48 protein-coding genes and 1 riboswitch (3 of these 49 running past the window's edge) are annotated in these 57,671 nt (G+C 43.9%); of the genes, 41 read left to right on the plus strand and 7 right to left on the minus strand.

Annotated elements, in window-relative coordinates; all coding sequences use genetic code 11:
* Window positions 1-25, plus strand: partial view of a pyridoxal phosphate-dependent aminotransferase gene (locus RUMTOR_RS02580; protein WP_004845505.1) — the 3' portion only. 1,133 nt of this gene lie to the left of the window's left edge; 25 of the gene's 1,158 nt are visible here — the last part of the coding sequence; the start codon falls outside the window, past its left edge; it ends in the stop codon at window positions 23-25.
* Window positions 1-1,457 carry the 3' portion of a cobyric acid synthase gene (locus tag RUMTOR_RS02585; protein ID WP_009321072.1) on the plus strand. The gene continues 73 nt to the left of window position 1, outside the view, so only the last 1,457 of its 1,530 coding nucleotides appear in the window; its start codon lies off the left edge, out of view; the stop codon is at window positions 1,455-1,457. Before RUMTOR_RS02580 ends, RUMTOR_RS02585 begins: the two co-directional genes overlap by 98 nt.
* Window positions 1,436-2,359, plus strand: a complete 924-nt coding sequence (gene hemC / locus RUMTOR_RS02590; RefSeq protein ID WP_004845507.1) for a hydroxymethylbilane synthase — start codon at window positions 1,436-1,438, stop codon at window positions 2,357-2,359. The genes RUMTOR_RS02585 and hemC overlap by 22 nt, the downstream gene beginning before the upstream one ends.
* A 5-nt stretch (window positions 2,360-2,364) precedes the next feature.
* The gene (gene cobA, locus RUMTOR_RS02595; protein ID WP_004845508.1) at window positions 2,365-3,912 is read left to right on the plus strand and encodes a uroporphyrinogen-III C-methyltransferase; all 1,548 of its coding nucleotides are present in this window, start codon (window positions 2,365-2,367) and stop codon (window positions 3,910-3,912) included.
* A 58-nt stretch (window positions 3,913-3,970) separates the two neighbouring features.
* Window positions 3,971-4,312, plus strand: a complete 342-nt coding sequence (locus tag RUMTOR_RS02600) for a DUF1648 domain-containing protein (protein WP_004845509.1) — start codon at window positions 3,971-3,973, stop codon at window positions 4,310-4,312.
* Between the two features lie 18 nt (window positions 4,313-4,330).
* On the plus strand, window positions 4,331-4,810 hold the full coding sequence (ybaK, locus tag RUMTOR_RS02605; RefSeq protein ID WP_004845510.1) for a Cys-tRNA(Pro) deacylase: 480 nt from the start codon (window positions 4,331-4,333) through the stop codon (window positions 4,808-4,810).
* Window positions 4,811-4,861: 51 nt separating this feature from the next.
* The gene (locus tag RUMTOR_RS02610; RefSeq protein WP_004845511.1) at window positions 4,862-5,788 is read left to right on the plus strand and encodes an ABC transporter permease; all 927 of its coding nucleotides are present in this window, start codon (window positions 4,862-4,864) and stop codon (window positions 5,786-5,788) included.
* 43 nt (window positions 5,789-5,831) lie between these two features.
* Complete coding sequence (locus tag RUMTOR_RS02615) at window positions 5,832-6,668, plus strand: ABC transporter permease (RefSeq protein ID WP_004845512.1); 837 nt, start codon at window positions 5,832-5,834, stop codon at window positions 6,666-6,668.
* A gap of 2 nt (window positions 6,669-6,670) precedes the next feature.
* A complete protein-coding gene (locus RUMTOR_RS02620; RefSeq protein WP_004845513.1) occupies window positions 6,671-8,443 on the plus strand; it encodes an ABC transporter ATP-binding protein in 1,773 nt (590 codons plus the stop codon).
* Between the two features lie 101 nt (window positions 8,444-8,544).
* Window positions 8,545-10,260, plus strand: coding sequence for a peptide ABC transporter substrate-binding protein (locus RUMTOR_RS02625; protein ID WP_009242297.1), 1,716 nt, complete (start codon window positions 8,545-8,547; stop codon window positions 10,258-10,260).
* A 30-nt stretch (window positions 10,261-10,290) separates the two neighbouring features.
* Here the strand turns inward: RUMTOR_RS02625 and sdaAA are convergent, their stop codons facing one another.
* Both sdaAA and sdaAB read right to left on the minus strand, forming a co-directional pair.
* Window positions 10,291-11,151: an L-serine ammonia-lyase, iron-sulfur-dependent, subunit alpha gene (sdaAA, locus tag RUMTOR_RS02630; protein WP_004845515.1), complete on the minus strand. Its 861-nt coding sequence runs from the start codon at window positions 11,149-11,151 to the stop codon at window positions 10,291-10,293.
* Window positions 11,151-11,837 (minus strand): L-serine ammonia-lyase, iron-sulfur-dependent subunit beta, encoded by a 687-nt coding sequence (gene sdaAB / locus RUMTOR_RS02635; protein WP_004845516.1) that lies wholly within the window; start codon window positions 11,835-11,837, stop codon window positions 11,151-11,153. Before sdaAB ends, sdaAA begins: the two co-directional genes overlap by 1 nt.
* 146 nt (window positions 11,838-11,983) lie before the next feature.
* Here sdaAB and RUMTOR_RS02640 point away from each other — a divergent pair, with 146 nt between their 5' ends.
* The 9 genes from RUMTOR_RS02640 (at window position 11,984) to RUMTOR_RS02680 (ending at window position 22,969) form a co-directional block, all read left to right on the plus strand.
* Window positions 11,984-13,024 carry a bifunctional adenosylcobinamide kinase/adenosylcobinamide-phosphate guanylyltransferase gene (locus tag RUMTOR_RS02640; RefSeq protein WP_004845518.1) on the plus strand — a complete coding sequence of 347 codons (1,041 nt, stop codon included), beginning with the start codon at window positions 11,984-11,986 and terminating at the stop codon, window positions 13,022-13,024.
* 42 nt (window positions 13,025-13,066) lie between these two features.
* Window positions 13,067-13,714 (plus strand): precorrin-8X methylmutase, encoded by a 648-nt coding sequence (locus tag RUMTOR_RS02645; protein ID WP_004845519.1) that lies wholly within the window; start codon window positions 13,067-13,069, stop codon window positions 13,712-13,714.
* On the plus strand, window positions 13,711-14,184 hold the full coding sequence (locus RUMTOR_RS02650; RefSeq protein ID WP_004845520.1) for a precorrin-2 dehydrogenase/sirohydrochlorin ferrochelatase family protein: 474 nt from the start codon (window positions 13,711-13,713) through the stop codon (window positions 14,182-14,184). The genes RUMTOR_RS02645 and RUMTOR_RS02650 overlap by 4 nt, the downstream gene beginning before the upstream one ends.
* A 311-nt stretch (window positions 14,185-14,495) precedes the next feature.
* Window positions 14,496-14,990 (plus strand): NADH-quinone oxidoreductase subunit NuoE, encoded by a 495-nt coding sequence (nuoE, locus tag RUMTOR_RS02655; protein WP_004845522.1) that lies wholly within the window; start codon window positions 14,496-14,498, stop codon window positions 14,988-14,990.
* Window positions 14,991-15,172: 182 nt separating this feature from the next.
* Window positions 15,173-16,993: an NADH-quinone oxidoreductase subunit NuoF gene (gene nuoF / locus RUMTOR_RS02660; protein WP_044929385.1), complete on the plus strand. Its 1,821-nt coding sequence runs from the start codon at window positions 15,173-15,175 to the stop codon at window positions 16,991-16,993.
* A 14-nt stretch (window positions 16,994-17,007) separates the two neighbouring features.
* Window positions 17,008-18,750 carry an NADH-dependent [FeFe] hydrogenase, group A6 gene (locus RUMTOR_RS02665; RefSeq protein ID WP_009242294.1) on the plus strand — a complete coding sequence of 581 codons (1,743 nt, stop codon included), beginning with the start codon at window positions 17,008-17,010 and terminating at the stop codon, window positions 18,748-18,750.
* A gap of 215 nt (window positions 18,751-18,965) precedes the next feature.
* A complete protein-coding gene (locus RUMTOR_RS02670; RefSeq protein ID WP_004845525.1) occupies window positions 18,966-19,931 on the plus strand; it encodes a CPBP family intramembrane glutamic endopeptidase in 966 nt (321 codons plus the stop codon).
* Between the two features lie 31 nt (window positions 19,932-19,962).
* The gene (locus tag RUMTOR_RS02675; RefSeq protein WP_004845526.1) at window positions 19,963-21,672 is read left to right on the plus strand and encodes a [Fe-Fe] hydrogenase large subunit C-terminal domain-containing protein; all 1,710 of its coding nucleotides are present in this window, start codon (window positions 19,963-19,965) and stop codon (window positions 21,670-21,672) included.
* 121 nt (window positions 21,673-21,793) lie between these two features.
* Window positions 21,794-22,969 carry a SpoIIE family protein phosphatase gene (locus RUMTOR_RS02680; RefSeq protein ID WP_004845527.1) on the plus strand — a complete coding sequence of 392 codons (1,176 nt, stop codon included), beginning with the start codon at window positions 21,794-21,796 and terminating at the stop codon, window positions 22,967-22,969.
* Between the two features lie 145 nt (window positions 22,970-23,114).
* Here the strand turns inward: RUMTOR_RS02680 and RUMTOR_RS02685 are convergent, their stop codons facing one another.
* The 3 genes from RUMTOR_RS02685 to RUMTOR_RS02695 are packed head-to-tail and all read right to left on the minus strand — an operon-like array spanning window position 23,115 to window position 26,584.
* The gene (locus tag RUMTOR_RS02685; RefSeq protein ID WP_004845529.1) at window positions 23,115-25,337 is read right to left on the minus strand and encodes a DUF6449 domain-containing protein; all 2,223 of its coding nucleotides are present in this window, start codon (window positions 25,335-25,337) and stop codon (window positions 23,115-23,117) included.
* Window positions 25,312-26,214, minus strand: coding sequence for an ABC transporter ATP-binding protein (locus RUMTOR_RS02690; protein WP_004845530.1), 903 nt, complete (start codon window positions 26,212-26,214; stop codon window positions 25,312-25,314). Before RUMTOR_RS02690 ends, RUMTOR_RS02685 begins: the two co-directional genes overlap by 26 nt.
* Window positions 26,192-26,584 (minus strand): GntR family transcriptional regulator, encoded by a 393-nt coding sequence (locus RUMTOR_RS02695; RefSeq protein WP_004845531.1) that lies wholly within the window; start codon window positions 26,582-26,584, stop codon window positions 26,192-26,194. The genes RUMTOR_RS02690 and RUMTOR_RS02695 overlap by 23 nt, the downstream gene beginning before the upstream one ends.
* A gap of 175 nt (window positions 26,585-26,759) precedes the next feature.
* Between RUMTOR_RS02695 and RUMTOR_RS02700 the strand changes: the two genes are divergently transcribed.
* The 11 genes from RUMTOR_RS02700 to RUMTOR_RS02745 all read left to right on the plus strand — a co-directional run bounded on the left by RUMTOR_RS02700 (window position 26,760) and on the right by RUMTOR_RS02745 (window position 42,890).
* Window positions 26,760-28,097 (plus strand): bifunctional folylpolyglutamate synthase/dihydrofolate synthase, encoded by a 1,338-nt coding sequence (locus tag RUMTOR_RS02700; protein WP_004845532.1) that lies wholly within the window; start codon window positions 26,760-26,762, stop codon window positions 28,095-28,097.
* Between the two features lie 24 nt (window positions 28,098-28,121).
* Window positions 28,122-28,682: a GTP cyclohydrolase I FolE gene (gene folE / locus RUMTOR_RS02705; RefSeq protein ID WP_004845533.1), complete on the plus strand. Its 561-nt coding sequence runs from the start codon at window positions 28,122-28,124 to the stop codon at window positions 28,680-28,682.
* Window positions 28,683-28,718: 36 nt separating this feature from the next.
* Window positions 28,719-29,210 carry an HD domain-containing protein gene (locus tag RUMTOR_RS02710; RefSeq protein ID WP_004845534.1) on the plus strand — a complete coding sequence of 164 codons (492 nt, stop codon included), beginning with the start codon at window positions 28,719-28,721 and terminating at the stop codon, window positions 29,208-29,210.
* On the plus strand, window positions 29,207-30,022 hold the full coding sequence (gene folP / locus RUMTOR_RS02715) for a dihydropteroate synthase (protein WP_004845535.1): 816 nt from the start codon (window positions 29,207-29,209) through the stop codon (window positions 30,020-30,022). Before RUMTOR_RS02710 ends, folP begins: the two co-directional genes overlap by 4 nt.
* Before the next feature lie 120 nt (window positions 30,023-30,142).
* Complete coding sequence (gene folK, locus RUMTOR_RS02720) at window positions 30,143-30,985, plus strand: 2-amino-4-hydroxy-6-hydroxymethyldihydropteridine diphosphokinase (protein ID WP_009242288.1); 843 nt, start codon at window positions 30,143-30,145, stop codon at window positions 30,983-30,985.
* 175 nt (window positions 30,986-31,160) lie between these two features.
* A complete protein-coding gene (locus tag RUMTOR_RS13385) occupies window positions 31,161-31,367 on the plus strand; it encodes a hypothetical protein (protein WP_242647675.1) in 207 nt (68 codons plus the stop codon).
* Between the two features lie 54 nt (window positions 31,368-31,421).
* Window positions 31,422-36,548 (plus strand): endo-alpha-N-acetylgalactosaminidase family protein, encoded by a 5,127-nt coding sequence (locus tag RUMTOR_RS02725; RefSeq protein ID WP_004845538.1) that lies wholly within the window; start codon window positions 31,422-31,424, stop codon window positions 36,546-36,548.
* A gap of 149 nt (window positions 36,549-36,697) precedes the next feature.
* A riboswitch (glycine riboswitch) is annotated at window positions 36,698-36,829 on the plus strand.
* Window positions 36,830-36,831: 2 nt separating this feature from the next.
* Window positions 36,832-38,250, plus strand: a complete 1,419-nt coding sequence (locus RUMTOR_RS02730) for an alanine/glycine:cation symporter family protein (RefSeq protein WP_004845539.1) — start codon at window positions 36,832-36,834, stop codon at window positions 38,248-38,250.
* 502 nt (window positions 38,251-38,752) lie between these two features.
* Window positions 38,753-40,912, plus strand: a complete 2,160-nt coding sequence (gene nrdD / locus RUMTOR_RS02735; protein ID WP_004845541.1) for an anaerobic ribonucleoside-triphosphate reductase — start codon at window positions 38,753-38,755, stop codon at window positions 40,910-40,912.
* A gap of 183 nt (window positions 40,913-41,095) precedes the next feature.
* Window positions 41,096-41,635 (plus strand): anaerobic ribonucleoside-triphosphate reductase activating protein, encoded by a 540-nt coding sequence (nrdG, locus tag RUMTOR_RS02740; protein ID WP_009319848.1) that lies wholly within the window; start codon window positions 41,096-41,098, stop codon window positions 41,633-41,635.
* A gap of 199 nt (window positions 41,636-41,834) precedes the next feature.
* On the plus strand, window positions 41,835-42,890 hold the full coding sequence (locus RUMTOR_RS02745) for a helix-turn-helix domain-containing protein (protein ID WP_004845544.1): 1,056 nt from the start codon (window positions 41,835-41,837) through the stop codon (window positions 42,888-42,890).
* 106 nt (window positions 42,891-42,996) lie between these two features.
* On the opposite strand, the gene proB is transcribed toward RUMTOR_RS02745, so the two are convergent.
* Window positions 42,997-43,803, minus strand: a complete 807-nt coding sequence (proB, locus tag RUMTOR_RS02750) for a glutamate 5-kinase (RefSeq protein ID WP_004845545.1) — start codon at window positions 43,801-43,803, stop codon at window positions 42,997-42,999.
* A gap of 226 nt (window positions 43,804-44,029) precedes the next feature.
* Window positions 44,030-44,482: a CYTH domain-containing protein gene (locus RUMTOR_RS02755; RefSeq protein WP_004845546.1), complete on the minus strand. Its 453-nt coding sequence runs from the start codon at window positions 44,480-44,482 to the stop codon at window positions 44,030-44,032.
* Window positions 44,483-44,584: 102 nt separating this feature from the next.
* Here RUMTOR_RS02755 and RUMTOR_RS02760 point away from each other — a divergent pair, with 102 nt between their 5' ends.
* The 11 genes from RUMTOR_RS02760 to RUMTOR_RS02810 form a co-directional block, all read left to right on the plus strand.
* Window positions 44,585-45,217 (plus strand): DJ-1 family glyoxalase III, encoded by a 633-nt coding sequence (locus tag RUMTOR_RS02760; RefSeq protein WP_009242284.1) that lies wholly within the window; start codon window positions 44,585-44,587, stop codon window positions 45,215-45,217.
* Between the two features lie 180 nt (window positions 45,218-45,397).
* Entirely contained in the window at window positions 45,398-46,687 is a 1,290-nt protein-coding gene (gene tig / locus RUMTOR_RS02765) for a trigger factor (RefSeq protein ID WP_004845548.1), read from the plus strand.
* Between the two features lie 153 nt (window positions 46,688-46,840).
* Window positions 46,841-47,422, plus strand: a complete 582-nt coding sequence (gene clpP / locus RUMTOR_RS02770; protein ID WP_004845551.1) for an ATP-dependent Clp endopeptidase proteolytic subunit ClpP — start codon at window positions 46,841-46,843, stop codon at window positions 47,420-47,422.
* A gap of 22 nt (window positions 47,423-47,444) precedes the next feature.
* Window positions 47,445-48,716, plus strand: a complete 1,272-nt coding sequence (gene clpX, locus RUMTOR_RS02775; RefSeq protein ID WP_004845552.1) for an ATP-dependent Clp protease ATP-binding subunit ClpX — start codon at window positions 47,445-47,447, stop codon at window positions 48,714-48,716.
* Between the two features lie 263 nt (window positions 48,717-48,979).
* Window positions 48,980-51,307 carry an endopeptidase La gene (gene lon / locus RUMTOR_RS02780; protein WP_004845554.1) on the plus strand — a complete coding sequence of 776 codons (2,328 nt, stop codon included), beginning with the start codon at window positions 48,980-48,982 and terminating at the stop codon, window positions 51,305-51,307.
* 13 nt (window positions 51,308-51,320) lie between these two features.
* Window positions 51,321-51,929 (plus strand): ribosome biogenesis GTP-binding protein YihA/YsxC, encoded by a 609-nt coding sequence (gene yihA, locus RUMTOR_RS02785; RefSeq protein WP_004845555.1) that lies wholly within the window; start codon window positions 51,321-51,323, stop codon window positions 51,927-51,929.
* Window positions 51,919-53,073: a sporulation integral membrane protein YtvI gene (gene ytvI / locus RUMTOR_RS02790; RefSeq protein WP_004845556.1), complete on the plus strand. Its 1,155-nt coding sequence runs from the start codon at window positions 51,919-51,921 to the stop codon at window positions 53,071-53,073. Before yihA ends, ytvI begins: the two co-directional genes overlap by 11 nt.
* Window positions 53,074-53,099: 26 nt before the next feature.
* Complete coding sequence (locus tag RUMTOR_RS02795) at window positions 53,100-55,358, plus strand: ribonucleoside-diphosphate reductase subunit alpha (RefSeq protein WP_242647682.1); 2,259 nt, start codon at window positions 53,100-53,102, stop codon at window positions 55,356-55,358.
* A 50-nt stretch (window positions 55,359-55,408) separates the two neighbouring features.
* The gene (locus tag RUMTOR_RS02800) at window positions 55,409-56,470 is read left to right on the plus strand and encodes a ribonucleotide-diphosphate reductase subunit beta (RefSeq protein ID WP_004845558.1); all 1,062 of its coding nucleotides are present in this window, start codon (window positions 55,409-55,411) and stop codon (window positions 56,468-56,470) included.
* A gap of 113 nt (window positions 56,471-56,583) precedes the next feature.
* Window positions 56,584-56,745: a rubredoxin gene (gene rd / locus RUMTOR_RS02805; protein ID WP_004845559.1), complete on the plus strand. Its 162-nt coding sequence runs from the start codon at window positions 56,584-56,586 to the stop codon at window positions 56,743-56,745.
* 210 nt (window positions 56,746-56,955) lie between these two features.
* A protein-coding gene (locus RUMTOR_RS02810) for an NAD(P)/FAD-dependent oxidoreductase (RefSeq protein ID WP_004845560.1) crosses the window boundary here: on the plus strand, window positions 56,956-57,671 show its 5' portion. It continues 658 nt past the right edge of the window; the window shows 716 of its 1,374 coding nt (coding positions 1-716); its start codon is at window positions 56,956-56,958; its stop codon lies beyond the right edge, outside the window.

Consider the following 57,671-nt stretch of genomic DNA (forward strand, 5'->3'; position numbering starts at 1 on the left):
GCATCTTGAAGGAGGACGGTTATAAAACAGCTCCCTTTAAATCACAGAATATGGCATTAAATTCCTATATTACAAAAGAGGGACTGGAGATGGGAAGGGCGCAGGTAATGCAGGCAGAAGCGGCAGGAATCGAGCCGAGTGCGGATATGAACCCGATCCTTTTAAAACCGACAAATGATACAGGATCACAGATTATCGTCAGAGGCAGACCTTTCGGAATGATGTCTGCGTCTGAGTATTATAAGCGGAAAAAAGAATTTATTCCTTCGATTATGGAATCATACAGAAAATTGGACGAAACGTATGATGTCATTGTGATCGAAGGAGCGGGAAGTCCGGCGGAGATCAATTTAAAGAAAGACGATATTGTCAATATGGGGTTTGCGAAAATGGCAGATGCTCCGGTACTGCTTGTCGGAGATATTGACAGAGGCGGTGTATTTGCACAGCTTGCGGGAACGATGCTCCTGCTTGAGGAAGAAGAAAAAAAGCGTGTTAAAGGAACGATTATCAATAAATTTCGCGGAGACGTATCGATTTTAAAACCCGGACTTCGGATGTTGGAAGAAAAGATAAATACTTCTGTACTTGGAGTTATCCCGTATTTTCATCTTGATATTGAAGATGAAGACAGTTTGACAGAGCGGTTTCGGAAAAAGAGCAGATCAGGTCTTGCAAAAATCGCGGTTATACGTCTTCCCAGGATTTCTAATTTTACGGATATAGCTCCGCTTGAAGCAGTGGATGAACTCGACGTGTCCTATGTGTCAAACATTTCTCAATTTGGAGATCCTGATGTTGTGATCATCCCGGGAAGCAAAAATACGATCAGCGATCTTTTGTGGATGAGGCAAAACGGTTTGGAAGGGAAAATACTGCGCCATGCGGCAAAAGGAGGCATCGTATTCGGTATTTGCGGAGGATATCAGATGCTCGGACAGTCGATCAGCGATCCGACGGGGGCAGAACAAAAAGGAACGGTTCGCGGGATGGGACTTCTGCCGGTGACGACAGTGTTTGAACAGGAAAAAAGAAGGACAAGAGTTTCAGGAAGGTTTGCCAAAGTAGGCGGAGCGCTTGCAGAAATGAGCGGTGTATGTTATGAAGGGTATGAGATCCATATGGGGAGAACGGTTTTGTCCAAGGGGACTGTTCCGCTTGTCTATATGGAAGAGGAAGGAGAACAGCGGCAGGACGGAGCGCAGAGCGATCATGTATATGGCTGTTATATGCATGGGATTTTCGATATGTCTGAAACGGTCAAAACATTTTTGGCGGCAGTTTTAAGAAAAAAAGGAATAGATCCGTCGAAAATTACAGTGCGTGACAGAAACGCATATAAAGAAGAACAGTATGACCGGCTTGCGTCAATAGTAAGAGAGAACCTGAACATGGAGGCTGTGTATAAGATTATAGAGAAAGGAAACGAAGCGTCATGCAGTCTGTTATCAGAATAGGGAGCAGAGAAAGCAGGCTTGCGGTAAAGCAGGCGGAAATTATAAAAGATCAGATTAGGCGATGTGACCAAACGATTTTAGTTGAGATCATCACGATGAAAACGACAGGGGATAAGATCCTTGACAGGAGTTTGGAATCTGTCGGAGGAAAAGGACTTTTTGTAAAAGAATTAGATCAGGCTCTGGCAGACGGAAGGATCGATCTTGCCGTTCACAGTCTAAAAGATATGCCGATGGAAGAATCTTCTGAATTTCCGATTCTTGCATACAGCAGACGGGAAGATCCAAGGGATGTGCTTATTTATAAAAGTGAAAAAAAAGAACAGGGAACAGAGGAAGGGTCTATACTCACAAAAACAGGCGCTGTTATAGGAACTTCCAGTAAAAGGCGCATGATACAGATTCAGAAATTGTATCCGAATGCAGTGTTTCAAGGAATCCGCGGAAACATACAGACAAGACTTAGTAAATTAAACAAAGAAGAATACGATGCGGCGGTGCTTGCAGCCGCTGGGGTGAAGCGGCTGAATATGGAAGCGGTGATCGGAAGGTACTTTTCGGTAGATGAGGTGATCCCTGCTGCGGGACAGGGAATTTTGGCAGTTCAGGGGAGAAAAGAATTTTTGAAAGATACAGTGTGGCGTCAATATGTGGATGATAAAAAGAGCAGAGTACAGGCTCTGGCAGAACGTAGTTTTATCCGTGTGCTTGACGGGGGATGCACATCTCCGAGTGCGGCTTATGCAAAAGTAAAGGGAAATGAATTGGAACTGACAGGACTGTATTACAATGAAAAAAGCGGACAGTATTTTGTGAAAAAGGCAGCTTCTTATATTGAAGACGCTTCAAGTCTCGGAGAAAGACTTGCCTTGACAATGAAAAAGCAGTTTGGGGAAAGGTGAGAAAGATGGAACAGAGTTTATATGGAAAGGTATGGATCGCAGGGGCAGGTCCGGGAGATGCGGGATTACTGACTTTGCGGACTGCGGAATTGATCGAAGAGGCAGATGTCATCGTATATGACGCTCTTTTAAGCGCAGAGATACTAAGCCGTATTCCGCGGGAAACAGAAACAATTTATGTCGGAAAACATGCGGGAAACCATCCGGTTCCTCAAGAAGAGATCAATCAGATTCTCGTAAGAGAAGCAAAAAAAGGGAAAAGAGTATTGCGTCTCAAAGGCGGAGATCCATTCGTGTTCGGAAGAGGCGGAGAAGAAATAGAGATACTTAGAAATGAAAAGATTTCTTTCGAAATTATTCCGGGAATCACTTCTTCAGTAGCAGTTCCGGCTTATGCGGGGATTCCGGTGACTCATCGAGATTATACCTCATCCTTTCATGTGATTACAGGACATACGAGAAGAGATGTAAAACCCGACATTGATTACGAGGCTCTTGTAAAATTAAATGCAACTTTGATCTTTCTTATGGGTGTGTCGGCAATGGAAACGATTCTGACGGAACTGATAAAAGCCGGAATGCCGGAAGATATGCCTGCGGCTGTGATAGAGCGGGGAACGACTGCGAGACAAAGGCAGGTGTGTGCGACTGTAAAAACATTAAAGCAGCAGGCAGATGAGGCGAAGATCAAAGCGCCTGCGATTATCGTAGTAGGAAAAGTGTGTTCTTTGTCAGAAGAGTTTCACTGGATAAAAGACAGGATTTTGGGAGGAAAGCAATTTTTGGTGACAAGACCGAGGCAGAATAGTTCCGCTCTGGCAAAACGCCTGCGAAATCTCGGGGCACAGGTGATCGAGATGCCGTCTATTCATACAGTAGCGATCGATCCGAATGAGAGGCTGAAAAAGGCATTAGGGGAAATTCAACATTCCGAAAAAGAGGAATGGTTTGTTTTTACAAGTCCTATAGGAGTACATGTATTTTTTGAACAATTAGAAAAAGAAGCATGGGATATGAGAAGGCTGCTCGCAGGAAAAGCACAGATAAAAATCGCGGCCATCGGTTCTGCGACGGCGGCTGCATTAAAAGAACACGGACTGTTTGCAGATATCGTGCCGAAGATTTATAATGCAGGAGAGTTGGGAAAAACACTTGCAGAAAATATTTCAGAGTATAGTGCGGTTACGATCTTTCGGGCAGAGGAAGGATCTTTAGAACTGCTTCCGCCTCTTATGGAAACAGGCGTCCCGGTAAACGATATTGCATTATATCGGACCGAATATGAAGTCTCCTCTTTACTTAGGCACAAGATAGAAAAGATGTTCCAAAAAGAGGAGATCGATGCAGTTACTTTTACAAGCGCCTCAACGGTAAAAGGGTTTGTCAAAGCAATAAAAAACGTAGAACTTCAAAATGTGTCTGCCGTTTGTATCGGAGAACAAACAGCGGCCGAAGCAAGGAAATACGGAATGAAGATTCAAGTCGCAAAACGGGCGGATATGGATGCAATGACAGAGAAGATTGTGGAATGTTTCGGAAATGTGAATTTTTAAAAATTTAAAATGACGAGCAGGTTATCCGGTTTGAAAATTATGGAAAGAAGGAATAATTATGTCGTTTTTAAACAGTAGAAAAGTATCATGGATTATTTTTGGAATCACTCTTTTGACTGCAGTAGTAAGTTTATTTTTTCTGCCGGATATTATACCGGTTCATTTTGGCATATTAGGAACGCCGGATGGATGGGATTATAAAATGGGAATTTTGTTATTTCCGATTTTGCAATTTTTCCTTTTGTTTTTGACAGGCAGGAAAAAAGTAAAAGATTTTATGTTTCGTTTTGCTCGGACTCCGCTGAATAGCATTCAGTATAATTGGGCGGTAGATGGTCTGTTATTGTTTATTTTCTTTGTAGAAATTTGGATTATCACAGAAGCATTTCGGTATAGATAGAATTCGGAAGGAAGAATAATGGGAAAAAATAAAGAAAAAACAAATGTAATGAGGATTTTAGATCAGAAGAAGATTGCATATGAAAGCTATAGTTATGTTGATACGGGAGCGGTAAGCGGAATTGAAGTAGCGGAAGTTTTGGGTGAAAATCCTGATATGGTGTTTAAAACTCTTGTGACGGTCGGAAAATCAAAAACGAATTATGTCTTTGTCATTCCGGTTAACTGTGAACTGGATCTAAAGAAAGCGGCACATGCCGTAAAAGAAAAAAGTGTTGAAATGCTAAAATCAAAAGAACTGCTTCCCCTTACCGGATATGTTCACGGCGGATGTTCTCCGATTGGAATGAAAAAACAGTTTACGACAGTGATACATAAAACGGCAAAAAACTTTGAAACGATGATTTTCAGCGGCGGCAAGATCGGATATCAGGTAGAACTTAGTCTGGAAGATCTTCTGAAAGTCATTCCGGCAAAGCTGGAGGATGTGACGGAATAAAACGGCAGAGCAAAGAAAAAAACAGGGTCTGAACAAGGAGGTGAAAGGGCAATGATGCGTTACACATGGAAAAGAATATTGACTGGGATAGTATCATTGTTCCTTCTTGCCACGGTCACTTTTTTTCTCGTAAGGCTGATACCGGGAAGTCCGTTTCAAAGAGGCGGCGTTTCGGAGCAGGTTGTGGAAGCTGTGGAAGAAGAATATGGGTTGAACGATCCGCTGATCGAGCAGTATCTGTCATATATGGGAAATCTTTTAAAAGGAGATCTGGGGATTTCTTATCAGGATCCGGGTACATCGGTGGAAGAGATTATCGGACGGGCAGCTCCGCTTACGGTGTCGCTCGGACTTTCGGCATTGATCGTATCAGTGATCGTCGGTACGGGATGCGGGGTGTTCTATGCCGCGTCGGAAAAAAGGGCAGTGAAAAAGGTAATCGGATCATTAGGAATGCTGGCGGCGGGCATTCCCGGTTTTGCCGCTGCGATTCTTCTGTTAATGGTATTCAGTGTAAAATTAAAATGGTTTCCTTCGTCGGGTTTATTTTCTTTTTCACATTATATTTTACCGGTTACGGCATTGTCGCTTTATCCGACGGCTGTGATCACCCGAATGACAGGACATGCATTGGATGAGGAGATGGCAAAAGATTACGTTCTTTTTGCCAGGGCAAAAGGATTGAAAAAGAGCAGGATCATTTTTACTCATGCGTTAAAAAACGCATGGTTTCCGGTATTGAATTATATCGGTCCGGCATCGGCGTTTCTGCTTACGGGAAGTTTTGCCATAGAGAGCGTGTTTACGATTCCGGGTCTGGGAAGAGAGTTTGTCATGTCGATTGCAAACAGAGATTATACTCTTATTCTCGGATTGACTGTATTTATGGGAACAGTTGTTATTCTTCTTAATTTGCTCACAGATCTGCTTGGGGCATGGCTTGATCCAAGTGTCAGAAGAGCTTACAGAAAGAAATAAGAAAAAACTTGTGTCAGGAACCGGCGGGAGGTGTGACAAAAATATGCGGAAAGAAAACAGAATAAGCAGTAAAAAAAGAAAGGGATATAGGGATGAAAAAGCGGCGCTTATCATCCTTTTGATCTGGATCTTTCTGGCAGTATGCGTACCTTTATTCGGGCCTTATTCTCCGACGGAACAAAATGCGGAAATACGGAACCAGCCAATGTCGTTGATTCATTTTTTCGGTACAGACGAGTTTGGAAGAGATAATTTTACACGGGTTTGGTATGGAGCAGGCATTAGTCTTGTGATCGGCGTGGGAAGTTCTCTGATCAATGGGATGATCGGTATTTTGTACGGTGCTGTAGCGGGGTATCGTGGGAAACGCATCGATATGATTCTGATGAGAGCAGCGGATGTGATTGCCGCGATCCCGTCGATTTTATATGTTATACTGATAACGCTCGTTATGGGACCGGGGATAAAAAGCATGATCTTCGGGATTTGTATTGCCGGCTGGATCGATATGGCGCGTGTCGTACGGGGGGAGATGATCCGTTTAAAAGAAACAGATTTTGCGGCGGCGGCAAAGATAGATGGTATATCGGGCATTCGGATTTTGTTTAGACATCTGCTTCCGAACGCACTGGGGATGATAGTCGTAAACTTCTTGTTTCTGATACCGCAGGCGATTTTTACAGAAGCATTTTTAAGCTTTTTGGGGGTGGGATTATCTGCGCCGACGGCAAGTCTCGGAACATTGATACAGGAAGGACGAGACAGGATGATTCTTTATCCGTGTGAACTTTTGGCGCCTCTTATTACGTTGTGTGTGCTTTTGGTCGTGTTTCATATACTTGCAATGGCGATGGAAAGAAGAGGAGGGCAGACAGATTGAATATGCTGGATGTAAGATCACTTTATGTAACGTATTTGTCTGAGGAAGAACGCGTTGAAGCTGTACGGGGGATAGATTTTTCGGCGGAAGAAGGAAAAGTGACGGGAATCGTAGGCGAATCCGGTTCAGGCAAGAGTACGGCAATGCTGGCTGTGATGGGACTTTTGGATCATAAAGCCGCTGTAGAGGCAGAGAAAGTGTCTCTTTTTGGAAATACTGTCAGAGCAGGAGACAATGCGGCCATTATTTTTCAAGATCCTTTAAAATGTCTGAATCCGACAGTGAAGATCGGCAGACAGATTGCCGAGACTGTGCGGAATAGGAAAAAATGTACATGGCGGGAGGCAAAGAAAAGATCGGAAGAACTATTGGATTCGGTTGGTATCCGCCACCCCAGGTTAAGGATGAAACAATATCCTTTTGAACTTTCCGGAGGAATGAGACAAAGAGTTGTTATTGCGATTGCCCTTGCCTGCGAACCGAATCTGATCGTGGCAGACGAACCTACGACGGCGCTTGACGCGGCGATGCAGGTCAGAGTAATCCGGCTGTTGAAAAAAATAGTAAAAGAAACAAATACAGCTCTTCTTCTTGTAAGTCATAATATGGGGGTGATCGCTGCAGCTTGTGATTACGTTTATGTTATGAAAGACGGAAAAATGATAGAGAACGGATGTGCAGATGATATTTTCTACAATCCACAGACTGAATATACAAAGAAACTTCTGTCTGATGCAACGGCAGAACAGCTTCTTGTAAAAGAAAAAGTGTTTGCTGCTCAGGAAAATCCGCTGTTTACGGTAAGACATTTGAAAAAGCGGTTTCAAAACGAAGAAGGGGTGAACGATGTGTCGTTTGATATTTGTGAGGGTGAAGTGTTTGCTCTTGCAGGAGAAAGCGGCAGTGGAAAAACGACGCTGGCAAAAATACTTACAGGGCTGGAACAGCCTGACAGTGGGGAAGTGTTTTGCAGGGGAGAAAGAGTAGATCGAAAAAACAGAAAAAGAAACAAAAATATGCATGGGAAAGTCAGGATGATATTTCAAGATCCGTATTCATCCCTGAATCCGTGCATGACGATAAACGAAATGTTGACGGAAACGCTTCGGGCGAAAGAAAAACAAATAAAGTTTGATCAAAAGGAAAGGAAAAAAGACCGGCAAAGACAGATAGAACAGATGCTTACGCGCGTAGGATTGAGTAGTTTAGACGGGAAACGGTATCCAAGAGAACTTTCAGGCGGGCAGCGTCAGAAAGCGGCAATCGCCAGGGCGCTCCTTTTAGAGCCGGAACTTCTCATTTGTGATGAAGCTGTTTCTTCATTAGATGCAGCGACAAGAACGCAGATATTGGATCTGCTGCTGCGAGTAGTAAAAGAAAAAAAGATCGCCTGTTTGTTTATTTCGCATGACATGGCGCTGATTCGCCGGATCAGTCACAGGACAGGCGTTCTCTACAAAGGAACACTGGCGGAATGCGCAAAAACCCGGGATTTATGCAGGGATCCGTGGCATCCGTATACGAAAGCACTTCTCGATTCGGTAATGCCGCCTGATCCGTTGAAGGCAAGAAAACAAAAAGTACCTGCAGTGCATGAAGGAAAATCAGAAGGAGGCTGTCCGTATTTCGGATCTTGCGGATATAAGATGGAAATGTGCAAAGACGCAGCCCCTGAAATGTATGATTTTGAAGGCAGAGCAGTTTCCTGTCACCTTTATTCCAAACAACAACGCGCCGGAAGAAATCCGAATTATAAGATGACATCTCAGATATAAAAAAGCAAAATTACGAAAACTACAGATATAGAAACGGACATCGGTATAGATGAATTGTTGCACAAAGAATCGGGAATCATGAAAATAGGAGATAAATAAAAGTGAGATACAGAAAAAATATAAAAGGCGGGGAAAAAAAGATTATAGATCAGAAGGCCATCCTGAAAACAGTGTCGAGAGGAACAGCTTTGTTTTTGGCGGCGGTATTGTTTGCGGGAAGTATCCTGACAGGGTGTGCAAGTACAGAAAAATCGTCAAAAAGCAGGAAAAACAACGGCAGTGCCGATCATGAGATTACAGTTGCGATCAACAGTGAAACCGGATCGTTAGATCCGGCAGGATCAATCGCTTTGACGTATCTTGCATATTCGGTAAGCGCTTTAGACGAACTGCTGACCTTTGATGAAAACGGAGAAATCGAGTACCGTGCGGCACAGTCTTACGAAGTAAATGAAGATTTTACAACGTGGACGTTTCATTTGCGAAAAGATGCGCTTTGGTCTGACGGAGGAGAAGTGACATCGGCAGATTTTAAGAATACGATCGTAAGAGCGTTAGACCCTGAATCGGGAAGCGGATATGCAGTTTATCTTTTTCCGATTTTAAATGCAGAAAAAATTTATAATAAAGAGGCGGATATAGAGACGCTGGGAGTTGAGCTTCCCGATGATAAGACGATTGTTTTTCATCTTGAAAAGCCGTGCGTATATTTTCTTGATCTTCTCCGGCTCCCGGTATATACGCCTTCCTGCTCGAAATATGCGGATGCTGCTAACCGTGGCTGGGAGAAAGATCCGAAGACGAGTTTATCAAACGGTCCTTTTTATTTGGCTGAATATGTACCGAATCAGTATTTTACGCTGAAAAAAAATGAATATTACTGGGGAAAGGACAATATCAGCTTAGAGAAGATCACCTATCGTTTTTTTGATGACACACAGTCTATGGCAGCGGCTTATGAAACGGGAGAAGTTGATGTGGCAACAGCGCTTCCTTCTTCGGTCATGGAATTATATGACGGAAAAGAAGATCTGTTTGTGACAGATCAGATTGCGACACGATATATTTATTTTAATCTGAATGTGAAGCCGTTTGACGATGTCCGTGTGAGGGAGGCGTTTAATCTTGCGGTTGACAGAGAAGAGTTGTGCAAGATTGTCGGAGAAGACACAGAGCCGACGTATAATCTGGTGGCAAAATATATGAAAGACAAAAATACGGGGAAATATTTTACGGAGGAGGCAGAACAGCCTTTTGAAGAAAATATAGAACGGGCACAGAAACTTTTGGCAGAAGCCGGATATCCCGAAGGAAAAGGATTTCCTGAACTGACATATAGCTATCCGTCTTTGGAACTTGACTCGGACACGGCGCAGGTTATCCGGGAACAGTTGAAGAAAAACCTCAATATAGAGATCAAGTTAAACGCTCAAGAATTACAGACAAATTACAGTATGCGTCATGCCGGTAATTTTGATCTGTGCCGGATGAACTGGACGGCGGACTTTTCTGATCCATACACATATCTTTCGATGCTTCTGTCGGATAGTACGTATAATTGCAGTGGGATCAAAAATGAACAGTATGATGAACTTGTCCGAAGATCGGATTCCGAAACAGATCCTGTAAAACGGTCTGCGCTGATGCATGAAGCGGAACAACTGGCAGTCGGAGAACAGTTTTATATACTTCCGCTTTACGCGATGAAGAGCGTTAATCTTGTGAACCCGAAGATCGAAGGAATTCGTCAGATTCCGGCGAGCGGCGCTTTGGAATATCGATATGCGAAAATCAGGACCGGTCATTCGGAGAAATAACCGGTCTGCACGCTGCAAAATATTTTCTGCTCACTGACAGAGGGAACATCCCGTAGAAGTAGCTGCACAGCCGCCGAGAGCGGTTTCGCGGTATTCGGCAGGAAGTCTCTTTCCTGCGGTATACATAGCGTCTAACATTTCGTCAAAGGGGATGAGTTGCCGGACTCCGCTTAAAACAATTTCGGCTGCGGTTAATGCGTTGGCGACACCCGATGCGTTGCGCATCTGACAGGGGCATTCCACAAGACCGCCGACAGGGTCGCATACAAGTCCGAGCATATTCATCAGTACGGTGGACGCGGCGTCAAGGCATTGCCGCGCAGTACCCTGCATCAGTTCGACTGCGGCAGAAGCGGCCATTGCCGAGGCGACTCCGACCTCTGCCTGACAGCCGCCCACAGCGCCGGCAACAGTAGCGTTGCGCATGGCAAGACAGCCGACGGCCCCTGCATTAAAAAGGACACGGATAATATCGTTGTCAGAGAAATCATATGTCTCCTGAAGCGCAAGAAGCAGTCCGGGAACGATTCCCGCAGACCCGGCTGTAGGCGCGGCAACGATCAGTCCCATAGAGGCGCTTGTTTCGAGGATTGACATGGAGTAAGTAATTGCCCGGCTTAATGGGTCTTTACAGATGCTTTTCCCGGAACTGAGATGTTCACTTAGAAGTTTTGCTTCGCCTCCGATGAGTCCGCCTATGGAATGTTTTGGATTTTCAACAGAGGAATGGGCAGATTCTTTCATGATCTGCCATGTTTTTCCCATCTGGTTTATAATGTCCTTTCGTGTTCTTTCCGTAAAAGTTTCTTCCCGTATCAGCATGATCTCTGAAATAGGACATTCGTTTGTTTCACATAATCCGATCAGCTGCTGTCCGCTTTTAAAATCCATTAAAATTCTCCTTTCTCATTCGGAAGTACGAGCATGACGTCATGTACATAAGGATTTTCTTTGATTCGTCCGGCTACTGTCTGAGGAACGATTCCGTCAGATTCGACGATGCTGTACGCCGTACACCCTTTTTCTTCCCGGTAAAGCTTCATATAAGCTATATTGACGTTCATTTCGCTTAAGCAGTTTGTGATGTGTGCGATCACTCCGGGTTTGTCCTGTTGAATGACGATAAGAGTGCTGTATTCTCCGGTAAAATCAACTTCCACTTCGTTGATTCTTGCGATTCGGATTTTTCCTCCTCCGACCGATTCTCCTCGAACGATGAGTTTTTGTCCGTTTTCGTCAGTCATATGGATGTCTACTGTGTTAGGGTGAATTTCGGTTTCTGTTGTATTTGCCGTAAACGAATACTGAAGTCCGCGCTCATCGGCGATAGAAAATGAATCCGGAATCCGTCTGTCGTCGGTTGAAAATCCCATGATCCCTCCGAGCAGGGCGCGGTCTGTTCCGTGGCCTTTATATGTGCGGGCAAAAGACCCGTAAAGAATAAAATCAGCTTTTTTAATGGCGGCGTTCGGCATCTTTCCTGCAAGAAGGGCGATTGCCGCAGCGCCGGCCGTGTGCGAACTGGACGGACCGATCATGTTCGGACCGAGCACATCGAATACACTGATAAATGACATAAAAGTTCCTCCTGTTCTTTTTGTTGACGCTCATATAGAGGTAGTATATCATGTTTTCAAATAAGAATGTAGGTTCAGAGAAGAAAAGATGCGTTTATTGTGTATAGAAAAGCTATCGGGAAAGAAAAAAGAAAGGTTTTAAAAATATGATGGAGTTAGTAACAGGAGGAAGCGGAAGCGGGAAATCCGCGTATGCAGAAGACAGGATCTGCGCATTGTATGAAGAATACCGTAAGACAGGAAAGAAGGAACAAAAGCTGTATTATATAGCGACGATGTATCCGTATGGAACGGAAACAGAAGAGAAAATAGCCGACCACAGGAGACGAAGAGAAGGAAAAGGGTTTCGGACTCTTGAATGGTATACAAACATTACGGAAAAGATCCATCAGTTTGAAGCGTCCGGGGAGGCGCTTGGATGTGTTCTTTTAGAGTGCGTCTCTAATTTGGCTGCGAACGAATTATATATGGAAGAAGGGGCGAAAGACGAGGCTGTCCGGGTTGTTGCGCAAGCCATGGCAATGTTGAAAAAGAAAAGTTGTCATCTTGTTGTTGTGACAAATGAAATCTTTTCGGAATCGGCAAAAGATTCGGAAGAGATGAGAAAGTATAAGTATATTATGGGAGAGATCAACAAAGAGCTTGCGAAGATGGCAGATGAAGTGACTGAAGTCGTCTGCGGAAGACCTCTCAGAAGAAAAGTAAAGACCGCGGAAGATAAAACTGCATGCGGGAATACAAGACGGAATGAAGGGAACGAAAGACAGATGAAGACGGCAAAGTGTGAAATGTCCTGCGGCAAAATGAAAAGAGGAATCAGGATCGTGACAGGGGGAGCGTTTCAGGGAAAGAAAAACTACGCGCAGTTATGCTATCCGGGACTGAAATGGAGCAGCGGAGCGGACTGTAGTTTCGAGGATGTCAAAACATGGGAGGCTGTAGATGGGTTTCATCTTTTTATATGGCGCTGGCTGAAATCAGGAAGAACAAAAGAAGAACTGTTAGAAATGATAAGCGAAGAGAGAGATCTTGTTATCGTGTGTGACGAGATCGGGTGCGGTCTGGTTCCGGTTGATGCGTTTGAGCGTGAGTACAGAGAGGCAGTCGGAAGAATTATGACCGGTTTGACTAAAAAGGCAGTTCGGGCAGACCGCGTGATCTGTGGGATCGGATATGTTATAAAATGAAAAGAAACACTGAAAACGATCAAAGAAAAGGAGGAAAAGAAGATGTTGACAGAGATAGAAAAGGTGCTTCCGTCGGAGATTGAGAAAAGAAGTTTTGAGATCATTGCGGAAGAACTGGGGGATAAGCAGTTGATTCCGGGAACGGAATCGATCGTGAAAAGATGTATCCATACGAGCGCTGATTTTGATTATGCGGATAATCTTATTTTTTCGGAAAATGTAGTTGAAAAGGCGCTAAAAGCAATCCGCGGCGGAGCGTCTATTGTGACAGATACACAAATGGGAAAAGCGGGGATCAATAAAAAATGTCTTGCCGGCTATGGTGGAGAGGTATATTGCTTTATGTCGGATGACGATGTGGCGCAGGCGGCAAAAAGAAACAAAACAACACGGGCGGCCGCGAGTATGGATAAGGCGGCAAAATTAGGGGAGCAGGTAATCTTTGCCATCGGAAATGCTCCGACAGCGCTTGTGCGTTTATATGAGCTGATCAAAGAGGAAAAGATCGCCCCGGAACTTGTGATCGCGGTTCCGGTCGGATTTGTCAATGTTGTACAGTCAAAAGAATTGATCTTAAGTCTTGAAAATACTCCGTATATTGTTGCGAGAGGACGAAAAGGCGGCAGCAATATTGCGGCATGTATATGTAATGCACTTTTGTACATGGGAGACGGAGGAAAAAGAGAATGAAAAAGCCGTATTTTCCGATGTTTGTTGATCTTTCGGGCAGACAGGTTACTGTAGTGGGAGGGGGCAGTGTTGCGCTTCGCCGATCGGAGACGCTGCTTTATTTCGGCGTGGATATTAAAGTGATCGCGCCGGAGATCAGAAGTGAGTTTTATCGTCTGGATTCCGAAGGAAAAGTTGTTTTGTGTAACAGAGAATATCAGGAAGGGGATGCAAAAGGAGCAGATCTTGTGATCGCCGCATCAAACTGTCGGGAAGTAAACCGCCGTGTGTATGAAGAGTGTCAAAAAGCACATATTCCGGTCAACACGGCAGACGACAGAGAGTTGTGTGACTTTTATTTTCCGTCTGTCGTATTGGCAGAAGATATTGTCATCGGACTAAATTCCATAGATCACGATCCGAAGAAAGTGAAAGAAGCGAGAAAGATTATTGAAAATGTGTTTGATAATGAACGAGATTACCGTTCCTGATAATAAGATAAAGAAGGTGTTAAAACATTCTGTCAGCAGAAAAACTGCTGGCAGTTTCTGCATTGGCGACAGACTGAAGTGTGGATCCGTTCGATCCGTCGATGTTTCGGTAATAAATGTAAAAAGATAAAAGATATAAAAAATGAAAAAGAAACAGATGTATTATGTGTAAAATGTAAAAACAAAAGCGGTGCACATTGTTTTTGGTGATAAAAATAGACAAAAAATTAACAAAAAATAAGTAGAATTATGATATTTTGTATGATATGATATCTCTAATGGGCATTAACAGTAAGAATGGAGGTTGAAGAATGGCAGAGAAAAAGGCGACTGTTCCTTTCTCGGGAACAAAAGAACAGGAAGAAGCACTCATGAAAGTAATCCATGAGCTAAAAGATGAAAAAGGGGCGCTGATGCCGATCTTGCAGAAAGCGCAGGATATATATGGGTATCTTCCGATCGAAGTTCAGAAAATGATCTCAGACGAGACAGGTATTCCGATGGAGAAGATCTATGGAGTGGCAACATTTTATTCACAGTTCACATTGAGTCCGAAAGGAAAATACAGGATTTCCGTCTGTCTTGGAACGGCATGTTATGTAAAAGGATCGGGAGATATTTACAATGCTTTGATGGAAAAGTTAGGTATTGTCGGCGGAGAATGTACGCCGGACGGAAAGTTTTCTCTTGATGCGTGCCGATGTGTCGGAGCATGCGGATTAGCTCCTGTTATGATGATCAATGACGAAGTATACGGACGTTTGACAGTAGATGATCTGGATGACATTTTAGCGAAGTATGAATAATGCGGACATCAAAATCCCGGATAATATGAAAACGGGAATATGATACTTATTGATTTTAGAAAAACAGGAAATGGAGGAGTTATATGAAATCTCTTGAACAATTACATGAGATCTGTGAGCGGATGCGTAAAGTCGTGCAGCTTAGAGAAGAGAATGCGAAAGAAATACTTGAGAAAGCCGCAATGTGTGAAAGCGGAAAAGATGCCGATGGAAATACATACCGCACGCATGTGCTTGTCTGCGGCGGAACCGGATGTACGTCTTCCGGAAGCGCCCGGATCAGAGAGAGACTGGAAAAAGAGATCGAAGCGAACGGATTGTCCGATGAAGTCTGTGTTGTTAAGACAGGTTGTTTCGGCTTGTGTGCGTTAGGCCCGATCATGATCGTATATCCGGAAGGAACGTTTTATTCTATGGTTCAGGAAGAAGATATTCCGGAGATTGTGACAGAACATCTGCTCAAAGGAAACGTGGTAAAGCATCTGCTTTATGAAGAGACTGTAAAAGCAGATAAGATCATTCCGTTAAACGAGACGAATTTTTATAAAAAACAGCACAGAGTCGCTCTGCGAAACTGCGGTGTCATCAATCCCGAAAAGATCGACGAATATATCGGAACAGGCGGATACGAAGCGCTCGGTATTGTTCTGACGGAAAAGAAGCCGGAAGATGTGATTCAGATTCTTTTGGACAGCGGGCTTCGCGGCAGAGGCGGAGCAGGATTCCCGACAGGGTTAAAATGGAAGTTTGCGGCAGGAAATGACGCAGATCAAAAATATGTCTGTTGTAATGCGGACGAAGGAGATCCGGGAGCATTTATGGATCGTTCGATCTTAGAGGGAGATCCTCATGCGGTTCTTGAAGCAATGGCGATCGCCGGATATGCGATCGGAGCATCCCAAGGCTATATTTATGTTCGTGCAGAGTATCCGATCGCCGTGCAGCGTCTTGAGATTGCGATCGAACAGGCAAGAGAGTACGGTCTGCTCGGAAAAAATATTTTCGATAGCGGATTTGACTTTGATATTGAATTAAGGCTTGGAGCAGGCGCGTTTGTCTGCGGAGAAGAGACGGCTCTTATGACTTCTATAGAAGGAAACAGAGGAGAGCCGCGTCCGCGTCCGCCGTTCCCGGCGCTGAAAGGCCTGTTTCAAAAACCGACAATTTTAAATAACGTGGAGACGTATGCCAATATCCCTCAGATTATTGTGAACGGACCGGAGTGGTTCGCTTCGATGGGAACGGAAAAATCAAAAGGAACGAAAGTATTTGCTCTCGGCGGAAAGATCCATAATACAGGACTTGTAGAAATTCCGATGGGAACGACGCTTCGCGAGATCGTAGAAGAGATCGGCGGAGGAGTGCCAAACGGAAAGAAATTCAAAGCTGCTCAGACGGGAGGCCCGTCAGGAGGATGTATCCCTGCAGAACATTTAGATATTCCGATCGATTACGATAATCTGCTTTCAATCGGTTCAATGATGGGTTCCGGCGGTTTGATCGTCATGGATGAAGATACTTGCATGGTCGATATCGCGAAATTCTTCCTTGAGTTTACGGTAGATGAGTCATGCGGAAAATGTACTCCGTGCCGGATCGGAACACGCCGTATGCTTGAAATCCTTGAGAAGATCACAAAAGGTCAGGCAACGATGGAAGATCTCGATAAGCTGGAAGAACTGTGCTATCATCTCCAATCAAATTCTCTGTGTGCGCTCGGACAGACGGCTCCGAATCCGGTGCTTTCGACTTTGAGATATTTCAGAGACGAGTATATTGCTCACATTGTAGATAAAAAATGCCCTGCCGGAGTATGTAAAGATCTCCTTCAATATAAGATCGATCCGGATAAATGTAAAGGTTGTACGCTCTGTGCGAGAACCTGTCCGGCAGATGCGATCATCGGTAAAGTAAAAGAAGTGCATATGATCAATCCTGAAAAATGTCTCAAGTGCGGAGCTTGTATGGAAAAATGCCGCTTCGGAGCAATTTACAAAGAATAAGGAGGGCAGAGAAGATGGGAAATGTGAATTTAAAGATCAATGGTTTAAATGTGACAGCGCCTGCCGGCTCTACGATCCTTGAAGCGGCACAGGCTGCGGGAATTAAGATACCGACTTTGTGTTATTTAAAAGAGATCAATGAGATCGGCGCCTGCCGTATGTGCGTCGTGGAAGTAAAAGGCGCAAGAAATCTCGTGGCATCTTGTGTACATCCGGTTGCAGAAGGGATGGAAGTGCAGACGAATACGCCGAAACTTCTTGATTCGAGAAGAAGAACATTAGAGCTGCTTTTGTCGAATCATGACAAAAAATGTCTGTCTTGTGTCAGAAGCGGGCAGTGTGAACTTCAAGAGCTTTGTCAGGAACTCGGAGTGACAGATGAAAATTACTTCGAGGGCGAGACAACACATTATGAATTGGATGAAAGCGCGGTTCATATGGTGCGGGATAACAACAAATGTATCCTTTGCCGGAGATGTTCTGCCGTCTGTGAAAAAGTGCAGAGCGTAGGAGTGATCGGACCGAACAACAGAGGATTTGCCACGTTTATCGGCTCTCCGTTCGAGATGGGACTGGGAGATACAAGCTGCGTCGGCTGCGGACAGTGTATCGCGGCATGTCCGACGGGCGCGCTCTACGAAAAGAGCAATATCGACGACGTTCTTGCCGCTATTGCGGATGAGACAAAACATGTTGTAGTACAGCCTGCTCCGTCGGTGCGGGCGGCTCTTGGCGAAGAATTCGGTTATCCGATGGGAACAGACGTAGAAGGAAAGATGGCTGCGGCTCTTAGAAGGATCGGATTTGATAAAGTATTCGATACAAATTTCAGTGCAGACCTTACGATTATGGAAGAAGCTCATGAATTTTTAGACAGAGTGAAAAACAAAGGAGTCCTTCCGCTTATGACGTCATGCTCACCCGGATGGGTAAAATATTGCGAGCATTACTATCCGGATCAGCTCGATCATCTTTCAAGCTGCAAATCACCGCAGCAGATGTTCGGAGCGATTACGAAAACATATTATGCGGAAAAGATGAACATTGCGCCTGAAGATATTGTCTGCGTCAGCGTGATGCCGTGTACGGCGAAGAAGTTTGAAATCCAAAGAGAAGATCAGGACGCAGGCGGCGTTCCTGATGTAGATATTTCGATCACGACAAGGGAACTTGCACGCCTGATCCGTAAAGTCGGAATTAATTTCCGCAGTCTTCCGGATGAAGGATTCGACGATCCGCTCGGAGAATCTACAGGAGCGGGAGTGATCTTCGGCGCAACAGGAGGCGTTATGGAAGCGGCTCTTCGTACCGCAGTGGAAGAACTGACAGGCGAGACGCTTGAGAAAGTAGAATTTACAGAAGTTCGTGGAACAGAGGGAATCAAAGAAGCGGTTTACAACGTAGCAGGAATGGATGTGAAAGTCGCCGTTGCTTCCGGACTTTCCAATGCGAAGATTATCATGGATAAAATAAGAGCTAAAGAGGCGGACTATCATTTTGTTGAGATCATGTGCTGTCCTGGAGGATGTGTCAACGGCGGCGGTCAGCCTCAGGTGCATGCGGATGTGCGTAATTTTGAAGATGTAAAGGCAATTCGTGCAAAGGTACTTTATGATAACGATGCCGCAAAAACATTGAGAAAATCTCATGAGAATCCGTCCATCAAACGGGTTTACAGCGAATATCTCGGCGAACCGGGAAGTGAGAAAGCGCATCATATTCTTCATACAACATATGTAAAACGTACAGTGAATTAAAAAGTCCGAGAAACAACTGATCTTAGTTGTTATGGACCGCGCTGTTACTATATGTCAAATATTTTATAACACAGGGAAGTCTTTTAGATTTTCCTGTGTTATAATTATAAAAAGCTGTTTTATTAAAAAGATAACTGACAGGAAATGAAGATAAAACAAAAAGTTGTGAACAATGTGACTTTGCCGGTCGGTTTATCGGGAAAGGGGAACGGAATATGGGATGGGATTGGCATAAGTTTCGGAAAGATACGGCATTTGCGACAAGAAATCTGGTCTGGTACACTTTGATCATGTCGGTTGTGACAGAGATGGTCTCCGCAATGGTTTCGGCATTGACGAAGACAGGCGGTTCGTCAGAGTCGCTTATTTCGGAGGTGACGGGAACGGCAGCTTCCGCAGGGATGATCGCAGGAGTTTTGATCGGAGTTTTCTGTCTTTTTAAGATTGACGGTACAAAAGCAGAAAAGATCGATATTTTCCAAAAATCGAAACGAAAGATGACAGCAGGCGCATTTTCAAGATTTTGCATCTACATGATCATGGCTCAGATGGTCTTTTCGTTGATCGCAGCAGCAGCGGAACTGATTTTGAATCAGTTGGGGCTTTCGATGGATACGCTGACAGAGCTTGCTTCGGTCGGTTCTGATATGGGGATTATGATGATGATCTATGCCGGATTCGTCGGACCGGTTGTGGAAGAACTCGTTTTCAGAGGATTTCTTATGAGACGGTTTGAAAAATATGGTAAAGGATTTGCGGTTATTGTCTCGGCAGTTTTGTTCGGTGTTATGCACGGGAATCCGCTTCAGATCGTATTCGGAACGCTCGTGGGACTTATTTTAGGATATATAGCAATCGAATATTCGATAAAATGGTCGATCATCCTTCACATCGCGAATAACTTTATTCTCGGAGATGTGATCGGCGGCTTGTTCGGGCTGCTTCCCGATGATGTGGAAGGGATTGCGTTTACTGTATTTTTAGGTATCGGTTTTGTGATCGGTTTCGTTCTTCTGATTATAAGAAGAAAAGAGTGGATTAGCTGGCTGAAAGAAAACGCTGCGCCCGGGAGTTATTATCTTAATGCTCTTACAACGCCTTCGGCAGTGATCTTTATCGGTTATAATCTGTTGAACGGGCTGATGCTTTTGACGCTGATATTTATGGAACCGTTTTTGTGAAAAAGGGAACGTCCTACAGGAGGTATGAGGAATGAAAGTCATTGATTTTAAAGATGCAAAATGCCGTCATTGTTATAAATGCGTACGAAACTGCGCGGTAAAAGCGATCAGTGTCAAAGACGAGCAGGCGCGCATTATGGTCGATCATTGTATCAACTGCGGGCGCTGTCTGGAAGTCTGTCCGCAGAACGCAAAAACATTTGCAAGCGATCTGGAAAGAGTGAAAGGATATTTGGCACAAGGGTTTAAAACGATCATATCGATCGCTCCGTCCTATGCGGGAGTTCTTGATTTTGATCAGCCGGGGCAGGTCGTGGACGCGCTTTTGAAACTTGGATTTTATGAGGTGAGAGAGACTGCGGAAGGGGCGGCTCTTGTGACAAATGAATATAAAAAACTTGTGCGGGAAAATGAGATGCCGAATATTATTACGACATGCTGTCCGAGTGTGAACGATCTGATCGAAAAATATTATCCCGACTGCGCGAAGTATATGGCTCCTGTCGTATCGCCGATGGTAGCCCACGGCAGATATATTAAGAAAATATACGGATCGGATGTGAAAGTTGTATTTTTAGGTCCGTGTATCGCGAAGAAGCAGGAGGCGATCGGAGACGAGAGAGTATTCGGCGCGGTCGATGCGATCCTGACATTTGAAGAGCTGGCAGATTGGTTCGCCGAAGAAGGGATTGATCTTCGTCAATGCGAAGAGAAACCGATGGGGAACCCTGATCCTAAGATCAACAGACTCTATCCTGTCAGCGGAGGGGTGATCCAGTCTGTGATCACAGAGGAAGATGCAGACGGATATCATAAAGTATTTGTAGACGGACTGGAAAACTGTATGGAGATGCTGGAATGTCTAGGAAAGGGAGAACTGGATCATTGCTTTATCGAGGCGAACGTCTGTGAAGGCGGATGTGCGAAAGGACCTGCGTCGGCACATTGGAACACATCTTATGTAAAGACAAAAGTAAAAATAGAAAACGGAGTTTCTTATAAGGCGGCGCGTGATCTTCCGGATATGACGGCGGAAGAACTGCACAAAGAGTTTAAAGACTGTAGTCTTTCAGATGCGATGCCGTCCGAAGAACAGATCCGTCATATTTTGAAATCTACCGGAAAATATTGTGCGGAAGACGAACTGAACTGCGGGGCATGCGGATATTCTACATGCAGGGAAAAAGCGGTCGCAGTCTTTCAGGGAAAAGCGGAATTGTCTATGTGTATGCCTTATGCATTGACACAGGCAGAGTCGATGTCTAATGTCGTGATGGATGTGACGCCGAATATGATCTTTGTCATCGGAAGCGATATGAAGATATTAGACTGCAACAGGAAAGGGCAGGATCTTCTCGGAGTCGGACGGGAGGAAGCGGTACAACGGTATATTTTTGAATTTATCGAGACAGAGGATATTGAAGAAGTGCTGGACACGAAAAAACCGGTGATGCATAAAAAGATCAAGATTGATAATGACAGGCTGACAGTGGAAGAGACGATCGTATACATTGACAATCTGGATGCCGCTTTGGTGACATATCAAGATGTGACGCGGGAAGAAAAAGTGAGGGAACAGCATTATAAGCTGAAAGTCGGAACTGTGGAAATGGCGCAGAAAGTGATCGAAAAGCAGATGATGGTCGCCCAGGAGATCGCGGGGCTGCTTGGCGAGACAACGGCAGAGACGAAAGTTACATTGACGAAATTGAGAGACTCGATATTGAATGAAGAAGATTAAAGGTAACAGTTCAGCCATGATAAGCACGTAGTGCGGTTTTACGAATGGCGCGGTTGAACTGTTACGATTAAAGATGAAACAGATGAAAGTCAGAAAAAAGAAGTAGGACGGAGAGAGGTTCATGAGTGTAAGTATTGATGTAGCTTGGAAGAGTTTGAATAAACATCACGAAGAATTGTGCGGAGATAAAGTAGAAGTGTTAAAGACGGACGATTCCGATATACTGATCCTTGCAGATGGGATGGGAAGCGGTGTGAAGGCGAATATTCTGGCGACATTGACGTCGAAAATTCTCGGAACGATGTTATATGAGGGGGCGGCGTTGGAGTCGTGTGTAGAAACGATTGCAAAAACGCTTCCGATATGTCAGGTGAGAAAGGTGGCGTATGCGACATTTTCTGTTTTGCAGATCTTTCACAGCGGTGAGGCGTATCTTGTAGAGTTTGACAATCCGTCCTGTGTGTTTATCCGTGATGGGAAGATTGTGAACTATGCATATGAAACCCGCGAGATCGAGGGAAAAAAGATACATGAATATCGGTTTCAAGTACAGAAAAACGATTGCTTTGTCCTGATGAGCGACGGTGTGATCTATGCCGGAGCGGGATCGATTCTGAACCTTCAGGGATGGACGTGGGAAGCGATGGCGGAGTATACGCTTAAATGTACGAAAAAGACGATGTCTGCGTCCCGTCTGGCAGTTATGTTAAGTCAGGCATGCGACGAACTGTATGAAGAAAAACCGGGAGACGATACGACAGTTGCGGTTGCACGCGTGATTGACAGAAGAATTGTAAATGTTTTTACAGGACCGCCGAAAGAGAAAAAAGATGACGAGCGGATGATGTATGAGTTTATGCATACGGAAGGAAAGAAAGTTGTGGCAGGAGGAACGAGCGCTAATATTGCGGCGCGTATCCTCGGAAAAGAGATTGTCACAAAGGTGGACAGCCGTAATCCCGATATTCCTCCGATGGCAGTTATAGAAGGAATCGATCTTGTGACGGAAGGAGTGCTTACTCTCGGAAAATGCATAAAGCTTTTGAAAAAATATGTAAGAGATGAGTTCGATGCAGAATTTTTTGATGAGCTTGATGCGGAAAACGGAGCGTCTAAGCTGGCAAAACTTTTGATTGAAGAATGTACGGAACTGAATCTGTTCGTAGGAACGGCTGTGAATGACGCCCATAGAGAGTCGGAACTGAACTTTGATCTGAGTATGCGGCAGAATCTTGTAGAACAGCTTGTTTCTACAGCAGAAAAAATGGGAAGAAGAGTAAAAGTAAAGTATTATTAAAATATTTTCCGAAAGGCAGGAAGCAAAAAAGCAGGAAATAAAAAGAATAAAAGAAAAAACCGGCATTGCTTCCGTGGGCAGATGAAGAAAAAAGTCTGCTGTTGGATGCAATGCCGGTTTTGTCAGAAATATCAGACAAAAATGTTTACTTCAAAAGATAAGTGAAAGTATTGTTTTCTTTTTTAAATGTAACTTCTGCATAATCACGTGACGTTCCTCCCCTGTCGAGAAAATCAGAAGGATTAAGGTAAAGATGTTCTGCCAGAAGCCGGAAATCTTCGGGAGCTGTGATCGTGAACATTGACGTTGCATCTTTTTCATCTGATTGTTCGTAAGCAGCTTTATCCGGATCGGAATTGTTCTCATCTTTGGCAGAAGAAAAGGATGCTAAAAGATCGTTCCATTTTTTGTTTTTCATTGAGTCGCCGCTTAAGTATAGAGTGACAGAGTCGATATCTTCTGCACGGATAAGTCTTTTTATTTTGTATCCGTATTTTTCAAGACAGGAAAGTGTATTTTCATAGTCTTCGTAAATGTACAATGATCCGATCGAAAACGTCTTGTAATTGGTTTCATCTTCGGAGGAAGTTACCGGAAAAGCTGTATTGACTGCAGCATTCCATTCACGCGTTCCGTTCACCCATGAATGGAAAGGCTGATTCGTATTCGTCTCTTTGTTAGGAACATGGCGGATCGTAAGGGAAAATTCTCCAATCGGAACTTCGCTTCCGAGTTTTCGGATATCTGTGTTTAATACGTCTTTTTCATATGCGCTTAGAAGTTCTGTTCTTTGTTCGGCAGTCAGAAGTAATTCTTCGGGCGTTATATAAATATCCTGAAGCGAGACAGAAGATACGTTTTCTTTCTCCACATGGAAGATCGGGAAAAGTTCCTTGCGGTAATCTTCTTTTTGGCAGAGCTTTGTGAATGCCTCAAGCGTTTCATTATAGGAAACACAGTAGTTTCTATAAACTTTCTTCCCGCTTTCCAGTTCAAAGCAAAATGCGGCGCATATATAATTGTCGGAATCTTTATCCGTCTGCATCGATGTCTGAGAGGAGTAAAGCGTGTTTGGAGTAATGCCTTTTTTCACGTTTTCGATTCCCGATTGCGCAAGATTGTATAAAACGTCAACGTCATCGGAAAGAACGAAACTTTCCCTGTCATCCTCTGAAGTATAGTCTTCGGGATACCAGAAATAGGATGCGAACGAATCGGGAAGCGTTCCGATCCGGGCAATTTTTTTTTCTTTCGGAAGGTATGTGTCATATCCGGTAAAATCAAATTGAAACACTGCAAGCAAAACGGCTACAAACCCGATGGCAATTACGGAAGAACGCCATCCTTTTAATAGCATTTTCAGATCCTGCCAGTAAATAAACTCGATTAATCCGCATAGCAGGACAATGGCGAGCATACTTAAGATAATGATCCATTTTGTGCCGGAAGCTCCGATAAATGATTTTACAAGAAGACTGATAAACACTGCGGTCGGAATACTGATCAGTACTTTAAATACAGGCGGTGTAAATTTAAACGCAAGGGCATTTCCGGCTGATTCCGAAGGGTAAATGCGATACAGCATGATCGAGGCCGCCAAAAGAAGAACGATCAAAACAAGAGCAGCGGTGATCATAAACACATTCGAGTAAGAATTATTTTGTTCAAGCATGCGGATGAACAACGGAAATGGCGAAAGATATTCCGAAAGTTTTTCAGGTATACTGTCGTGTACGTTATAAGTTGTCTGGAAAAACGCATCTCGCAGCGACGGAAGCAGTGTCAATACGAGGCTTGGATAGACTCCGATGACAAGTGTTCCGAGGAACATCGTTACGCTTCGTCCGGTCAGCATTCCCGCAAAAATACATGTGTGATAGATCAGAAGGAATGCGAGGATTCCCGTCCCCATTGTAAGAAAACATTCTCCGGCGAGAGAAAGAGTCATAATTCCTTTTACAGCGCCGACAAGGATCGTCAATACAGTACATACTATATATGGGATGAGAAAGAGGAACAGTCCTGCCAAATAAGAGATTGCGAACAACTGATGACGTTTGAGCGCAAGTCCGTGGTAAAAATCAAGTTTTTCTTTTTTATGCATGAACTGAAACCCGCTTATTCCGACTGCGAAAGCGAGAATTCCGATCAGTATGATGAGAAAAGCGGAATTATATCCGTTAATGAATCCGGAAAATGTATCCGCGAACTCTTTTAATACTTCAGGATCTTCAGAATAACTGTCAAGGTAGATCAGTGTGTAAACAGGCATTGAAAGAAATAACAGGACGCCGGAAAGGGCGGCGAGCCATCCTCTGTGCCGTATGTCCTCTCGTATAAGTTTAATATAAGAAATCTTTGATATCATAACCGGCTGCCTCCGTTTCGCTTATAAATATTTCTTCGAGTGTAAGCGGAAGGACTTCTGCAAAAACAGGATCATAAGTCTGTACCGCAGAAAGAATATCTGAGTGGCTTCCGCGAAGTGTGAGCGTAAGTAAAGAACCGGAACGCTCCATTTTTAATATCTTTATAGAAGACAGAAACTGCTGTTCTTTATGTGGATCTGAAATGACACACTGCAGTTTGCAGACGGAACACTTTATCTGATCCAGACTTTGGGTAAGCAGAAGCTGTCCCTGATGCAAAAGTCCGATGCTGTCGCAGAAGTCTTCTAACTCCCGCAGATTATGAGAAGAAATGATCGGTGTGAAATCCCGATTCAATATCTCTGCGGCAAAAAGACTTTTAACAGCCTGGCGAACGACCGGATCAAGTCCGTCGAACGTTTCGTCACAGAGGAGATATTTTGTTCCTGAACAAAGACCGAGCAAAATGGAAACTTGCTTTTTCATACCTTTTGAAAAGCTGCTGATCTTTCGTTTTGGATCAAGATTAAATCTGTCTGTAAGAGAGTCAAACAGTTTTCTGTTAAACGACGGGTAACAGAGCATGTAATAATTTCTCATCTGTTGGATATCTGCATTCGGAAAGAAGTAAGGGGTGTCCGATAAAAAGCAGATCTGTGATTTTACGGAAGGATTTTCAAAAACAGATTCTCCGTCAATGAGAACTTCTCCTTCGTCCGGTTTGAGAATACCGGATATCATACGCAGAAGCGTACTTTTTCCGGCTCCGTTTGATCCGATCAGTCCGAATACCATACCGTCCGGGATAGTAGCGGTGATGTGGTCGGAAGCATGGATCATCTGAAATGTTTTATCAAGCGTTTTTAACTCGATCATGAGAATCCTCCTTTCGATAGATCCGGTCAACAAGCTGCGTGAATTCTGCGCGCTTTACTCCGAGTTCTTTTCCGTTTGCGATAAGGCGAGAAACGTTCTCGAGAAGTGTTTTCTTTGTCTGTTCAACGAGAAGCGTCGTATCGGAAACGAAATTTCCGCGTCCTTTTACCGGATAAATATAGCGTTCCTGTTCCAAAAGCGAATACGCTTTCTGTATCGTATTCGGATTGATGGAAAGATCCATTGCGAGGGAACGAACGGAAGGCATCTGCGAATCGGGTGGAAGCGCGCCTTTTAAGATGAGCGTCTGAAATCTTTTAGCAATCTGTTCATATAAAGGCAGTTTGCTTTGATAGTCAATCGTAATCATAATTGTCCCTTCCTTAAAATGAGTGTATTAAGTGTATTATTTAATGTAGTACACTTATCGTAACACAGAAAGGAGCAAATGTCTATACAAAGTAAGAATTGTTGCAAATATGAAGCTTGTACAATGAAACGAATAGTGCTATGATAAGTCTGCTCGGCAAAAAGCAGGGCGGAAAATGAAATTGATTCAGGAAAGGAACAAAAGTGTGACCTATAAAGAAGCGAGGGTATATTTAGATGAATTGTCTAAATACGGAAGTGTACTTGGCTTAGATGCAATTCGAGGTCTGCTGCGTGAACTTGGGAATCCTCAGGATGATTTAAGGTTCATACATATCGCAGGAACGAATGGAAAGGGATCTGTGCTTGCCTACACTTCCACAATATTAAGTGAAGCAGGATACAGGATCGGGCGTTATGTATCACCGACAGTTGTCTCATACCGTGAGAGGATACAAGTTGACGGAGAAATGATATCAAAGCATGCTTTTGCAGAAGAGACAGAAAAAGTTCAGGATGCTATCGTTCGGTTAAAGGAAGCGGGAAAACAGCTTCCGACAGTCTTTGAGGCTGAAACGGCGATAGCATTTTTATATTATAAAAGAATGAAGTGCGATTTTGTCGTTTTAGAATCAGGGCTGGGAGGGATGGAAGACGCTACGAATGTTGTGAAAAATACAGTCTGCGCCGTGTTTTCGCCGATCAGTATGGATCACATCGGTGTGATCGGCAATACACTTTCCGAGATCGCCGAAAATAAGGCGGGGATCATAAAACCGGGATGCATCGTTGTATCAGCGCCCCAGAAGCAGGAAGTAAGAGAAATTTTAGAACAAAAAGCAAGACAGTTTGGCTGTCCGATTATTTATGCAGAGCCGGAAAAAGCAGTTGTCTTGGAAGAAGATTATCGCGGGATGCGGTTTTCTTATAAAGATTCCGAAAATATAAGCATCCGTCTTTCGGGAAAATATCAGCTCATAAACGCTGTTACCGCATGGGAGGCAGTACATGTTCCGGGGCTGCTGAAAAAAGAGGAAAAGAGAGCGGTCGAGACGGGTTTTTTCGATACAGAATGGTTCGGAAGGTTTACATGTATTTCGGAGTGGCCTGTATTTCTCGTAGACGGAGCGCACAATGAAGATGCGGCAAAAAGACTACGGGAATCAATAGAAGCGTATTTCCCGGGGAGGAAGCTTATTTACATAATGGGTGTGTTTCAAGATAAAGAATATGAAAAGATCATCCGTTTGACGATTCCGTATGCAAAATGCGTATATACGGTCGATCTTCCGAATAAAGAACGTACGCTAAGCGCGCAGAAACTAAAAGAAGCTGTTGAAGCACAGTCTGAATATGTGCCCGCGTATGCTGTCGGCGAGATTAAGCAGGCGGTAAAAGAAGCGCTGGAAAACGCAGACGAAGACGACGTGATCCTTGCGTTTGGCTCTTTGTCCTATTTGGGAAAAGTAAAGGAAGCGGTTGAAAAAGAACAGGATAAGCGACAGATGTATTGATAGAAAAAGATAAAGGATGAAAAGATGATAGATCAGGAAAAAGTAAAGAAAGCAGTCAGATTATTATTGGAAGGGATCGGAGAAGACGCCGACAGAGAAGGCTTGATCGAAACACCGGATAGGATCGCCAGAATGTGCGAGGAAATATACGGAGGTTACGAAGAAGATGCAAAAGAGCATCTTTGTAAGACGTTTCATGTGGAAAACAGCGATATGGTCGTAGAAAAAGATATTACGTTCTATTCCATGTGCGAGCATCACCTTCTTCCTTTTTACGGCAAAGCGCACATTGCGTATATTCCGGACGGAAAAGTTGCGGGGCTTAGCAAGCTGGCGAGAACGGTAGAGGGGTTTGCAAGAAGGCTTCAGCTTCAAGAACAGCTTACGGGTCAGATTGCAGATGCGCTGATGAACGAACTGAAGGCGAAAGGCGCGGCGGTTGTGATCGAGGCAGAACATATGTGTATGACGATGAGAGGAATAAAAAAACCGGGCAGCAGGACGGTGACATTTGCAAAAAGAGGGCTGTTTGAGACAGATCCGGCTTTGGAAGAACGTTTTTTCAGAATGCTTGAAAGAGGGTAGACCGGACGCGGGAAACTGACCGGTAAAGGAGGAAAAATGGACAGAGTAAATGCAGTGATTTGCCATCCGCTGTATTTGGAATACTATCATAGGCTGGAGCGCGCGGAAAAGGAACGTATTTTTTGCAGGCATCAGATGTCGCATCTGTTGGATGTGGCAAGAATAGCATATATCCGCAATTTAGAGAAGGAATACGGTTTTCGTAAAGATGTAATTTATGCCGCCGCGGTTTTGCACGATATAGGAAAAGCGCTTCAATATGAAGAAAAAGTTCCCCATGAGATTGCGGGAGAGCGGATCGCCGGGGAAATACTGGATACACTTCCAAAAGAAACGGGATTTTCTGAGGAAGAAAAAAGAACGATAAAAAATGCGGTGCGCGGACACAGACGGCTTCGTGACGGGGCGGACACATTGGAAAAGCTTTTGTATGAAGCGGACAAAGCGTCGAGGCTGTGTCTTTCATGTCCGGCAAACCGGGAATGTAACTGGAGTGAAGAGAAGAAAAATATGGAGATAAAAATATGATCATAGGCAGAAGAGAATTTGACACAGAACACAATACATATATTATGGGCATCTTAAATGTAACTCCGGATTCTTTTTCGGATGGAGGACGTTTTGATAAGATGGATGCAGCCCTTCTTCATGCAGAAAAGATGATAAAAGAAGGAGCGGATATTTTAGATGTCGGCGGTGAGTCTACCCGTCCGGGACATGTTCAGATTACGGACGAAGAAGAGATCGCGCGCGTCGTTCCGGTCATTGAAAAACTGAAAAAGGAATTTGACGTACCGATCTCTATTGATACATATAAAAGCGCGGTGGCTGAAGCTGCGGTTTGTGCGGGGGCAGATCTTGTAAATGATATATGGGGATTAAAATATGACGAGAAAATGGCAGATGTGATCGCGAAACATGACGTTGCATGCTGTCTGATGCATAATCGGAACGAGGCGGTATACGATAGTTTTCTTTTTGATTTTATGAAAGATATGAAAGAGTGCGTTAAAATTGCAGATAAAGCAGGAATTGCACGGGATAAGATCATCCTTGATCCGGGAGTCGGTTTTGGAAAGACATATGAAATGAATCTGGAGATCATACAGAAACTGGAGATCATGCATGAATTTAAATTACCGATCCTTCTTGGAACGTCACGCAAATCTGTGATCGGTCTTACATTAGATCTTCCGGCAGACGAGCGGGAAGAAGGAACGCTTGTGACAACGGTTTATGCGGTGCAGAAACGATGTGCGTTTGTCCGTGTTCATGACGTAGAGAAGAATAAAAGAGCGATACTTATGACGCAGGCGCTCATGCGGGAACATGAAGTGTAATCAGGACTGTAAAACAGGCAAGCGAAGCTGTCGGACTGACTGCTTCGCTTTCGTATAGTTAAGGTGAAGAAAGAGTTGTCATACAGAAAAATGTACGGTAAGGAGGAAGGAAGACAGAAAATGAAAAAAGATTATGATGAGATCAGAATAGAAGATCTGGAAGTATTTGCGAATCACGGTGTATTTCCGGAGGAAAATGTGTTGGGACAAAAGTTTCTAGTCTCGGCAGTTCTTTACACCGACACACGAAGGGCGGGACTTACGGATGATCTAAGCGCTTCTATTCATTATGGGGAAGTGAGCGCTTTTATAGACCGCTACTTGCGGGAGCATACATTTCAATTATTGGAGAGGGCGGCAGAAGCGCTTGCAGAAGAACTTTTGCTGCATACAGCCGGACTAGAGAAGATCAGACTGGAGATCAAGAAACCGTGGGCTCCGGTGCGCCTTCCGCTGAAAACGGTCAGCGTTGTGATCGAGCGGCAATGGCATACCGCATATATTGCACTTGGATCTAACATGGGAGACAGAGAAAAATATATTACAGATGCAGTTGAAGCACTTGGCGCTTTAAAAGGATGCGTTGTCGAAAAATGCTCTTCTTTTATCGAAACGCCTCCGTATGGGGTGACAGATCAGGATGATTTTCTGAACGGATGTCTGAAATTAAGAACCTTGTTTTATCCGAAAGAACTGTTAAGAGAATTAAATAGGATTGAAATGGAGGCGGGAAGAGAACGGATCGTTCACTGGGGTCCGAGAACGCTTGATTTGGACATTATTTTGTATGATGATCTCGTATATGAAGGAGACGAGTTGTGCATCCCTCATGTGGAAATGCACAAGAGAGATTTTGTGCTGCGGCCTCTTTTTGAGATCGCGCCGTATGTGCGCCATCCGGCGTATGGAAAAACAGTGGCTGAGATGTTGGAAGAAGTGAGAGAAAATGCTCAAAAAGAATAATAAAATACAAAAAAACAAAGAAAAAACGACGGGGAAAAGTAAGGGAGATAAGAAATAGACAAAAAAACGCTAAAAATATGAATAATACATTGTAAAAAATTGGTAATTTGCTATAATGGAGGATGTGATATATTGGCTGAAATATAAAATCAGCCTGAAGGGAAGGAGAAAAGGTATGAAAAGAAAAGTAGTCTTAAGACTCTTGAGTCTTGTGATGGTTGCATCTATGACAGGTACTATGCTTCCGTCAAACATTCAGACCGCATCTGCCGAAGAAGTTGATGTTACAGAAAAAACAGCAGCTTTAGAAGATGGGATCAATGATGCATGGACTCAGGATAACAAAGCAGACGGAGACACAGTCACTGTGGAAAATGGCTAGCTGCATATTAAATCAGCTACGGGCAATCGGAATAATCCCGGAACAAGACCGCAGATGGTTGTAAATCCAAATACATTTGATTTTAACAAGCCGGGATATTTTTCATTTACTTTAAAATCAAATAATGCAAATACAGGAATAAGCGACAGTGACAGAGTAGGCGTTTACCTCGGATATAATACGGATCAAAACGGTATGTACATAGGATATGACAATGGCGGCTGGTTCTGGCAGAAATACAAAGGCGGCAACGGAGACTATTATCAGCAGACGAGAAAACCTGCGCCGACGAAAGATCAGGAAGTAAAGGTTCGCATCGACTGGACAGCAGACCATAAGATGACGTTTACGCTCAACGGAGAAGTTGTGTTTGATAAAGAAGACTTTTCCGGTATCGCAGATTCTCTCGGAAACAAAATTGCGATCAAAGCAGGTTCTTGGGGTCAGATCGGTTCAGATGTTCTTTTGAAAGATATTCATTATACAGGTCAGGAAGAAGCGGTTACATATACTGTTACGGGAAGTGTAACAGATGAGAGTGGAAAAGCGTTGGAAGGCGCGGTTGTAACGACAGGAAATCTGACGGCTGAAACGGATAAAGACGGAAAATATTCCTTACAGTTAGGAGCCGGCAAGCATGAGCTGACGATTACGAAGGCAGGATATCAGACGGCGACGACATCTGTAACTGTAACAGAAGGCAACGTGGAAGCAAAAGCCGTAAAACTGGAAAAGACAGCAGAGATAGAGACAGAGAAGCTTTCTACAGCGGATATGGACGTTTATGTAGCGAAGAATTTCCCGAGCGTTGTAAAATACGAGATGAAAAAGGGCGATTTAAACGGCAAGACGTTCTACGGTCAGACTTCGGCTATCAATACGGTGCGTATCAACGGAACAGATGTGAAACTTTCCAAAGGTGATGTAAAAGCAACGATCAAGGGTGACAAAGCAACGTATGAGATGACTGTGAAAAATGAAGAAAAACATATTGACGCAGTTCTTACGGCAGAATTGACAGCAAAAGACAATACGGTTTCATTTGAAATTACGAAAGTGGAAAATAAGCTGACAGAAGGAAAACCGGGCACAGCATTGGAAAGCGGCAAGGTGGGAAATCCGATCCAGACGATCGAAATCCCGAATCACAGTCTTGTATCTGTAAACAGTACACAGAAAAATGCCAATTTAATAGGCGCTGCTATGTCCACACAAACAAAGGTAAGCGGTGACGAATATGTAGAAGTAAAGGCAAATACGCCGGCTCGCGAAAGAGATTACATGTATGCTTTCGTTTCTAATAATGAGATGAGCGCCGGACTTTGGAGTAACTCCGAGTATGAAGGCCGTAATGCGGGGGCAAGTTCTTCCGGAGGATCTAATAATACAAGAGTTATGTCTGTTTCAGAGAAAAAAGACGGCTATGTATCGATGGGACTTGGAAGTTCTGCATGGTACTGGCACAGAGTGATGACAGATTCTCATAATCGGACATGGGTTTTGGAAGAGACAGAAAATCCGAAGATGAAAGTCGTGATCACAGGAAACTGCAACGGCGATAAAAATGTTGACTGGCAGGACGGAGCGGTTGCATTCCGTGATATTATGAACAATCCGTTCAAGAGCGAGGAAGTTCCGGAATTGGTTGCGTACCGTATTGCGATGAACTTCGGTTCTCACGCGCAGAATCCGTTCCTGACAACATTAGATAACGTAAAACGTGTGGCAATGCACACAGACGGTCTTGGACAATCTGTCCTGCTGAAAGGTTATGCGAATGAAGGACATGACTCGGCGCATCCGGATTACGCAGATATAGGAAAGAGAATCGGCGGACCGGAAGATATGAAGACATTGCTTGAAAAAGGCGCGGATTACGGAGCAAAATTCGGTATCCATGTCAATGCAGGCGAGATGTATCCGGAAGCAAAAGCGTTTAAGGATGATAATGTTCGCCGTAATAAGGACGGAAGTCTTCGTTATGGATGGAACTGGATCGATCAGGGAATCGGACTTGACAGTATCTATGACCTTGCCACAGGAGAAAGAGAAGCGCGCTTTGATGAACTTCATGAGATCCTCGGCGGCGACGGAAAAGATATGCTTGACTTCATCTATGTAGATATTTGGGGAAATAATACGGGAAGTGACAATGATGATTCCCAGCAGACCCGTAAGCTGTCCAAAGAGATTAATGACAACGGATGGCGTATGTCCAACGAATGGGGTGGAGCAAACGAGTATGACTCTACATTCCAACATTGGGCAACAGACCTTACATATGGCGGGGAAGGCGCAAAAGGAGAGAACAGTGATGTGATGCGTTTCCTGCGTAACCACCAGAAAGATTCATGGGTAGGAGATTATCCGACTTACGGAGGCGCGGCGGTTGCTCCTCTTCTTGGCGGATATAACATGAAAGACTTTGAAGGATGGCAGGGACGTAACGATTATGACGCGTATATTACGAATCTTTACACACATGACCTGACGACAAAATTCATCCAGCATTATCAGATCGTAGATTGGGAAGACGGAACACCGGTCAACGTAGGCGGAGCGGTAAACTGGACGCCTGAAATGAAGATCACTTTGAAAGATGAAGATGGATCTACGCTTGTTCTTGAGAGGGGATCAAACGATCCGGCTCAGGCGGCATACAGAGACAGAACGATGACTTTGGACGGAAAAGTGATCGCAAGAGGCGCGGTATCACAGGGAGACAGAACAGACGACGATATCCGCAACGGAAACAAAAAAGGAACAGAGTCTTATCTGCTGCCGTGGATCTGGGATGCGAAGACAGGAGAAAAAGTAAAATCAGAAGATGAAAAGCTGTACCACTGGAATACGCAGGGCGGAACAACACAGTGGGAGCTTCCGGACAGTTGGGCAGACTTAAAAGACGTCAAAGTATACAAACTGACAGATCTCGGAAAGACAGAGGAGAAGACGGTCAATGTTGTTGACGGTAAGATCACATTAGAAGCAGAATCAGAAGTTCCGTATGTAGTATGCAAAGGCGAAAAAGAAAATATCAAAGTGACATGGAGTGAAGGAATGCATATCGTAGATGCAGGATTCAACAGTGGAAGCCTTGATATGTGGACAAAAGCAGGCGAAGGAACAGCGCAGATCGCAAAGAGCCAGCACAGCAATCCGATGATGAAACTGGACGGAAAAGTTTCTATGACACAGAAACTGACAGATCTGGAAGCAGGAAAACAGTATGCTGTTTTAGTAGGCGTAGATAACAGAAGCGACGCCAAAGCATCTGTAGAAATTAAATCAGGCGATAAAGTACTTGGATCAAACTACACAACACGTTCTATCGCTAAGAACTATGTAAAAGCATATACACATAATACAAACAGTTCGACAGTAGACGGAAGCAGCTATTTCCAGAATATGTATATATTCTTTACAGCGCCGAAATCAGGAGATGTGACTCTTACGATCGCAAGGGAAGCAGGAGAAGGATCTTCATACTTCGATGATATCCGTATCGTGCAAAACGATTCTAAGAACATTACGACAAACGAGAAGGGCGAAGTTGTAAAATTTGAACAGAATTTTGAAAAGAGCGTACAGGGACTTTACCCGTTCGTAGTCGGAGGAATTGAAGGAGTAGAGGATAACAGAATCCATCTTTCTGAAAGACATGACAAGTACACACAGGCAGGATGGGATGTGAAGAAGATGGATGATGTTCTTGACGGAGACTGGTCTGTGAAGATCAACGGACTGACACAGAGATCTACGCTGGCATACCAGACGATCCCGCAGAACTTCCGTTTCGAGCCTGGTGTGACATACAATGTAAGCTTTGATTATCAGGCGGGCAGCGACGGAATTTACGCGGCTGCAGTCGGTGTCGGCGAGTATAACGGAAACGTTCAGCTCAAAGAACTTCCGATGAGCATGGGAAAAGAGAAAGACGGACATTTTACAATGCAGGTTACGGGAGATTCCACAGGACAGACATGGTTCGGTATCTACTCTACAGAGAAGGCTCCGGATCTTCAAGGCGTGAGTCCGGATGCGGCAGAGGCGAACTTCGGCGGATACAAAGAGCTTGTTCTTGACAACCTCGTGATCGAAAAAGTAACAGAAGAAGTTACAAAGGAAAAACTTGCCGCATTAGTTGCAGAAGCAGAAGAAAAGTATAAAGAAATCGATTACAGACCGGAAATTTGGAGCAGCTTCCAGGACGTACTTAAAGAAGCAAAAGCGGTTCTTGACAAAGAGGGAGCTTCACAGGATGAAATCGAGAAAGCATACTATGAATTAAAAGCTGCTATGGTTACGATGGATAACTCGGCTGGAATCGATGCGACAGATGATTCCAAAGATCTTCCGAAAGAGCAGATGACTGCTACAGCAGGAAGCGAGCAGGCGCAGGAAGGCGGAGAAGGACCTGCAAGCAACGTCTTAGACGGTAATGCCGATACAATTTGGCATACTGTATGGGCAGGAACACCGATTGAAAACCACTGGTTAAATCTGCAATTAGATAAACCGGCGACAGTAAGCGGATTAAGACTTCAGCAGAGAAGCGGAAGAAACGGTATTATCAGGGAAGCGGAAATCTGGGTGAAAAAAGCAGGCGCTGCCGACTACGAAAAAGTAGCGGATGCAAGCTTCGGAGGAACCGGATGGCAGGCGGTTGCTTTTGAAGAAGTGAAAGATGTAACAGACGTAAAACTCGTACCGACTGCGACTACAGGAGATGAGGCAAATAAATTCTCGGCAGCGGCAGAGATCCGTGTGATGGGAAGATTCCAAGACGAAGAAGTTGAAGTAAATAAAGCTGACTTGACGGCATTAGTTGAAAAAGCAGAGGTTTTGAAGGAGAAAGATTATACATCTGAAACATGGAAGCCGTTTGCAGAGGCGTTAAAAGAAGCGCAGGCTGTTCTTGCAAAAGAAGATGCAAGTCAGGCGGAAGTTGACGCGGCACAGACAAGTCTTCAGACAGCGATGGATGGTTTGAAGAAACCGGGAACAACGGACAATAAGAACCCAGGAACAACGGACAATAAGAACCCGGGTGCACCGAATAAAGGTCAGGCTGTTCAGACGGGAGACGCGACATCCTTCTTTGGATGGGGAGCGGCAGGTATCTTCGGATTATTTGCAGCGGCAGCGGCATTTTTTGAGAGAAAAAGACGTCGTCAGTAATTGTGTCGATCGCAAGGCACGGTATAAAAGAAGGTTGCAAAAGCCTTTATAAATAGAAAAATCGCTCGGATCGTTTGAGGTTCGGGCGATTTTTCTTGCTTTTTTATACTTTCCATGTTATTCTGAACTATGTCGTGTTAAAGCGCGAAAGAGAAAACTCAGGAGAGTCTCTTTATCGGCTGTGGCGAGGCCGGTGAAAGAGCGCCGAAGGTGTAAGCGGTATATTCTGTTTTTAAGGCAGACGCCGCGAGTCTCTCAGGCAAAAGGATGGAGGTATAAAGGAATGTTAGAGCAAATCGACCAAATCATTAAGGTGATCGACGGAGCGGTGTGGGGTCTGCCGTTGATCATTCTGATCCTGTTTACAGGATTTCTTCTCACAACCCGGCTGGGTCTTTTACAAATAAGACATCTCGGGAAAGCCCTAAAGTTTATGTTTAAAAATGAAGAGGACGGACAGGGTGAAGTAACCAGTTTCGGAGCGCTTTGTACGGCGTTATCGGCAACGATCGGAACGGGAAACATCACAGGAGTCGCAACTGCATTGGCAGCAGGAGGTCCGGGAGCGCTGTTTTGGATGGTTATCGCGGCGTTTTTCGGAATGGCTACAAAATATGCCGAAGGTCTTCTGGCTATCAAATATCGCACGATCGACAAAGACGGACATGTTCTCGGAGGACCGTTTTACTATATTGAAAACGGAATGGGAAAGAACTGGAGATGGCTGGCTAAAATCTTTGCATTTTTCGGAGCCGGTGTCGGCCTTTTCGGTATCGGTACTTTTACGCAGGTAAACAGTATTTCGTCAGCGGTGAAAAACTTCTTTGATCCAGAGTCATCAAACGTTGTTTTTTCTGCCTTTGGTCATGACTATACGATGGCTACGGTTGTGACTGGGTTGATCTTGACACTTTGTGTCGGCCTTGTCGTGATCGGCGGAATTAAAAGAATCGCGAAAGTATCGGAAATTGTCGTTCCGTTTATGGCAGTGCTTTATGTGGCGCTTGGAGCGATCATTATTATTACAAATATTACGGCTGTTCCGGCAGCGCTTGTATCTATTATAAAATCAGCTTTTACGGGCAGCGCTTTGGCAGGCGGGGCAATGGGAACAATGGTCGTTGCGATGCAAAAAGGAATCGCCCGTGGTATTTTCTCAAATGAATCCGGTCTTGGAAGTGCGCCGATCGCAGCAGCGGCGGCAAAGACAAAAGAGCCGGTTCGTCAGGGACTTGTGTCTATGACAGGAACATTTATCGATACGATAGTGATTTGTACAATGACAGGCCTTTCCATTGTGATAGCGGGTACATGGATGAACCCGGAACTGGAAGGCGTTGAAATTACGGTGGCGGCATTCCAAAAAGGCCTGCCGTTCCCTCCGATCGTAGCTTCGTTCTCACTGATGCTCTGCCTTGTATTTTTTGCGTTCACTACAATACTTGGATGGAACTATTATGGTGAGAGATGTATCGAATATCTTTTTAACAGAAATAAATCCGTAGTAAAAGGGTACCGCTGGTTGTATATTCTTGCAGTATTTATCGGACCATATATGACGGTTGCGGCCGTTTGGAATATCGCGGATATTTTTAATGCGCTGATGGCGTTTCCGAACTTGATCGCGATTTTGGCGTTAAGCGGTGTTGTCGTAAGAGAGACGAAAGATTATTTCGCAAGACAAAAAAAGCAAAGCAAATAAGCAGATAAGATTACATAATAAAGATTGTAAATACAAAAAGATCTGTACAGTATATAAGGCTGTCTGCAGTGGGAAAATGGCTTTTCCGCTACAGGCGGTCTTATTTTTGATATCTTTTTATATTATGATGAGCGATTGTTTTGTGAGCGATAAGATGATTTTTTATATTTGCTTGAAATCTGTCGGATTTAACAGGTTTGGGATTCGGATTGCGGGAAAGTGACAGATAATTTTATTTGTGAAGTTTATTTGTGTAAAAGGAAACGGAAATATTCCCTTAAAAACGACAATCTTTCATAAAAACAGGCTTGTTCTGAAAATACATTATCATGTGTTTTGGGGATTGCATTATACTATATTTTGTATTAGAATAGATTTTAGACAGCACGGGATATGACAGCCGTGCGATGCAAGACATGAGGAAAATGTTCCGTGAAATACGCAAAAAGGCGGAGAAAGCGGAAAAGCATCTGAAAAAAAGATAGATGAGGAGAGGCGAAATATGAAGATTATCAAGAGAAACGGAGCCGAAGAAGTATTTGACATTAAGAAGATCGTAATTGCAGTGACAAAAGCGGATTCATCATCGGAAGGGAGAAGTCTGACCGATTCGCAGATAGAAGATATTGCGGAGTTTGTCGAGTTTAAGTGCAATAAACTGAACCGTGCGGTTTCGGTTGAAGAGATACAAGATCTTGTGGAAGACCAGATCATGGCGACAGGAGCATTTGAACTGGCAAAACGGTATGTGAGATATCGTTATAAGAGATCGCTTGTGCGTAAGGCAAATACGACGGACAACAGGATCCTTTCACTTATTGAGTGCAATAACGAAGATGTCAAACAGGAAAATTCCAATAAAAATCCGGCGGTCAACAGCGTGCAGCGAGATTATATGGCAGGAGAGGTCAGCCGTGACCTGACGCAGAGAATGCTTTTGCCGGAAGATATTGTCGAAGCGGATAAAGAGGGTATCATCCATTTTCATGATTCGGATTATTATGCGCAGCATATGCATAACTGTGATCTTGTCAATCTGGAAGATATGCTCCAGAACGGAACGGTCATCAGCGGAACAATGATAGAGAAACCGCACAGCTTTTCAACGGCATGTAATATTGCGACACAGATCATCGCACAGGTGGCGAGCAACCAGTATGGCGGACAGAGTATTTCGCTTGCGCATCTCGCGCCGTTTGTTCAGGTATCAAGAGATAAGATCCGTGCGGAAGTCCTTCAGGAAATGGAAATGGTAGGGATCGATTATCCGAAGCAGGTGCTCAATGATATTGTGGAAGGCCGCTTAAAAAAAGAGATCATAAAAGGCGTTCAGACGATCGAATATCAGGTGATCACGCTTATGACGACGAATGGTCAGGCTCCGTTCCTTACAGTATTTATGTATTTGAACGAAGCGAAAGATGAGCGGGAGAAAAAAGATCTTGCGATGATCATCGAAGAGACGTTAAAGCAGCGTTATAAAGGCGTGAAAAACGAAGCGGGCGTATGGGTGACGCCGGCGTTCCCGAAGCTGATCTATGTGCTTGAAGAAGATAATATCGACGAAGGTTCTCCGTATTTCTATCTGACGGAGCTTGCGGCAAAATGTACGTCAAAACGTCTTGTTCCGGATTATATTTCCGAGAAAAAGATGAAAGAACTAAAAGAAGGAAACTGCTTCCCGGTTATGGGATGCCGAAGCGCTCTTAGCCCGTGGAAAGACGAAAACGGAAATTATAAGTTTTACGGACGCTTTAATCAGGGAGTTGTGACGATCAACCTTGTGGACGTAGCATTGTCCTCCGGCGGAGATGAGGACAAATTCTGGAAAGTGTTTGACGAGAGACTGGATCTTTGTTACCGGGCTCTTATGTGCAGACATAACCGTCTGAAAGGAACTCTTTCGGATGCGGCTCCGATCCTTTGGCAGTTTGGCGCGCTGGCACGTCTGAAAAAAGGGGAGAAGATCGATAATCTGCTTTATGGCGGATATTCTACGATCTCTCTTGGATATGCCGGACTTTACGAATGTGTGAAATATATGACGGGAAAATCGCACACAGATCCGTCGGCTACACAATTTGCGCTTGACGTAATGAAATACATGAATAAAGCGTGCGACAGATGGAAAGAGGAGACAAATATAGGTTTCAGTATTTACGGTTCTCCGATTGAGAGTACGACATACAAATTTGCAAAATGCCTTCAGAAACGATTCGGTATTATTCCGGGTGTGACGGATAAGAGTTATATCACGAACAGTTATCACGTTAATGTATGTGAGCCGATCGATGCGTTTGACAAACTGAAATTTGAATCCCAGTTTCAGGCGCTTTCTACAGGCGGTGCGATCAGTTATGTAGAAGTGCCGAATATGCAGGACAACATTCCGGCGGTTCTTCAGGTAATCCGTTTTATTTATGATAATATCATGTATGCGGAACTGAATACGAAGAGTGATTATTGTCAGGAATGTGGATTCGACGGAGAAATCCAGATCGTGACGTCTGAAGATGGAAAGCTTGAGTGGGAATGTCCGCACTGCGGAAACCGCAATCAGGATACTCTTAATGTAGCAAGACGTACATGCGGTTACATCGGAACACAGTTCTGGAATCAGGGAAGAACACAGGAGATCAAAGAAAGAGTGCTTCACCTGTAAAATATCGGGTGACAAACAAAGAGGGATAAATGAATCAAAAGAAACAGGATGCCCTGCTTGGTATCCTGTTTTTTTAACGGCGACCGATTACAATCCCGGAATGTACCTTTTGGCACTTCCGGTGATTCATTGCATATATAGATCAAACGGATAAGAGAGTATAGAGGAAAGGTGTGAATTCAGGTGTATTACGGCGAAATAAAAAAGTGTGATATTGCAAACGGTGAGGGCGTAAGAGTATCTTTGTTTGTTTCAGGGTGTACGCATCATTGTCCGGGATGTTTCAATGCAGATACTTGGAATTTTAAATACGGAAGCGAATATACAGATCAGACGGAAAAAGAGATTTTGGAGGCGCTCTCGCCAAGTTATATTAATGGATTGACATTACTTGGCGGCGAACCGTTTGAGCCGGAGAATCAAAAGACGCTTGTCGGACTTCTCCGAAAAGTAAGAGAGAGCTATCCTGAAAAAAATATATGGTGTTATACAGGGTATTTGTATGATGAGCAGCTTTTAAATAACAGCCGCGCAAGATGTGAATACACAGATGAAATGCTCTCTATGATAGATGTGCTTGTGGACGGAGAGTTTGTAGAGGCGTTAAAAGATATCCGTCTTGTGTTCAGAGGTTCATCGAATCAAAGAGTCATCGATGTGAAAAAAAGTCTTGGTCAGAATGAGATTGTCATGTGGCAGCCAAAGGTAGAGCGGGGCGTGTAGATGAAAAGAATGATTTAAGACCAAAAGAGAATCACGGATATCATACAAAATATAAAGGCTGGGAAAGTTATTTCGGTATACCGGCAGTTAAAAAAACATAAGGATAAATTAACGGCGCCTTAATTGTATAAGTGAAGAAGAGATGTTATATTTGATTTAGACATGTATTTGAGCTTAGACAAGAGAGGTGCCTATTATTATGCGAATCAATGAAATTATAAAAGAACGCCGTCTGGCAAAAGGATTTACACAAGAGCAGATTGCGAATTATCTTGGGGTGACGGCTCCGGCTGTCAATAAATGGGAGAAAGGAACGTCGTGTCCCGACATAGTCTTGCTTCCGGCGCTTGCCAGGCTTCTTGATACGGATCTGAACACCTTGCTGTCTTTTCAGGATGATCTGTCGGAGAAAGAAGTTGCGCTGTTTTTGAATGAAGTGTCTGAAGCGGCAAAAAAAGACGGTTTTGAAGCGGGATATTCTCTTGCGATCGGGAAAATTAAAGAATACCCTACCTGTGATCTGCTGCTCGGTAACGTGGCGATGCTGCTAAACGGCCTGCTGTTGTTTCAAGGAAACAGAATTGATTCATATGAAAAATACGAAGAGGAAATCGAAGCTTTATTTCAACGGGTAATGCAAAGTGACCGGATTGATATCAGAGAACAGGCGCAGGCGTATCTGATCTCTAAATTGATGGAAAAACAGGATTATGAACAGGCCCAGAAAGTGTTGGATACGATTTCAAAAAAGAGGGTGCTCGACAGAGAACAGCTTCAGGCAAATTTGTACATTGCGCAGGGAGAGTTAGAAAAAGCGGCAAAGCTGACAGAAGAAAAGTTTTTGTCTGCCACAACCGAAATTCACGGGGCGCTGATGACGTTAATGGAGATCGCATTGAAAGAAAAGCGGATGGAAGACGCGGAATATATTGCGGATATCGACAAGCAGGCGGCGCAGGTATTTGATCTGTGGGAATATAATTCTTACGGTGCACAGTTTCAGCTTTATGTGGCTACGAAAAAAAGAGCGAAGGCGGTAAAGATACTTTTGCCGATGCTGAGATCACTTACGAAAAAATGGGATATTAACAGTTCGCCTTTGTATCGTCATATTCAGACGAAAGAAGTTGATAAGTCGTTTGGTTCGCAGTTACAAAAAGCGCTCGTTCAATCGATCGAAACAGATGAAGAGATGAAATTTTTAAAAGACAGCGAAGAATTACAAAGCTTTATAAAAGAGGCAGAGTTGAAGTAGATAACTGAGGAAAAGAAAAAAGCAGTTTTCCGATAGAGGTTTTGAAAATATAAAAACCTGAATTCGGGAAACTGCTTTCTCTGTATAGATGTCATAGATATCTTTATTACAGGCAGTCCTTATTTCCGACAAATAAAGTTCCCGCCTGTTTTCCGTTTACGATATCGTACAAAGCTTCAGGGTGTTTTCCGTTCGTCACGATCGTATCGATGCCCTGTGAAGCGGCAAGTTCGGCAGCCTGAAGTTTTGTCCTCATACCGCCTGTTCCGCGTCTTGATCCTGCGCCGCCTGCGAGAGAATAGACGCTTTCATCGATCTGGCGGATCTCTTTGATCAGTTTCGCGTTCGGGTGAAGGCGGGGGTCGCTGTCATAAAAACCGTCGATATCAGAAAAAATGACAAGTCGCTTAGCGCGGCAGAGAACGGATACGACAGAAGAAAGCATATCGTTGTCGCCGAAAAGTCTGTCTTCGGATTCAATTTCCTTATAACTTACGGAATCGTTTTCGTTTACGATCGGAATGACTCCCATTTCAAGCAGGGCGTCAAATGTGTTCGTTAAGTTTTCTTTCTTTTCTTCCTGCTCGATATCTTCTGCATTGAGAAGGATCTGAGCGACTGTTTTATCATAATCTCCGAAAAATTTATCATATAAATACATCAGACTGCATTGTCCGACTGCTGCGGCAGCCTGTTTCATACGCATGCTGTCCGGCTTTTCGTGCATATTCAGCTTGTTACGGCCGACTGCGATCGCTCCCGACGATACAAGGATGACCTCATATCCCATATTCTGGATGTCGGCAAGTGTGCAGACAAGGCGGTCGATGGCGCGAAGATCACTTTTTCCCGCGTCGTTTGTCAATGTGGATGTTCCCACTTTTACTACAATTCTGTTGTTGCAAAGTCCCATGATACTTATTCCTCCGGATTAAACTGTAAGCTGCCGTGTAAAAACGGTGATCGTATGCGTACATCTAACTAAAAAGAGCAGATGCAGAAACGATTTACTGTAATATAGTATCACGACAGAGAACGCATGTCCATGAAGAAAATAAAAATAATATAACGATAGTAACTTGAAAAATCAAAAGACAAGGGTGAACTGCCCATTGTCTGAAGCCGATGAGTTTCCTGTTTCAATCTTTTTTGCTGAGGGTGCTGTTGTGATATTCGGAAGAGTAGGTTACGTCTTCTTTGAGCCATGAAGGAGCCTGATAAGCTTTGGCAAACGCTTCATCGGGAAATTCGATCTCAGCGAGAACGAGAGGGGCAAGGTCGCCTTCAAAAATGTCCAGTTCAACAAAAAGGCCGTTTTCGATAGGGATGACATAGCGGGTTTTCGTAATGATCCTTCCGTCGGCTTTTAACAGGAGGTGATAGTAACTTTCTTTTGTGAGAGGAAGGTTGTACTCTTCTCTTACCATCATTCCTTTTGATTTGTAAGTAAGGAAAAAATCGTCATTATCTCTTCGGATACGGACGACCGGGGCAGTACATAGATAAGCCTGCTCGATCTTTCTGGCCGGATAATCTTTCGGATCAAACGGAAGATCGGAAAGATCTACAAGAAATTTTCGTTCGATTTCCATAAATATTCTCCATTCCGCCGCATTTTTGCGGCATAAATTTTATTGCAGCGGCGATGAGCCGGTTTTTACCTGTAAAAACTATGCAAGGAGCAATGCTTTGAGTTGAATTCGCCGCTGATTTTAAGCTATAATGATTATAGCAGAGCGAATGCGGAAAAGAAAGAAAAAGTAAAATACGGAGGTAGTAATTTGAAAGTATACATTTTTTTGGCGGACGGATTTGAAGAAATTGAAGGATTGACGGTTGTTGATATTATGCGCAGGGCTAAGATCGATGTGGAGACGATCTCGATTACCGGACAGAAACAGATTAACGGGGCACACAAAATCATTGTGGAAGCGGATCGGCTGTTTGAGGAGACGGATTTTTCGGATGGGGATATGCTCGTACTTCCGGGCGGAATGCCGGGAACGCTGAATCTGAAAGAGCATGAAGGCCTTCGGAATCTGATCGGTGAATTCGATAAGAAGAAAAAGTATCTTGCGGCAATTTGCGCAGCTCCGAGTATTTTGAGCGAACTTGGTATTTTGAAAGGAAGAAAAGCATGTGCATATCCGTCTTTTGAAGAAGGACTTGACTGTGCACAGGTCGTGCACGAGGCGGCGGTTACAGACGGACATGTTACGACAGGAAGAGGGATGGGAGCGGCGATTCCATTTGCTTTGAAATTGACAGAACTGCTCTGCGGAACAGAAAAAGCGAACGAGATCGCGGAATCTATCGTATATGCATAGACAGTCTGCAAAAATATTTTTCCCGTGTGTTTCATGTATGTCTGAACTTGGACGAAAAAATACTGGAAATATGCGGATGTGTATGCTATACTATGACAATGACTGCGAGTGTATATTTTTTTATAAGTGCGATATGACGAAGAGGCAGTTTTGAAGTCAGCACATTCAAGGAGGAAAAAAATGAGTTTACAGGTAGAAAGATTAGAACATAATATGGCAAAATTAACGATCGAAGTACCGGCAGAGGAAGTGGAAAAAGCGCTTCAGGCAGCTTATCTGAAAGAGCGCGGCAAGATCAGTCTTCCGGGATTCCGTAAAGGAAGAGTTCCGCGTCAGATGATCGAAAAGATGTACGGACCGGAAGTGTTCTATGATGAGGCGGCAAACCGCATGATCTCAGAAGCGTATGCGAAAGCATATGACGAGTGTGAGCTTGAGCTTGTGTCACAGCCGAAGATCGAGATCACACAGCTTGAGAAAGGTAAAGAATTTATCTTTACGGCAGAGGTGGCTGTAAAACCGGAAGTAAAACTCGGTGAATATAAAGGTCTGAAAGTTGATAAAGTTTCTACAAGAGTTACACAGAAAGAAGTAGATGAGGAGATCGACAAAGAGCGTGAACGCAATGCAAGAACGATCGATGTAACTGACAGAGCGGTTCAGGATAAAGATCAGATCACGCTTGACTTTGAAGGTTTTGTCGACGGAGTTGCTTTTGAAGGCGGAAAAGCTTCCGATTATCCGTTGACGATCGGATCCGGAGCGTTTATTCCGGGATTTGAAGATCAGTTGATCGGAGCAAACATTGACGAAGAAAAAGAGATCAATGTGACATTCCCTGAAGAGTATCAGGCGAAAGAACTTGCCGGAAAAGCTGCCGTATTCAAATGTACAGTGCATTCGATCAAGGCAAAAGAACTTCCGGAGCTCGATGATGAGTTTGTATCCGACGTATCTGAGAAGAGCGAGACTGTTGACGCATATAAGGCAGAAGTAAAAGCGAAGATCAAAGAGCGCAAAGAAAACGAAGGAAAGCAAAAGAGAGAAGACCAGTCTGTAGAGCAGGCAGTTGCCAATGCAGAGATGGATATTCCGGAAGCTATGATCAGCTTCCAGTCAAGACAGATGGTAGACGATTTCGCTCGCCGCATTATGCAGCAGGGTATGACGATGGAACAGTACTTCCAGTTTACAGGTCTTTCGGAAGAAAAGATGATGGAAGAGTTTAAGCCGGAGGCAGAGAAACGTATCCGCACAAGACTGACTCTTGAGGCAATCGTTGCAGCGGAGAATATCGAAGTTTCCGAGGAGCGTCTTGATGAGGAACTTCAGAAGATGGCGGATTCCTATAAGATGGAAGTTGATAAGCTTAAAGAATACATGGGCGAAAACGAAAAGAAACAGATGAAAGAAGACATTGCGATCCAAGAAGCAGTTACCCTGATCGCAAATGCCGCAGTAGAAGGTTAAGCAAGATACAAAGGTGTGCTGTATGGCGCACCTTTTTCAAAAAAATATGTATATGCAGCAGTTTGGCCTGTAGAACGGCCGTTGAAAACGGCGTTTATACAAACAATATTATAAGTGCCAAAGAAGGCTGACAGATTGAAAGGAGTATTGACCATGAGTTTAGTACCTTATGTCATCGAGCAGACGAGCCGCGGAGAGCGCTCGTATGATATTTACTCAAGACTTTTGAAAGAGAGAATCATCTTTCTCGGAGAGGAAGTAAACGATGTGTCCGCAAGTGTGATCGTGGCGCAGCTTTTATTCCTTGAGGCGGATGATCCGGACAAAGACATCCAGCTTTATATCAACAGCCCGGGAGGGTCTGTGACGGCAGGAATGGCAATTTATGATACAATGCAGTATATCAAATGTGACGTATCTACAGTATGTATCGGAATGGCGGCAAGTATGGGAGCGTTCCTTCTTGCAGGCGGAAAGAAAGGCAAGCGTTTTGCCCTCCCGAATGCGGAGATTATGATCCATCAGCCGTCAGGCGGAGCGCAGGGACAGGCGACAGAGATCCAGATCGCGGCAGAACACATTCTGCGTACGAAACAGAAATTGAATGAAATATTGGCTGCAAATACAGGACAATCACTTGAGACGATCAAGGCAGATACAGAGCGTGACAATTTTATGTCTGCCGATGAGGCAAAGGCGTACGGTTTGATCGACGAGGTGATCGCAAAACATTAATTTGGCTTTGAGGTGAAAGAATATGGCAGGAAAACCGACAGACGATATCGTCAGATGTTCCTTTTGTAATAAAACGCAGGCGCAGGTAAGAAAGCTGATCGCAGGTCCGAACGGCACATATATTTGCGACGAGTGTATCGGAATCTGTTCTGAGATCATAGAAGAGGAATTAGATTATAACGAAAGAGAATTGTTTGATGATATTAATCTTTTGACACCGGAAGAGATGAAAGCTTTTCTTGATGATTATGTGATCGGACAGGATGAGGCAAAAAAAGTACTTTCAGTGGCAGTTTATAACCATTACAAAAGAATTATGGCAGAACAGGATCTCGGGGTAGAGCTGCAAAAAAGCAATATTTTAATGCTTGGTCCGACAGGCTGCGGGAAAACGCTTCTGGCCCAGACACTTGCGAAAGTGCTGAACGTGCCTTTTGCGATTGCGGATGCGACGGCGCTTACAGAGGCAGGATATGTGGGCGAAGATGTGGAAAATATCCTTTTGAAGATTATTCAGGCGGCAGATGGGGATATTGAGAGAGCAGAGCACGGCATTATTTATATTGATGAGATTGATAAGATCACAAGAAAGTCAGAAAATCCATCGATCACCCGAGATGTCTCAGGAGAAGGTGTACAGCAGGCTTTATTGAAGATCATAGAAGGAACGGTTGCATCAGTTCCTCCGCAGGGCGGAAGGAAACATCCTCATCAGGAGCTGATTCAGATTGACACAACGAATATTCTTTTTATATGCGGAGGCGCATTTGAAGGAATCGACAAGATTATCGAGACTCGTCTTGACAGGAAGTCGATCGGTTTCAATGCAGAAATCGCGGAAAAGCATGAGTATGATATGGATGTACTTTTACAGGAAGTGCTTCCGCAGGATCTTGTGAAGTTCGGACTGATTCCGGAGCTGATCGGAAGACTTCCGGTGACGGTTACGCTTGACCTGCTTGATAAGGATGCGTTGATCCGCATTTTGACAGAGCCGAAGAGTGCGATCGTAAAACAGTATCAGAAGCTTCTTGAGCTGGACGGAGTAAAACTGGAATTTGATCGGGACGCTCTTATCGCAGTGGCTGAAACGACGCTGAAAAGAAAGACAGGCGCCCGCGGACTCCGTGCGATCATGGAAAAGATCATGATGGATACGATGTATCAGGTTCCTTCTGATGAAACGATTAAAGAATGCAGGATCACAAGAGATGTGGTAGAAGGAAAAGGCGAGCCGCTGTATCTTCGAGACGGAGAAGAGCGAAGATCTTTTTTGACATCGCAGAGCGCATAGCTGCGAACAAATATACAGAACATCGATAACTGTATAAAAGGGAACTGTGTAAAACGGGTGTGATGGGGGCATCACACCCGCTTTTTGCAACAGCGACGAGCCAAAGTCCTGGCTTGCCAGAGACCTTGGCGACTGCTTACAATCCCGGAACGTGCCTTTTGTCACTTCCGGCGATTGTTACTATGTATACGATAAAATGTCCGAAAAATATAAGACAGCGCAGGAAAAGATCTGCGCGATGAGATACAGCAGGAGGTTACAACATGGAAAATACGATAAAAAGCCTGCCGATGGTAGCTTTGCGTGGGATGACTATTATGCCTGAAATGGTTGTTCATTTTGATGTAAGCCGTGAACGGTCGGTTGCTGCGATACAAGAAGCGATGGCGGAAGAACAAAAGATTTTCTTGACTGCACAAAAATCGATCGACACAGAGGATCCTAAGATGGAGGACGTATACGAGATCGGCACGGTAGGAACGATCAAACAGATCATTAAACTGCCGAAGCATATTGTGCGTGTGCTTGTATCCGGCGAAATGCGGGGAAGACTAAAAGAGATTGAATATACAGATCTGTACTTACGGGCAAATGTAGAACTTCTTGATGATTCTGAAGAGATTCTTCCGGAAGATGTAAATACAGAAGCTATGGAGCGGGGACTGAAAGATATGTTTGTCAGTTACGCGGCAAAAAACGGAAAGATGTCTAAAGAAGCTGTTTCCCAGTTAGTCGAGATGAAAGGCCTGCGGAAACTGGTAGATGAGATTGCGGCGAATATTCCTCTTTATTACACAGATCAGCAAGATATATTGAATGAGACGGATCTGCTGAAACGATACGAAAAACTAGCGTTTAAACTTGTGAATGAAGTGCAGATCATCGATATCAAAGAAGAGATACAGCGGAAAGTAAAAGAAAGAGTCGATAAGCATCAAAGAGAATATATTTTGCGCGAGCAGTTAAAACTGATCAGGGAAGAACTCGGAGAGGAATCGACCGCATCTGACGCAGAAGAATTTGAAAAAGAACTGAAAAAGTTAAAAGCGCCGGAAGAAGTAAAAGAAAAGCTGAAAAAGGAAATCGGGAGATTTAAAAGTTCTTTGAATTCACCGGCGGAGAGCGGTGTGATCCGCACATATATAGAAACTCTGCTTGAGATGCCGTGGGACCGCTCTACGCAGGATCATAATGATCTGGAATATGCCGGCATGGTACTGGAAGAAGATCATTATGGGCTTGAACAGGTGAAAGAGAGAATCTTGGAATTTCTGGCAGTACGTGCGCTTACAAAAAAAGGAGAAAGTCCGATACTTTGTCTTGTGGGACCGCCGGGTACGGGAAAAACATCGATCGCAAAATCGCTTGCACGGTCTTTGAAAAGGAAATATGTCCGCATTTCTTTAGGCGGAGTCAGAGATGAAGCGGAAATACGAGGACACAGAAGAACATATGTCGGAGCAATGCCGGGGCGGATCGCTAACGGACTTCGGACTGCGGGAGTAAAAAATCCCGTCATGCTTTTGGATGAAATCGACAAAGTGAGTACAGACTATAAAGGAGATACGTTTTCGGCTCTTTTGGAAGTGTTGGACAACGAACAGAATCATAAGTTCAGAGATCATTATCTGGAAGTTCCGCTTGATCTGTCGGAAGTGCTTTTTATTACGACGGCAAATACGCTGCAGACGATTCCGCGTCCGCTGCTTGATCGTATGGAAGTGATCGAAATCAGCAGTTACACGGAAAATGAAAAACTCCATATTGCCGAGGAGCATTTGATTCCGAAACAGATAGAGAAGCATGGTCTGACTCCGAAGCAGATTACGTTCAGTAAACATTCAATCTGGAAGATAGCAAGAAATTATACGAAAGAAGCCGGAGTGCGCCAGCTTGAACGAGAGATCGGAAATGTGTGCAGAAAGGCTGCAAAAGAAATCTTTACGACAGAACGAAAAAAAATTGCAGTGACAGACCGAAATATCCATCGTTTTCTCGGAAAAGAGAAGTATACTTATCAGATGGCAAATATCGCTGCGGAAGTAGGAATTGTCCGGGGACTTGCATGGACAAGCGTCGGAGGCGATACGCTTCAGATCGAAGTCAATGTAATGCCGGGAAAAGGAGAACTTATGCTTACGGGGCAGCTCGGAGATGTGATGAAAGAATCTGCCAGGACGGGGATCAGTTATATCCGTTCGGTAAGTAAAAAATATGCCATTTCGCCGGATTTTTTTGAAAAACATGACATTCATGTGCATATTCCCGAAGGCGCAGTACCTAAAGACGGACCGTCGGCAGGAATAACAATGGCAGTGGCGATGCTCTCGGCAATTACAGAAAAGAAAGTCAGGGCAGATTTGGCTATGACCGGAGAAGTGACGCTGAGAGGGCGCGTGCTGCCTATCGGCGGTTTGAAAGAAAAGCTTCTGGCTGCAAAGAGCGCCGGGATAAAAACGGTGCTCGTTCCGAAAGCAAATCAGGCGGATGTAGAAGAACTTTCGGCGGAGATTACAAAAGGAATGGAAATTCTGTTTGTAGAGAGCATGGATGAAGTGCTGAAGGCGGCTATGGGCAGAAAACGAAAATGAAAGGAAGTTCATTATGGTAATCAAAAATATTAATCTCGAAACAGTGTGCGGAATTACGAGTACGCTGCCGGAAAATGACAAGCCGGAAGTCGCATTTGCCGGAAAATCAAACGTAGGAAAATCTTCCTTGATCAATGCTTTGATGAATAGAAAATCTTACGCTCGTATTTCGGCGACACCGGGGAAAACACAGACGATCAATTTTTATAATATAAATGATGAAATGTACCTTGTCGATCTTCCGGGATATGGATATGCCCGTGTTTCGGAAAAAGAAAAAGAGCAGTGGGGGCGGATGATCGAGCGTTATCTGCACAGTTCCAAGCAGTTAAAAGCAGTATTTCTTCTGATTGATATCAGACATGATCCGTCGGCGAACGACAGAATGATGTATCAATGGATCGTAGAGCAAGGTTATCATCCGATTATCATTGCGACAAAGCTTGACAAGATTAAGAGAAGTCAGATACAAAAACATGTAAAAATGCTTAAACAAGGTCTGGATCTTGTTCCGGGAACAAAAGTGCTACCTTTTTCCTCGGTGTCGAAACAGGGAAAAGAGGATATATGGGAACTGATTGAAGCGGAATGTTTTAATGTGGAGGCGCAGGATGGAGAATAAACGTCCTTATTGGCAGGTCGGCATACGGCTGCTTTTTAGTCTGGCAGCGACGGCTGCATTTGTGATCATCGGAATAAAAGCGATCGGGTTTCTTATGCCGTTTGTGATCGGATGGATTATTTCCGCAGTGGCGGCTCCGCTTGTAAACTGGCTGGAAAAGCGGCTGCGTATAGTGAAAAAGCTTGGTTCGGCGTTGATCGTTATCCTCGTTCTAGGAGGAATCGTCGGTATACTCTATCTTGGCATCAGCCGGCTCATTCTGGAAGTCGCCAGCTTAGTCAGAGATTTTCCGTCGATATATGCACAACTGGAAAGCGGGTTGAGTCAGATCGGAGATACTCTTTCGGGAGTATTCGATAGGCTTCCCGAGGTTGTGCAGAACGGATGGAACACAGTTGCGTCGAATCTTGATCAATATATGGGAAAAGTTGTATCGGGAATCAGTGAACCGACTGTATCTGCCGCAGGAAATATTGCAAAAAGAGTTCCGTATTATCTTGTTTCGTTTGTCGTAGCTATTATGTCGGCATATTTTTTCATTGTTCAGAGGGAAGATGTGCTTGCATGGCTGAAAAAAGTTGCGCCTGTATCGGTTCAAAAGAGGATGACTCTTGTTTCGGATAATTTAAAATATGCATTAGGCGGATATTTTAAAGCGCAGTTTAAGATTATGGGAGTCGTATTTTTGATTTTAGCGGCAGGACTTGGATTTATGGGCATCGGATATTTTGTTCTTGTGGCATTTTTGATCTCATTTCTTGATTTCCTTCCGTTTTTCGGAACCGGAACAGCGATGATACCGTGGGCTGTGTATCAGTTTTTTATGGGTGATTACAAGATGACGGTATCTTTGGTCGTCCTCTATGTGATCACACAGGTTGTAAGACAGCTCCTTCAGCCGAAAATGGTTGGCGACAGTGTCGGACTGAATCCGCTTGTTACCCTGCTGCTTTTGTATGTAGGCTATAAAGCAGGAGGATTACTCTGGATGATCTTGTCAGTGCCGGTCGGAATGGTTTTGATCAATATGTGTCAGGCAGGAGCATTTGATTATATATTTAATGATGTTGAGATTCTTGTAGAAGGCGTTTTAGGTCTTCATGAAAATGAGGAAAAGATACAGGAAGAAAAAAGGAGGAATTGATGACAGAAACATTTGAGAAAAAAGGAATGACTTTGATAACAGACAGCTTTGTGTGCCGTACTTTGCAGTTTCAAGAACGGTTGGAAAAGCTTTTATATGACATACACACAGAATTTCCGGAAAAAGTTTATTCATTGGAACTTCTTTTTGAGAAATTTTCGGGATTTTTGAAAACGGATATGGACGATGGGGGAAGATTCGACGCGCTGATCAAAGCGGCGGCGGAACTTACAAGTCAGGAAGCGCCGCGTTGGGAAATGATCGCAGGATGGCTGCTTGATTTTCGCTTTTCGGAAAAATTGAAAGAAGAAGAGAAATCGATCGGGATTTCAGATCTGTATGAAAAGATTGTTTACCTGACAGAAAAAGGACTGTACGGTTCTTATATCATGGAAAATTACTCAAAAGAAGAGATCGTAGAAGCGGAGAGTTATATATGCAAAGAAAGAAACAGGCTGTTTAACTATTCGGGATTGGATCTTCTCATAAAGAGATATGTGATCTCAACACATCGGCATGTTCCGCTGGAGAGTCCGCAGGAGATGTTCTTAGGGATTGCCCTTCATCTTGCGATGAATGAGAAAAGAAAGATCAGACTTATGTGGGTGAGAGAGTTTTACGATATGCTCTCTAAATTAGAAGTGACAATGGCGACTCCGACTCTGGCAAATGCAAGAAAGCCGTTTCATCAGCTTAGTTCTTGTTTTATTGACACTGTTCCCGACAGTTTGAAAGGAATTTTCCGGTCGATTGATAATTTTGCCATGGTAAGCAAATACGGCGGCGGAATGGGGTTGTATTTCGGGAAAGTACGTGCATCGGGAAGTATGATACGAGGATTTGAAGGGGCGGCAGGCGGAGTGATACGCTGGGTCCGCATCGTGAATGATACTGCGGTTGCGGTAGATCAGCTTGGGGTAAGAGCGGGAGCGGTCGCGGTATATCTCGATGCATGGCACAGAGACTTGCCGGAATTCCTTCAGCTTCGGACAAATAACGGCGATGAGAGAATGAAAGCGCACGATGTATTTCCGGCAGTCTGTTATCCGGATCTGTTCTGGAAAATGGCAGGAGAAAACCTGGATCAGGACTGGTATCTGATGTGCCCGCATGAGATCATGACGGTAAAAGAATATTGTTTGGAAGATAGTTTCGGAGAAGAATGGGAGCGCCGCTATTGGGATTGTGTTCATGATGCAAGAATTAAGAAAAGGACAGTTCTTTTGAAAGATCTGATCCGTCTGATCATCAAATCAGCGGCGGAGACCGGAACTCCGTTTGCATTTAACAGAGATACAGTGAACCGTGCGAATCCAAACCCTCACAAAGGAATGATTTATTGTTCTAATCTTTGTACGGAAATTGCGCAGAATATGTCCGCGATTTCTACGGTTGAAACAAAAATACAGACAGAAGACAAAGACACAGTAGTCGTCAATACAACAAAAGCAGGAGAGTTTGTCGTCTGTAATTTGGCGTCTTTGTCACTTGGTAACCTTCCGGTAAATGATCCTGCATATGTCCGTAAAGTTGTGCGTACGGTTGTCAGGGCGCTTGACAACGTGATCGATCTGAATTTTTATCCTGTTCCCTACGCAAAGATCACAAACCATACATATCGATCTATAGGTCTTGGGGTAAGCGGATATCACCATATGCTTGCGAAAAATAAGATCAAATGGCAGTCGGAAGAACATTTGGCGTTTGTTGATAAATTGTTTGAGCAGATTAATTATGCGGCCATTGAAGCAAGCAGTGATTATGCGAAAGAAAAAGGTTCTTACCGATATTTTGAAGGATCGGACTGGGAGAGCGGAGCCTATTTTGAAAAGCGGGGATACTGCTCGGATGAGTGGAAGGAGCTAAGGGAAAAAGTACACAGACAGGGAATGAGAAACGCATATCTTTTGGCGATCGCGCCGACAAGTTCCACTTCCATTATCGCGGGAACGACAGCGGGGATCGATCCGGTTATGAACAAGTATTTCCTGGAAGAGAAAAAGGGATCTATGCTTCCCAGAGTTGCGCCTGATCTTAGCCCGGAGACGTATTGGTATTACATAAACGCACATCATATTGATCAGAATTGGTCTGTACGCGCATGCGGAGTCAGACAAAGACATGTGGATCAGGCTCAGTCGATGAATTTTTATATAACAAACGATTATACAATGCGCCAAGTGCTTAACCTGTATTTAAAGGCATGGGAATGCGGCGTAAAAACAGTATACTATGTAAGGTCAAAATCGCTGGAAGTAGAAGAGTGTGAGTCTTGTTCTTCCTAGAAAACAAGAAGTCGCTTTTTGCTGCCGGCAAAAAGAAAAAGGAGACGACTATGCAGCAATTTGATATAAAAAAACCGCTTCCGCACAAACCGCTTTTTAATCCGGACGGAGATACGGACGTACTGAAACGCCGCATGATCGGCGGGAATACAACTAATTTAAATGATTATAATAATTTGAAATATACATGGGCATCCGAATGGTATCGTCAGGCAATGAATAATTTCTGGATACCGGAGGAAATCAACTTGTCGCAGGATATAAAAGATTACCCGAATCTATCGCCGGCGGAGCGGAAAGCCTATGATAAAATTTTGTCCTTTCTCGTATTTCTTGATTCGATTCAGACGGCAAATCTGCCCTGCGTCGGAGAATATATTACGGCAAATGAAGTGAATCTTTGTCTGAACATTCAGACGTTTCAGGAATGTGTACATTCACAGTCATATTCTTATATGCTTGATACGATCTGCTCGCCTGATGAAAGAATGGATATTTTATACCAGTGGAAAACAGACGAACATCTGTTGAAAAGGAATACATTTATAGGGGAATGCTATAATGAATTTCAGGTAAAAAAAGATGCGCGGACTTTAGTGAAAGTGATGATGGCAAATTTTGTTCTGGAAGGGATCTATTTCTTTTCCGGTTTTATGTTTTTCTATAATTTGTCCAGGAACGGAAAAATGCCGGGATCTGCTCAGGAGATCCGGTATATTAACAGAGATGAGAATACGCATTTATGGCTTTTCCGTAATATTATCATCGAACTTCGCAAAGAACATCCGGAGCTGTTTGACGATCATATGGTGTCAGAGATGAAAGAACTGCTTATGGAAGCGGTTCGCCAGGAAATCGAATGGGCATGTTATGTGATCGGAAATGAAGTGCCGGGATTGAACGAAAAGATGATAACAGATTATATCCGTTATCTCGGCAATCTGAGATGGAAAAGCCTTGGATATGCCCCGATATACCCGGGATGTGAAAGAGAGCCGGAGACAATGAAATGGGTATCTCAGTATTCAAACGCCAATATGGTGAAGACGGATTTCTTTGAAGCACGCTCGACGGCTTATGCGAAATCAACAGCATTGATCGATGATCTTTAAAATTTTAAACGATTTAAGAGGCGCTTGAAAAAAGAAAAGTTCTATGCTATTATGAAAAAGTATTATCGGCAGATAATGAAAGAATAAGATGAGAATTTGCAGGAGGTATTATCATGAAAAAATATGTGTGTGACGTATGTGGATACATTTATGATGAAGAAATCGGCGATCCGGATAACGGAGTTGAAGCAGGAACAAAATGGGAAGACGTTCCGGAAGATTTCCTCTGTCCGCTTTGCGGAGTAGGAAAAGATGAGTTTTCCGAAGTAGAGTAATCATAAACGGCAGAGACATAAAAACGAGGAAAGGCGGTTCTCGGAAAGTGATTCCCGGAGAACGGTCTTTCTTTTTGTGCTGTCGCGTATACGTCAAGTGATATTGAAAAATGTTTTTGCATATTTTGACCTCTGAATTTTAATAAAGAAACTAAAAAAGAGAAAAATAAAAACAATGAGAAAAACAACAAAAAAGAAAGGGAAAAGAAAATGAGCAGATATGATGTGATTATTATCGGCGCCGGACCGGGAGGAATCTTTGCGGCATATGAACTTGCAAAAAAAGCGCCGGAACTAAAAGTCGCTGTATTTGAAGCGGGGAATTCTCTTGAGAAAAGAAAATGCCCGATAGACGGAAAGAAGATAAAAAGCTGTATTAACTGTAAAACTTGTGCGATCATGAGCGGTTTTGGAGGCGCAGGGGCATTTTCAGACGGAAAATATAACATTACAAATGATTTCGGCGGTACACTGTATGAATATATCGGTAAAGATACTGCGATCGACCTTATGAAATACGTCGATGAGATCAATCTTGCCTACGGCGGAGAGGGAACAAAGATGTATTCTACTGCGGGAACGGATATTAAAAAACTTTGTATTCAAAATGAACTGAAGTTATTAGATGCTTCTGTGCGGCATTTGGGAACAGATATCAATTATATTGTATTGGAAAATCTATATAAAGAGCTGAAAGAAAAAGTAGAATTCCGGTTTAATTATCGTGTGGATGAACTGGAGGCGGTTGACGGCGGCTATCGTGTGATAAGCGGGGACAGTACAGACGAGTGTGAGGAGTGTATTATTTCCGTAGGAAGAAGCGGAAGCAAATGGATGGAGAAAGTGTGCGAAAGTCTTGATATCGAGACAAACTCAAACAGGGTGGATCTAGGTGTAAGAGTTGAACTTCCGGCAGTGATCTTCTC

Origin of the sequence: [Ruminococcus] torques ATCC 27756 (assembly GCF_000153925.1) — a bacterium.
Taxonomy (GTDB): Bacteria; Bacillota; Clostridia; order Lachnospirales; family Lachnospiraceae; genus Mediterraneibacter; species Mediterraneibacter torques.

What these genes read in the sequence shown, in the direction of transcription:
- proB (WP_004845545.1), bottom strand. Translation starts at nt 43,803, where the DNA reads ATGGGACTTTGCAACAACAGAATTGTAGTAAAAGTGGGAACATCCACA.
- RUMTOR_RS02755 (WP_004845546.1), bottom strand. Translation starts at nt 44,482, where the DNA reads ATGGAAATCGAACGAAAATTTCTTGTAGATCTTTCCGATCTTCCGTTT.
- RUMTOR_RS02800 (WP_004845558.1), top strand. Translation starts at nt 55,409, where the DNA reads ATGCAGCAATTTGATATAAAAAAACCGCTTCCGCACAAACCGCTTTTT.
- ybaK (WP_004845510.1), top strand. Translation starts at nt 4,331, where the DNA reads ATGGGAAAAAATAAAGAAAAAACAAATGTAATGAGGATTTTAGATCAG.
- yihA (WP_004845555.1), top strand. Translation starts at nt 51,321, where the DNA reads ATGGTAATCAAAAATATTAATCTCGAAACAGTGTGCGGAATTACGAGT.
- RUMTOR_RS02645 (WP_004845519.1), top strand. Translation starts at nt 13,067, where the DNA reads ATGTTGACAGAGATAGAAAAGGTGCTTCCGTCGGAGATTGAGAAAAGA.
- cobA (WP_004845508.1), top strand. Translation starts at nt 2,365, where the DNA reads ATGGAACAGAGTTTATATGGAAAGGTATGGATCGCAGGGGCAGGTCCG.
- RUMTOR_RS02615 (WP_004845512.1), top strand. Translation starts at nt 5,832, where the DNA reads ATGCGGAAAGAAAACAGAATAAGCAGTAAAAAAAGAAAGGGATATAGG.
- nuoE (WP_004845522.1), top strand. Translation starts at nt 14,496, where the DNA reads ATGGCAGAGAAAAAGGCGACTGTTCCTTTCTCGGGAACAAAAGAACAG.
- RUMTOR_RS02680 (WP_004845527.1), top strand. Translation starts at nt 21,794, where the DNA reads ATGAGTGTAAGTATTGATGTAGCTTGGAAGAGTTTGAATAAACATCAC.
- RUMTOR_RS02600 (WP_004845509.1), top strand. Translation starts at nt 3,971, where the DNA reads ATGTCGTTTTTAAACAGTAGAAAAGTATCATGGATTATTTTTGGAATC.
- RUMTOR_RS02665 (WP_009242294.1), top strand. Translation starts at nt 17,008, where the DNA reads ATGGGAAATGTGAATTTAAAGATCAATGGTTTAAATGTGACAGCGCCT.
- rd (WP_004845559.1), top strand. Translation starts at nt 56,584, where the DNA reads ATGAAAAAATATGTGTGTGACGTATGTGGATACATTTATGATGAAGAA.
- RUMTOR_RS02710 (WP_004845534.1), top strand. Translation starts at nt 28,719, where the DNA reads ATGGACAGAGTAAATGCAGTGATTTGCCATCCGCTGTATTTGGAATAC.
- lon (WP_004845554.1), top strand. Translation starts at nt 48,980, where the DNA reads ATGGAAAATACGATAAAAAGCCTGCCGATGGTAGCTTTGCGTGGGATG.
- RUMTOR_RS02730 (WP_004845539.1), top strand. Translation starts at nt 36,832, where the DNA reads ATGTTAGAGCAAATCGACCAAATCATTAAGGTGATCGACGGAGCGGTG.
- RUMTOR_RS02725 (WP_004845538.1), top strand. Translation starts at nt 31,422, where the DNA reads ATGGTTGTAAATCCAAATACATTTGATTTTAACAAGCCGGGATATTTT.
- RUMTOR_RS02700 (WP_004845532.1), top strand. Translation starts at nt 26,760, where the DNA reads ATGAAATTGATTCAGGAAAGGAACAAAAGTGTGACCTATAAAGAAGCG.
- folK (WP_009242288.1), top strand. Translation starts at nt 30,143, where the DNA reads ATGAAAAAAGATTATGATGAGATCAGAATAGAAGATCTGGAAGTATTT.
- RUMTOR_RS02640 (WP_004845518.1), top strand. Translation starts at nt 11,984, where the DNA reads ATGATGGAGTTAGTAACAGGAGGAAGCGGAAGCGGGAAATCCGCGTAT.
- RUMTOR_RS02690 (WP_004845530.1), bottom strand. Translation starts at nt 26,214, where the DNA reads ATGATCGAGTTAAAAACGCTTGATAAAACATTTCAGATGATCCATGCT.
- RUMTOR_RS02610 (WP_004845511.1), top strand. Translation starts at nt 4,862, where the DNA reads ATGATGCGTTACACATGGAAAAGAATATTGACTGGGATAGTATCATTG.
- sdaAA (WP_004845515.1), bottom strand. Translation starts at nt 11,151, where the DNA reads ATGGATTTTAAAAGCGGACAGCAGCTGATCGGATTATGTGAAACAAAC.
- folP (WP_004845535.1), top strand. Translation starts at nt 29,207, where the DNA reads ATGATCATAGGCAGAAGAGAATTTGACACAGAACACAATACATATATT.
- folE (WP_004845533.1), top strand. Translation starts at nt 28,122, where the DNA reads ATGATAGATCAGGAAAAAGTAAAGAAAGCAGTCAGATTATTATTGGAA.
- nuoF (WP_044929385.1), top strand. Translation starts at nt 15,173, where the DNA reads ATGTGTGAAAGCGGAAAAGATGCCGATGGAAATACATACCGCACGCAT.
- RUMTOR_RS02675 (WP_004845526.1), top strand. Translation starts at nt 19,963, where the DNA reads ATGAAAGTCATTGATTTTAAAGATGCAAAATGCCGTCATTGTTATAAA.
- sdaAB (WP_004845516.1), bottom strand. Translation starts at nt 11,837, where the DNA reads ATGTCATTTATCAGTGTATTCGATGTGCTCGGTCCGAACATGATCGGT.
- RUMTOR_RS02685 (WP_004845529.1), bottom strand. Translation starts at nt 25,337, where the DNA reads ATGATATCAAAGATTTCTTATATTAAACTTATACGAGAGGACATACGG.
- RUMTOR_RS02695 (WP_004845531.1), bottom strand. Translation starts at nt 26,584, where the DNA reads ATGATTACGATTGACTATCAAAGCAAACTGCCTTTATATGAACAGATT.
- clpP (WP_004845551.1), top strand. Translation starts at nt 46,841, where the DNA reads ATGAGTTTAGTACCTTATGTCATCGAGCAGACGAGCCGCGGAGAGCGC.
- RUMTOR_RS02745 (WP_004845544.1), top strand. Translation starts at nt 41,835, where the DNA reads ATGCGAATCAATGAAATTATAAAAGAACGCCGTCTGGCAAAAGGATTT.
- RUMTOR_RS13385 (WP_242647675.1), top strand. Translation starts at nt 31,161, where the DNA reads ATGAAAAGAAAAGTAGTCTTAAGACTCTTGAGTCTTGTGATGGTTGCA.
- RUMTOR_RS02795 (WP_242647682.1), top strand. Translation starts at nt 53,100, where the DNA reads ATGACTTTGATAACAGACAGCTTTGTGTGCCGTACTTTGCAGTTTCAA.
- hemC (WP_004845507.1), top strand. Translation starts at nt 1,436, where the DNA reads ATGCAGTCTGTTATCAGAATAGGGAGCAGAGAAAGCAGGCTTGCGGTA.
- tig (WP_004845548.1), top strand. Translation starts at nt 45,398, where the DNA reads ATGAGTTTACAGGTAGAAAGATTAGAACATAATATGGCAAAATTAACG.
- RUMTOR_RS02670 (WP_004845525.1), top strand. Translation starts at nt 18,966, where the DNA reads ATGGGATGGGATTGGCATAAGTTTCGGAAAGATACGGCATTTGCGACA.
- clpX (WP_004845552.1), top strand. Translation starts at nt 47,445, where the DNA reads ATGGCAGGAAAACCGACAGACGATATCGTCAGATGTTCCTTTTGTAAT.
- RUMTOR_RS02650 (WP_004845520.1), top strand. Translation starts at nt 13,711, where the DNA reads ATGAAAAAGCCGTATTTTCCGATGTTTGTTGATCTTTCGGGCAGACAG.
- nrdD (WP_004845541.1), top strand. Translation starts at nt 38,753, where the DNA reads ATGAAGATTATCAAGAGAAACGGAGCCGAAGAAGTATTTGACATTAAG.
- RUMTOR_RS02620 (WP_004845513.1), top strand. Translation starts at nt 6,671, where the DNA reads ATGCTGGATGTAAGATCACTTTATGTAACGTATTTGTCTGAGGAAGAA.
- ytvI (WP_004845556.1), top strand. Translation starts at nt 51,919, where the DNA reads ATGGAGAATAAACGTCCTTATTGGCAGGTCGGCATACGGCTGCTTTTT.